Source organism: Romboutsia lituseburensis DSM 797 (genome assembly GCF_900103615.1).
Taxonomy (GTDB): domain Bacteria; phylum Bacillota; class Clostridia; order Peptostreptococcales; family Peptostreptococcaceae; genus Romboutsia_F; species Romboutsia_F lituseburensis.
Map to the genome: position 1 here is coordinate 57,672 of NZ_FNGW01000009.1, position 57,671 is coordinate 115,342.

At 28.1% G+C, this 57,671-nt stretch carries 54 protein-coding genes, 1 pseudogene and 1 riboswitch (1 of these 56 only partly in view); of the genes and pseudogenes, 43 read left to right on the plus strand and 12 right to left on the minus strand.

Features of this window, described 5'->3' with window-relative positions:
• The 4 genes from BLP75_RS14615 to BLP75_RS14630 all read right to left on the minus strand — a co-directional run.
• Window positions 1-217 carry the 5' end (the start) of a sensor histidine kinase gene (locus BLP75_RS14615; RefSeq protein WP_092727276.1) on the minus strand. The gene continues 1,103 nt to the left of window position 1, outside the view, so the window shows 217 of its 1,320 coding nt (coding positions 1-217); its start codon is at window positions 215-217; its stop codon lies beyond the left edge, outside the window.
• Window positions 211-924 carry a LytR/AlgR family response regulator transcription factor gene (locus tag BLP75_RS14620; RefSeq protein WP_139149851.1) on the minus strand — a complete coding sequence of 238 codons (714 nt, stop codon included), beginning with the start codon at window positions 922-924 and terminating at the stop codon, window positions 211-213. Before BLP75_RS14620 ends, BLP75_RS14615 begins: the two co-directional genes overlap by 7 nt.
• A 264-nt stretch (window positions 925-1,188) precedes the next feature.
• Window positions 1,189-1,842 (minus strand): deoxynucleoside kinase, encoded by a 654-nt coding sequence (locus tag BLP75_RS14625; protein WP_092727278.1) that lies wholly within the window; start codon window positions 1,840-1,842, stop codon window positions 1,189-1,191.
• A 1-nt stretch (window position 1,843) separates the two neighbouring features.
• Window positions 1,844-2,497: a deoxynucleoside kinase gene (locus tag BLP75_RS14630; RefSeq protein ID WP_092727279.1), complete on the minus strand. Its 654-nt coding sequence runs from the start codon at window positions 2,495-2,497 to the stop codon at window positions 1,844-1,846.
• Between the two features lie 182 nt (window positions 2,498-2,679).
• On the opposite strand from BLP75_RS14630, the gene BLP75_RS14635 reads away from it, so the two are divergent.
• The 23 genes and pseudogenes from BLP75_RS14635 (at window position 2,680) to BLP75_RS14750 (ending at window position 30,551) form a co-directional block, all read left to right on the plus strand.
• Window positions 2,680-3,555, plus strand: a complete 876-nt coding sequence (locus BLP75_RS14635) for a DNA-3-methyladenine glycosylase family protein (RefSeq protein WP_092727280.1) — start codon at window positions 2,680-2,682, stop codon at window positions 3,553-3,555.
• Between the two features lie 26 nt (window positions 3,556-3,581).
• The gene (cls, locus tag BLP75_RS14640; protein ID WP_092727281.1) at window positions 3,582-5,072 is read left to right on the plus strand and encodes a cardiolipin synthase; all 1,491 of its coding nucleotides are present in this window, start codon (window positions 3,582-3,584) and stop codon (window positions 5,070-5,072) included.
• Between the two features lie 141 nt (window positions 5,073-5,213).
• The gene (locus BLP75_RS14645) at window positions 5,214-5,498 is read left to right on the plus strand and encodes a co-chaperone GroES (protein ID WP_092727282.1); all 285 of its coding nucleotides are present in this window, start codon (window positions 5,214-5,216) and stop codon (window positions 5,496-5,498) included.
• A 20-nt stretch (window positions 5,499-5,518) separates the two neighbouring features.
• A complete protein-coding gene (gene groL, locus BLP75_RS14650) occupies window positions 5,519-7,144 on the plus strand; it encodes a chaperonin GroEL (protein WP_092727283.1) in 1,626 nt (541 codons plus the stop codon).
• Window positions 7,145-7,360: 216 nt separating this feature from the next.
• Window positions 7,361-8,104 carry a nickel pincer cofactor biosynthesis protein LarB gene (gene larB, locus BLP75_RS14655; RefSeq protein WP_092727284.1) on the plus strand — a complete coding sequence of 248 codons (744 nt, stop codon included), beginning with the start codon at window positions 7,361-7,363 and terminating at the stop codon, window positions 8,102-8,104.
• A gap of 151 nt (window positions 8,105-8,255) precedes the next feature.
• A pseudogene (larC, locus tag BLP75_RS18430) lies at window positions 8,256-9,439 on the plus strand (nickel pincer cofactor biosynthesis protein LarC).
• 48 nt (window positions 9,440-9,487) lie between these two features.
• Window positions 9,488-9,589: riboswitch (purine riboswitch) on the plus strand.
• A 227-nt stretch (window positions 9,590-9,816) separates the two neighbouring features.
• Complete coding sequence (gene guaB / locus BLP75_RS14670; protein ID WP_092727287.1) at window positions 9,817-11,280, plus strand: IMP dehydrogenase; 1,464 nt, start codon at window positions 9,817-9,819, stop codon at window positions 11,278-11,280.
• 2 nt (window positions 11,281-11,282) lie between these two features.
• A complete protein-coding gene (gene guaA, locus BLP75_RS14675) occupies window positions 11,283-12,815 on the plus strand; it encodes a glutamine-hydrolyzing GMP synthase (protein ID WP_092727288.1) in 1,533 nt (510 codons plus the stop codon).
• Between the two features lie 116 nt (window positions 12,816-12,931).
• Window positions 12,932-14,266 (plus strand): NCS2 family permease, encoded by a 1,335-nt coding sequence (locus tag BLP75_RS14680; protein WP_092727289.1) that lies wholly within the window; start codon window positions 12,932-12,934, stop codon window positions 14,264-14,266.
• 97 nt (window positions 14,267-14,363) lie between these two features.
• A complete protein-coding gene (locus BLP75_RS14685; RefSeq protein WP_092727290.1) occupies window positions 14,364-15,395 on the plus strand; it encodes a BMP family lipoprotein in 1,032 nt (343 codons plus the stop codon).
• A gap of 320 nt (window positions 15,396-15,715) precedes the next feature.
• Entirely contained in the window at window positions 15,716-17,047 is a 1,332-nt protein-coding gene (locus BLP75_RS14690; RefSeq protein WP_170827955.1) for an NCS2 family permease, read from the plus strand.
• Window positions 17,048-17,267: 220 nt separating this feature from the next.
• Complete coding sequence (locus BLP75_RS14695; RefSeq protein WP_170139199.1) at window positions 17,268-17,990, plus strand: LytR/AlgR family response regulator transcription factor; 723 nt, start codon at window positions 17,268-17,270, stop codon at window positions 17,988-17,990.
• Between the two features lie 137 nt (window positions 17,991-18,127).
• The gene (gene trxA, locus BLP75_RS14700; protein WP_092727292.1) at window positions 18,128-18,442 is read left to right on the plus strand and encodes a thioredoxin; all 315 of its coding nucleotides are present in this window, start codon (window positions 18,128-18,130) and stop codon (window positions 18,440-18,442) included.
• Window positions 18,443-18,754: 312 nt separating this feature from the next.
• Entirely contained in the window at window positions 18,755-19,228 is a 474-nt protein-coding gene (purE, locus tag BLP75_RS14705; protein WP_092727293.1) for a 5-(carboxyamino)imidazole ribonucleotide mutase, read from the plus strand.
• 33 nt (window positions 19,229-19,261) lie between these two features.
• Window positions 19,262-19,957 (plus strand): phosphoribosylaminoimidazolesuccinocarboxamide synthase, encoded by a 696-nt coding sequence (gene purC, locus BLP75_RS14710; RefSeq protein ID WP_092727294.1) that lies wholly within the window; start codon window positions 19,262-19,264, stop codon window positions 19,955-19,957.
• 10 nt (window positions 19,958-19,967) lie between these two features.
• The gene (gene purF, locus BLP75_RS14715) at window positions 19,968-21,335 is read left to right on the plus strand and encodes an amidophosphoribosyltransferase (protein ID WP_092727295.1); all 1,368 of its coding nucleotides are present in this window, start codon (window positions 19,968-19,970) and stop codon (window positions 21,333-21,335) included.
• Window positions 21,329-22,399 (plus strand): phosphoribosylformylglycinamidine cyclo-ligase, encoded by a 1,071-nt coding sequence (gene purM / locus BLP75_RS14720; RefSeq protein ID WP_092727296.1) that lies wholly within the window; start codon window positions 21,329-21,331, stop codon window positions 22,397-22,399. Before purF ends, purM begins: the two co-directional genes overlap by 7 nt.
• On the plus strand, window positions 22,393-22,986 hold the full coding sequence (purN, locus tag BLP75_RS14725) for a phosphoribosylglycinamide formyltransferase (RefSeq protein WP_092727297.1): 594 nt from the start codon (window positions 22,393-22,395) through the stop codon (window positions 22,984-22,986). Before purM ends, purN begins: the two co-directional genes overlap by 7 nt.
• Window positions 22,979-24,511 (plus strand): bifunctional phosphoribosylaminoimidazolecarboxamide formyltransferase/IMP cyclohydrolase, encoded by a 1,533-nt coding sequence (gene purH, locus BLP75_RS14730; RefSeq protein WP_092727298.1) that lies wholly within the window; start codon window positions 22,979-22,981, stop codon window positions 24,509-24,511. Before purN ends, purH begins: the two co-directional genes overlap by 8 nt.
• 10 nt (window positions 24,512-24,521) lie before the next feature.
• Window positions 24,522-25,778, plus strand: coding sequence for a phosphoribosylamine--glycine ligase (gene purD, locus BLP75_RS14735; protein ID WP_092727299.1), 1,257 nt, complete (start codon window positions 24,522-24,524; stop codon window positions 25,776-25,778).
• A gap of 175 nt (window positions 25,779-25,953) precedes the next feature.
• On the plus strand, window positions 25,954-29,769 hold the full coding sequence (locus tag BLP75_RS14740) for a phosphoribosylformylglycinamidine synthase (protein ID WP_092727300.1): 3,816 nt from the start codon (window positions 25,954-25,956) through the stop codon (window positions 29,767-29,769).
• A 160-nt stretch (window positions 29,770-29,929) separates the two neighbouring features.
• The gene (locus BLP75_RS14745) at window positions 29,930-30,130 is read left to right on the plus strand and encodes a helix-turn-helix transcriptional regulator (protein ID WP_092727301.1); all 201 of its coding nucleotides are present in this window, start codon (window positions 29,930-29,932) and stop codon (window positions 30,128-30,130) included.
• Window position 30,131: 1 nt separating this feature from the next.
• Window positions 30,132-30,551 carry a hypothetical protein gene (locus tag BLP75_RS14750; protein ID WP_092727302.1) on the plus strand — a complete coding sequence of 140 codons (420 nt, stop codon included), beginning with the start codon at window positions 30,132-30,134 and terminating at the stop codon, window positions 30,549-30,551.
• Window positions 30,552-30,610: 59 nt separating this feature from the next.
• Here the strand turns inward: BLP75_RS14750 and BLP75_RS14755 are convergent, their stop codons facing one another.
• The 3 genes from BLP75_RS14755 to BLP75_RS14765 all read right to left on the minus strand — a co-directional run bounded on the left by BLP75_RS14755 (window position 30,611) and on the right by BLP75_RS14765 (window position 31,875).
• Window positions 30,611-30,808: a hypothetical protein gene (locus tag BLP75_RS14755; RefSeq protein WP_092727303.1), complete on the minus strand. Its 198-nt coding sequence runs from the start codon at window positions 30,806-30,808 to the stop codon at window positions 30,611-30,613.
• A gap of 148 nt (window positions 30,809-30,956) precedes the next feature.
• A complete protein-coding gene (locus BLP75_RS14760; protein WP_092727304.1) occupies window positions 30,957-31,277 on the minus strand; it encodes a hypothetical protein in 321 nt (106 codons plus the stop codon).
• A gap of 262 nt (window positions 31,278-31,539) precedes the next feature.
• The gene (locus BLP75_RS14765; RefSeq protein ID WP_092727305.1) at window positions 31,540-31,875 is read right to left on the minus strand and encodes a hypothetical protein; all 336 of its coding nucleotides are present in this window, start codon (window positions 31,873-31,875) and stop codon (window positions 31,540-31,542) included.
• 338 nt (window positions 31,876-32,213) lie between these two features.
• Here BLP75_RS14765 and htpG point away from each other — a divergent pair, with 338 nt between their 5' ends.
• From htpG to BLP75_RS14800, 7 genes are all read left to right on the plus strand, one after another.
• Window positions 32,214-34,118, plus strand: coding sequence for a molecular chaperone HtpG (gene htpG, locus BLP75_RS14770; RefSeq protein ID WP_092727306.1), 1,905 nt, complete (start codon window positions 32,214-32,216; stop codon window positions 34,116-34,118).
• A 201-nt stretch (window positions 34,119-34,319) separates the two neighbouring features.
• Window positions 34,320-35,078 (plus strand): MerR family transcriptional regulator, encoded by a 759-nt coding sequence (locus tag BLP75_RS14775; protein WP_092727307.1) that lies wholly within the window; start codon window positions 34,320-34,322, stop codon window positions 35,076-35,078.
• 171 nt (window positions 35,079-35,249) lie between these two features.
• Window positions 35,250-35,975: a TraX family protein gene (locus tag BLP75_RS14780; protein WP_092727308.1), complete on the plus strand. Its 726-nt coding sequence runs from the start codon at window positions 35,250-35,252 to the stop codon at window positions 35,973-35,975.
• 172 nt (window positions 35,976-36,147) lie between these two features.
• Complete coding sequence (locus tag BLP75_RS14785; RefSeq protein ID WP_092727309.1) at window positions 36,148-36,840, plus strand: response regulator transcription factor; 693 nt, start codon at window positions 36,148-36,150, stop codon at window positions 36,838-36,840.
• Entirely contained in the window at window positions 36,837-38,078 is a 1,242-nt protein-coding gene (locus tag BLP75_RS14790; RefSeq protein ID WP_092727310.1) for a sensor histidine kinase, read from the plus strand. Before BLP75_RS14785 ends, BLP75_RS14790 begins: the two co-directional genes overlap by 4 nt.
• Before the next feature lie 76 nt (window positions 38,079-38,154).
• On the plus strand, window positions 38,155-38,838 hold the full coding sequence (locus tag BLP75_RS14795; protein WP_092727311.1) for an ABC transporter ATP-binding protein: 684 nt from the start codon (window positions 38,155-38,157) through the stop codon (window positions 38,836-38,838).
• Complete coding sequence (locus BLP75_RS14800) at window positions 38,831-41,215, plus strand: ABC transporter permease (RefSeq protein WP_092727312.1); 2,385 nt, start codon at window positions 38,831-38,833, stop codon at window positions 41,213-41,215. The genes BLP75_RS14795 and BLP75_RS14800 overlap by 8 nt, the downstream gene beginning before the upstream one ends.
• A 93-nt stretch (window positions 41,216-41,308) precedes the next feature.
• Here BLP75_RS14800 and BLP75_RS14805 read toward each other — a convergent pair whose 3' ends face one another.
• Window positions 41,309-41,584, minus strand: coding sequence for a hypothetical protein (locus BLP75_RS14805; RefSeq protein WP_092727313.1), 276 nt, complete (start codon window positions 41,582-41,584; stop codon window positions 41,309-41,311).
• 226 nt (window positions 41,585-41,810) lie between these two features.
• On the opposite strand from BLP75_RS14805, the gene splB reads away from it, so the two are divergent.
• The 10 genes from splB (at window position 41,811) to BLP75_RS14855 (ending at window position 49,989) form a co-directional block, all read left to right on the plus strand.
• Entirely contained in the window at window positions 41,811-42,836 is a 1,026-nt protein-coding gene (gene splB, locus BLP75_RS14810; protein ID WP_092727314.1) for a spore photoproduct lyase, read from the plus strand.
• A gap of 150 nt (window positions 42,837-42,986) precedes the next feature.
• Window positions 42,987-44,060, plus strand: coding sequence for a DUF362 domain-containing protein (locus BLP75_RS14815; RefSeq protein WP_092727315.1), 1,074 nt, complete (start codon window positions 42,987-42,989; stop codon window positions 44,058-44,060).
• A 64-nt stretch (window positions 44,061-44,124) separates the two neighbouring features.
• Window positions 44,125-44,388 (plus strand): hypothetical protein, encoded by a 264-nt coding sequence (locus tag BLP75_RS14820; RefSeq protein ID WP_092727316.1) that lies wholly within the window; start codon window positions 44,125-44,127, stop codon window positions 44,386-44,388.
• 156 nt (window positions 44,389-44,544) lie between these two features.
• Entirely contained in the window at window positions 44,545-45,498 is a 954-nt protein-coding gene (gene bioB / locus BLP75_RS14825; RefSeq protein ID WP_330385823.1) for a biotin synthase BioB, read from the plus strand.
• Window positions 45,499-45,516: 18 nt separating this feature from the next.
• On the plus strand, window positions 45,517-46,221 hold the full coding sequence (gene bioD / locus BLP75_RS14830; protein WP_092727317.1) for a dethiobiotin synthase: 705 nt from the start codon (window positions 45,517-45,519) through the stop codon (window positions 46,219-46,221).
• Between the two features lie 12 nt (window positions 46,222-46,233).
• Window positions 46,234-47,598, plus strand: coding sequence for an adenosylmethionine--8-amino-7-oxononanoate transaminase (gene bioA / locus BLP75_RS14835; protein WP_092727318.1), 1,365 nt, complete (start codon window positions 46,234-46,236; stop codon window positions 47,596-47,598).
• 95 nt (window positions 47,599-47,693) lie between these two features.
• Window positions 47,694-48,176 (plus strand): metallophosphoesterase family protein, encoded by a 483-nt coding sequence (locus BLP75_RS14840; protein WP_092727319.1) that lies wholly within the window; start codon window positions 47,694-47,696, stop codon window positions 48,174-48,176.
• Between the two features lie 39 nt (window positions 48,177-48,215).
• The gene (locus BLP75_RS14845; RefSeq protein ID WP_092727320.1) at window positions 48,216-49,055 is read left to right on the plus strand and encodes a DUF5685 family protein; all 840 of its coding nucleotides are present in this window, start codon (window positions 48,216-48,218) and stop codon (window positions 49,053-49,055) included.
• A complete protein-coding gene (locus BLP75_RS14850; RefSeq protein ID WP_092727321.1) occupies window positions 49,045-49,488 on the plus strand; it encodes a hypothetical protein in 444 nt (147 codons plus the stop codon). Before BLP75_RS14845 ends, BLP75_RS14850 begins: the two co-directional genes overlap by 11 nt.
• A gap of 9 nt (window positions 49,489-49,497) precedes the next feature.
• The gene (locus tag BLP75_RS14855; RefSeq protein WP_092727322.1) at window positions 49,498-49,989 is read left to right on the plus strand and encodes a hypothetical protein; all 492 of its coding nucleotides are present in this window, start codon (window positions 49,498-49,500) and stop codon (window positions 49,987-49,989) included.
• Between the two features lie 52 nt (window positions 49,990-50,041).
• Here BLP75_RS14855 and BLP75_RS14860 read toward each other — a convergent pair whose 3' ends face one another.
• Together BLP75_RS14860 and BLP75_RS14865 are read right to left on the minus strand one after the other, a co-directional pair.
• Complete coding sequence (locus BLP75_RS14860; protein WP_092727323.1) at window positions 50,042-50,833, minus strand: hypothetical protein; 792 nt, start codon at window positions 50,831-50,833, stop codon at window positions 50,042-50,044.
• A gap of 73 nt (window positions 50,834-50,906) precedes the next feature.
• Window positions 50,907-51,635: an HAD family hydrolase gene (locus BLP75_RS14865; RefSeq protein WP_092727324.1), complete on the minus strand. Its 729-nt coding sequence runs from the start codon at window positions 51,633-51,635 to the stop codon at window positions 50,907-50,909.
• A gap of 256 nt (window positions 51,636-51,891) precedes the next feature.
• On the opposite strand from BLP75_RS14865, the gene BLP75_RS14870 reads away from it, so the two are divergent.
• Window positions 51,892-52,983 carry a hypothetical protein gene (locus BLP75_RS14870; RefSeq protein ID WP_092727325.1) on the plus strand — a complete coding sequence of 364 codons (1,092 nt, stop codon included), beginning with the start codon at window positions 51,892-51,894 and terminating at the stop codon, window positions 52,981-52,983.
• A 129-nt stretch (window positions 52,984-53,112) separates the two neighbouring features.
• Here BLP75_RS14870 and BLP75_RS14875 read toward each other — a convergent pair whose 3' ends face one another.
• Window positions 53,113-53,616, minus strand: a complete 504-nt coding sequence (locus BLP75_RS14875) for a hypothetical protein (protein ID WP_092727326.1) — start codon at window positions 53,614-53,616, stop codon at window positions 53,113-53,115.
• A gap of 232 nt (window positions 53,617-53,848) precedes the next feature.
• Between BLP75_RS14875 and BLP75_RS14880 the strand changes: the two genes are divergently transcribed.
• Both BLP75_RS14880 and BLP75_RS14885 read left to right on the plus strand, forming a co-directional pair.
• On the plus strand, window positions 53,849-54,217 hold the full coding sequence (locus BLP75_RS14880; protein ID WP_092727327.1) for an ArsR/SmtB family transcription factor: 369 nt from the start codon (window positions 53,849-53,851) through the stop codon (window positions 54,215-54,217).
• 13 nt (window positions 54,218-54,230) lie between these two features.
• Window positions 54,231-56,600 carry a heavy metal translocating P-type ATPase gene (locus tag BLP75_RS14885; protein ID WP_092727328.1) on the plus strand — a complete coding sequence of 790 codons (2,370 nt, stop codon included), beginning with the start codon at window positions 54,231-54,233 and terminating at the stop codon, window positions 56,598-56,600.
• Window positions 56,601-56,670: 70 nt separating this feature from the next.
• Here the strand turns inward: BLP75_RS14885 and trhA are convergent, their stop codons facing one another.
• Complete coding sequence (gene trhA / locus BLP75_RS14890; RefSeq protein WP_092727329.1) at window positions 56,671-57,321, minus strand: PAQR family membrane homeostasis protein TrhA; 651 nt, start codon at window positions 57,319-57,321, stop codon at window positions 56,671-56,673.
• Between the last annotated feature and the right edge of the window lie 350 nt (window positions 57,322-57,671).

Genomic DNA, 57,671 nt, shown 5'->3' on the forward strand with positions numbered 1-57,671 from the left:
GCTTATAAAATAATAAACAAGCGAATGCAAAAATTATAGGAGCTTCAAAATCACAGTAATATATAATTATAGAAAATAATAGTAATGCTGAGTAAACAAAAACATTACTATATTTTTTTTCACTTAAGTGATCTAAACCTATTTTAAAGAAAAATAAATATATAAGTCCGCTAAAAAAATTCACAAAATTTATGAAAGTATCATGAAATTCTAACATAATAAATCTCCAAGTACATTTGTAAGTGCTGTTTTTAAGTCTTTAACTTTATACTTACTTACAAATATTTCATGATTTTTAATTAATGCTGAGTTTTTTGTAATGCAATTAACTTTATTTAAATTTATTAAATATGATCGATGACATCTAAAAAAATTATTTCCTTTCAAAGAATCTTCTATCTTGTTAAGATTAATTCTAGACTTGTAAACTTTAGAATCTGTATGAATTAATACAGATCTAGAAACAGTTTCTACGAACAAAATAGAAGAGATAGGAACTTTTATTATTTGACCTGATTCACTTTCTTTAATGGTTATAAAATTTTTGTATTCTTCATTTATACAGTTAATGCATTCTAAAATATGTTTAGAAAAATCATCATACTGTATAGGTTTTAATAAATATCTAAAGGCTCTAACCTCATACCCTTTTTGCATAAAATCTGCAAAAGCAGTGGTAAATATTATGTGTACATCTGTGTCAAATTTTCTTATTTTTTTAGCTAAATCAAATCCATCTATACTTTTCATCTGAATATCTAACAGTAGTAAATCAACATTTTTAGGGTAATTATTTAACAAATTTTCTCCGCTATCAAACTCCATTAAAGTATAAGAATCTTTATTTAAAGTTTGAATTAAATATTCCTTCAAAATGTCTCGATGAATTTTTTCATCATCACATATAGCTATATTTAAAATCAATATATCTCCTCCTATTAAAATGTATTTATTGGTCTTACCATATAATACCAAAATATGGATAATATAATCCAGTTACTATTATCGGAAATTTTGTAATAAATTAAAGGAAAAATTATATCTAAGTCTAAAAAACGCCTATTTATGCAGTGTTTATTATATTTTTTACTTAGTATAATTTTGCTGATATATTGATATTTGAGTTATGTATTTACAATTACAATGTAATCATAATTTACTTTTATACAAAAAAAAGAATGTAGATATCTACATTCCTAATATTTTCTTTATTTCATCACATAGCATATCGAGATGCTCTGGGTTATTTATTAAATCAACTTTGTTTATATCTACATATAAAACTGGAGATTGATCATATTCACCTATCCATTTCTCGTATCTATTATGAAGGTTAGTCCAATAACCTAAATCAACGGCTTTTTCCATCTCACGACCTCTAAGTCCTATTCTATGGACTATAGTGTCTATAGAACCATCTAAGTATATCATTAAATCCGGTCTTCTTAGATAAGGTACCATATCATTAAATAAATCTCTATAAGTTATATAATCTCTTTTAGTCATTTTTTTATTATCATATAGATTTCTAGCAAATATTTCAACATCTTCATATATGCTTCTATCTTGTATATTGTTTAATCCATTGTTATCTATTTCTTTTTGTTGCTTAAATCTTTGAGCTAGGAAGTATAATTGTAAATGGAATCCCCATTTTTCTTGATTGCCATAAAAATCTTCTAGGTATGGATTTCCATCAACTTTTTCAAAGTGAGTTTCAAATCCAAGCTTTTCTCCCACTAATTTTGTTAAAGTGGATTTTCCAGCACCTACATTTCCCGCTACCGTGATGAATAAATCTCTATTTAATGGTTTATTACATTTATTTATTAAATTAAACATTTTAATTTCCTCCTAGGGTTTTTATAGCATCCTCGACTTTGTTTATTATAAACTGTCTATCATCTTCGTTGTTTAAGAAATCTAGCTTTGAATTGTCTACTTCTATAACTAAAGGTTCTTTACCCATAAAATTATGCTTTATAGATAATGGATTGAAGTAATACTTATACTCTGTACTTAGCTCATGAATGTAGTTTCTATCCATCTGTCTTTCGAAACTTCTATCTCTTGTAGCGATTCTTTTCATTAAAACGTCTGTTTCAGAATTTAAGTATATTATTATATCTGGTTGAGGTAAATCATTAACAAATATATTATACATTTGTTTATATTTGTGGAATTGCATTTTATCAAGCGTTATTCCTGCAAATATAAGATTTTTAATAATATGATAGTCACTTACTACGCCCTGTGACTTGCTTAATTCATTTTTTTCAATATCTTCTAATTGTTTTACCCTATTAAATAGAAAAAATGCTTCTGTTTGTAAAGCATATTCTTTAATATCAGTATAAAATTTTGATAAAAAAGGATTTTCTTCAACTATTTCTCTTAAAAGAGTATAACCGAAATGTTCATTAAGAATAGTTGCAAGTGTAGTTTTTCCTACACCGATAGCTCCCTCTATAGCAATAAATACGCCGCCGTTATTCATATAAAATCACCTTCTAAAAATAATGTCTTCTGTATTTTATCAAAAAAAAAATCTTAATTCTACCCTAGACTTTTAAAATTAAATTTGCATATAACAAAAACCTAATTTAATTTATGCAAAATATGGGTAAATTAAAAATATTAAATATAATATAAATATATACCCAAAAGGAGAAGTAAATAATGAAGGTTTATGAAAAAAATAATTCAGTTATATTAGAAGGAGTAGCAGATTTTGATCCAAAACATATATTTGAATGTGGGCAATGTTTCAGATGGCACATACAAGATGATGGGTCATATACAGGAGTAGCTAAAGGAAAAGTTATAAATGTTAGTAAGGATAATGATAAAATTTACTTAAATAATACAAATTTAGAGGAGTTTAATACTATTTGGTATAATTATTTTGATTTAGGAACAAATTACACAGAAATAAAAAATACTTTAAAAAATATGGATGAGTATTTAGACAAAGCTTGTGAGTTTGGATGGGGAATAAGAATATTACAACAAGATGGATGGGAGATGCTTGTATCTTTTATAATATCTTCAAATAATAGAATTCCAATGATACAAAAAGCAATAGAGAATTTATCTAGAAAGTATGGTAAATTTATAGGTGAGTATGAAGGAAAAGAATATTATGCATTCCCAACTCCAGAAGAGCTAAACAAAGCATCACAAGAAGAAATAAGAGCTTGTCAAACGGGATTTAGAGATAAGTATATAAAAAGTACAACAGAAAGTGTAATTAAAAATAAAGAAAATATATCTGCATATACTAATTTAAGTACAGAAGAATGCATAAAAGAATTAACTAAGTTTAATGGAGTCGGACCTAAAGTAGGAGATTGTATAGCTTTATTTGGGATGCAAAAGTATGATACATTCCCTGTGGATGTTTGGGTAAAGAGAGTGATGCAAGAGTTTTACGTAGAAGAAGATATGAGTTTACCTAAAATAAGAAAATATGCAATTGATAAATTTGGAGATTTGGCTGGATTTGCACAACAATATTTATTCTATTATGCAAGGGAATTAGGTATAGGCAGATAAAATCAAAATAAGAAGAGGGATTAGCCATGAGTATTGGAGGATTTTTGTTTTTAAGTTACCTAGTAATATCCTATGTGGCTGGAGCAATAATATCCATGTCTATTATACTTGAGAATAGAGACCCCGCTAGAACAGTCACATGGTTACTAATATTTATATTACTTCCTGGTATCGGATTAGTAATATACGCTGTATTTGGGAGAAACATAAGAAAAAGAAAATTATTTAAAACTCAAAAATTAGCAAATAGTATAAAAGAAGAAAAATTATTTGAAAACCTAAAAGAAATAGAAGAGTTGGTAGAGATAGAACAAGACTGTATAAAGCAAAGTAAATTATTACATGAAGATAAAGATGAAAACACCAAAAAAAGGGTAATAAGTCTTTTGTTAAATACAGGAATGTTCCCGTTTACAACGAATAATAAAATAGATGTATATATTGATGGAATTCAAAAATTTGAAAATCTTATAAAAGATATAAAGGAAGCAAAAGAACATATACATTTAGAATATTTTATTATTAAGGATAGTGATATTGGTAGGAAGATTAAAGATTTGCTAATTGAAAAAGCTAAGGAAGGCGTAAAAATAAGAATTCTATATGATGATGTAGGTTGTTGGAGATTTTGGTTTCATAGAAAGTATTTTAATGAAATGAAAAAGAATGGAATAGAAATTCAACCGTTTTTACCTGCGAAGTTTCCTGTAATAGGAGGCAAATTGAATTATAGAAACCATAGAAAGATAGTTGTAATAGATGGAAAAATAGGATATACAGGCGGAATTAATATAGGAGACGAATATGTAGGTAAAAATAAAAAATTTGGGTATTGGAGAGATACGCATATTCGTATACAAGGAACGTCAGTCTATATGTTACAGATGGTTTTCTTAATAGACTGGTATTATACAACAAGAGATGTAATTATGGTAAAAAAATACTTCCCTAAAATGGCATATTGTGGGGATAGTATGGTTCAGGTTGTAGCTAGTGGACCGGATAGTGATTGGGAAGCTATCCATTATGCATATTTTTCTGCAATATGTCAGGCAAAAAAGAATATATATATTGAGACACCTTATTTTATACCAGATGAAAGTATTTTAAGGGCATTAAAGAGTGCAGCTTTAAGTGGAGTTGATGTAAGAATTATATTCCCTAAAATAGCTGATCATAAGATAGTAAATAGCGCATCTTATTCATATTTTGATGATATATTAAGATCTGGAGGAAAGGTATATTTATATACTAAAGGATTTATACATTCTAAGATTGTTATAATTGATGATAAGATAGCATCTACAGGTTCAGCTAACATGGATTTAAGAAGTTTTATGCTAAACTTTGAGATAAACGCATTTATATATGATAAAAAAGTAGTAGAAATAATGACCAAGGATTTCTTTGATGATTTGGATAATAGTGAGGAGATAAAAGACGCTGATTTTAGTGAGAGAAATTTCGCTATAAAGGTGAAAGAATCAATAGCTAGATTATTTTCTCCTATATTATAAATATTTAATAAAAACTATTGAAAAAAATAGATATTTAGTATACTATAATAATTGTTAGCACTCTAGTTAAGAGAGTGATAAAATTATTATAGTATATATTTTTTTTACATACAAAATACAATTCATTAGGAGGTAAAAATCATGAAAATAAGACCATTAGCTGATAGAGTAGTTATAAAAAAACTAGAAGCTGAAGAAAAAACTGCAAGTGGAATAGTATTACCAGGGGCAGCTAAGGAACAACCTCAAATGGCAGAAGTTGTAGAAGTAGGACCAGGTGGAGTTGTAGATGGAAAAGAGATAGCAATGGAACTTAAAGTTGGAGATAAAGTGATATTCCAGAAATATGCAGGAACAGAAGTTAAAATAGAAGGTAAAGAGTATACAATATTAAGACAAAATGAAATATTAGCTGTAATAGAATAAATATTTAGGAGGGGATAAAAATGGCTAAAGAAATAAAATTTGGGCAAGAGTCAAGAAGATCTTTAGAAAATGGCGTAAATAAATTAGCTGATACAGTAAAAGTTACATTAGGACCTAAGGGAAGAAATGTTATATTAGATAAAAAATTTGGTGCACCTCTTATAACAAATGATGGTGTTACAATAGCTAAAGAAATAGAATTAGAAGATAGATTTGAAAATATGGGAGCTCAATTAGTTAAAGAAGTTGCTACTAAAACTAATGATGTTGCTGGAGATGGTACTACTACTGCTACAGTTTTAGCTCAAGCTATAATAAGAGAAGGGTTAAAGAATGTAACAGCAGGAGCAAACCCTGTTTTACTTAGAAGAGGTATACAAAAAGCTGTTGAAGTTGCAGTTGAAGAATTAAAAAGTCAATCAAGGGTAATAGAAGATAAAGAATCTATATCTAACGTTGCTTCAATATCAGCAGGTGATGATGAAGTAGGTAAATTAATAGCAGAAGCTATGGAAATAGTAGGTAAAGATGGAGTTATAACAGTTGAAGAATCTAAAACAATGCATACTGAATTAGATGCAGTAGAAGGTATGCAATTTGATAGAGGATTTGTGTCTGCTTACATGGTAACAGATGTTGACAAAATGGAAGCTGTTTTAAATGATCCATATATATTAATAACTGATAGAAAAATATCAAATATACAAGATATATTACCAGTACTTGAACAAATAGTTCAACAAGGTAAGAAGTTATTAATAATAGCTGAAGATGTAGATGGAGAAGCATTATCTACATTAGTTGTTAACAAATTAAGAGGAACATTTGAAGTTGTTGCTGTTAAAGCTCCAGGATTTGGAGATAGAAGAAAAGCAATGCTTGAAGATATAGCAACACTTACAGGCGGAACTGTAGTATCAGAAGAATTAGGATATGATTTAAAAGAAACTGATGTAACTATGTTAGGTAGAGCTAGCTCTGTTAAGGTAACTAAAGAAAACACTACAATAGTAGATGGATTTGGAGATAAAGCTGCAATAGAAAATAGAGTTAACCAAATAAAACATCAAGTAGAGGAAACTACTTCTGAATTTGATAAAGAAAAGTTAATGGAAAGATTAGCTAAACTTGCTGGTGGAGTAGCTGTAATAAAAGTTGGAGCTGCTACAGAAGTTGAAATGAAAGAAAGAAAATTAAGAATAGAAGATGCACTTAATGCCACAAGAGCAGCTGTTGAAGAAGGTATAGTTGCTGGTGGAGGTACTGCACTAGTAAGTGTAATACCAGCACTAGATAAGTTAGTAGAAGATCTTGAAGGTGAAGTTAAGATAGGTGCTAAAATAATAAGAAAATCATTAGAAGAGCCTCTAAGACAAATAGCTATAAATGCAGGTCTTGAGGGAGCTGTTATAATACAAAAAGTTATGTCTGAAGATCCTGAAATTGGATTTGATGCATTTAATGAAAAATATGTAAATATGATAGAAGCTGGTATAGTTGATCCAACTAAGGTTACTAGAACAGCATTACAAAATGCAGCATCTATAGCTGGAGTATTCTTAACAACAGAAGCTGCAGTTGCAGACCTTCCAAGTAAAGAAGATGCAATGCCAGGAATGGGTGCAGGAATGCCAGGGATGATGTAATCTATAATATTTTAAAAAGAGTAACGAAAGTTACTCTTTTTTTACGCATATAAATATCAACTATTATGAATTATAGTTTAAAGATATTATGAAGCTTGACTTAGATATACTTTAAATCTTACAATTATTTAAATATGAATATATATATTTATAGATTAGAATAGATACTAGATGATAGAACTTTTATAAATTATATAAGCAAAAGAGAGGAATAGAATGGATATAAGACGTTTATTAGAACAAGTAAAAGATAATGATTTAGAAGTTGATCAGGCTATGGATCAGCTAAAAAATCTTATGTATGAAGATTTGGGGTACGCTAACATAGATCATCATAGAGAAATAAGAAATGGATACCCGGAGGTTATATACTGTGAGGGAAAAAGTGATGAACATATATTAGGAATAATAGAAAAGATGAATAAAAAAGGATCTAATATATTAGGGACAAGATGTAGAAAAGAAACATATAATAAAGTTAAGGAAATTTATAATCATGCAGAATATGAAGAACTATCAAAGATCCTAAAAATAAAAAATAAAGATATTGTAAATCTTGGCAAGGGTAAAGTTTTAGTTATAACAGGAGGAACTTCTGATATACCAGTGGCAGATGAGGCATATTATACAGCGAAGTTTTTAGGAAATGATGTAGTAAGGCTATATGATGTAGGTGTAGCAGGTATACATAGATTATTAAACCGCCTACCTATAATTCAAGAGGCAAGAGTTATTATAGTAGTAGCAGGTATGGAGGGAGCTTTGCCTAGTGTTGTAGGAGGGTTAGTTGATGTTCCTGTAATAGCGGTACCTACTTCAGTTGGTTATGGAGCTAACTTTGGAGGATTGTCTGCTCTTTTAACAATGCTAAATAGTTGTGCATCAGGTATATCTGTTGTTAACATAGACAATGGATTTGGTGCTGGATATTTAGCATCTATGATAAATAAATTAAAGTAAAATAATTTTATTTATAAAATAAAATTTGTATAGTAAATAAATTGAAATTAAATCAATATATATATACAAAGGTGAATTTATATAAATACACTTAATTTATTATGTTCAAATTAAACAAAATATATAAAGACAAATATCTAAGGAGATAAATATGGAACAAAGGATACTTTATTTTGATGTAGTCAATGGGATTTCTGGAGATATGACTTTAGCGACATTATTAGATTTAGGAGTTCCAAAGGAACTTTTTTTAGAAGAAATAAAAAAGCTAAGCATTAAAGATGAATTTGAAATTCTAATAACAAAAAAAAATGAAAGTGGAATATTAGGAACTAATGTAGAAGTAGTTGCTAAAGAATCTAATGCTCATAGACATCTGATAGATGTATTTGATATTATTGATAAAAGTAGTTTACATGAAAACGTTAAAGTTATGTCCAAAAACATATTCATGACTATAGGAGAAGCAGAAGCAAAAGTTCATGGAACAACTATAGATAAAATTCACTTTCATGAAGTAGGAGCTATTGACTCTATAGTTGATATAGTAGGAGCATGCATATTAATAGACTTATTAAGTATTGATAAAATATATGCCAATACTATTCCAGTAGGGTCTGGATTTGTTAAGTGTGATCATGGAATAATGCCAGTTCCTGCACCTGCTACTGCTGAGATTTTAAAGAATGTTCCTATAAAATTAAATACGGTAAATGGAGAGTGTACAACACCTACAGGGGCAGCTATACTAAAAACACTATGTGACGAATTTGTAGATACTTTAGAATTTGAAGTAAAGCAAATTGGATACGGAATAGGACAAAAGGAATTTGAAATACCAAATATGCTAAGAACTATCTTAGGCATAAAAAAAAAGAAGAATTTATATATGAAATAAGTGCAAATATCGATGATATGTCTTCAGAGGTATATTCATACCTGTATGAACAAATTCTAAAAGAGGGTGCATTAGATATATATACAGAAAGTATATATATGAAAAAAAATAGACCTGCTACAAAGCTATCAATTCTATGTGAGGAAAGGAATTTGCAAAAATTTGTAGAAATGTTACTAAAAGAGACAACTACATTTGGAGTGAGATATCATAAATATAATAGAGTAGTTTTAAAAAGGCAATTTTCAAAGATAAATACTCCATACGGTGAGGTAAAAGTTAAATTAGGTTATTATGACGGAAAACTTATAAAAGTGACTCCAGAATACGAAGACTGCAAAAAAATTGCAAAATTCAACAAAATATCATTGAATCAGCTACTATATAAAATAAATCATGTGATAAATGAAGAATTTAATATAAACTTATTGACATAACAAATATTTTTTGATAAATTAAGATTTAACTTAAAGAAATCATTTATTAATTTTATACAATATATCACTCGTATATACTCGGAAATAAGGTCTGAGAGTTTCTACCGAGATACCGTAAATATCTTGACTATGAGTGAAATTATTATTAGCAGAATATCGGATAAAGTAAACGTCTAGGCTGATAAAAATCCCTAGAAGTTGGCTAGAAAGTAGAAGATATTTTGGAAGCCTGTATAGTAATTTCACTTTTATGAGAATAATATGGAAGTTACTATACAGGTTTTTTTGTACCATAATTAAAGACGAACGAAAATAAAATAAAATTAATTAACATTCGTATAAATTTATAAAAACTAACAAGGGAAGGGAGATCTACAATGGCAACTATTTTAAAAGAAGGCTTAACTTTTGATGATGTTTTATTAATTCCTCAAAAATCGGAGGTATTACCAAAGGATGTTAGTACAGAAACGTACTTAACAAAAACTATAAAACTAAATATTCCTCTAATGAGTGCAGGAATGGATACAGTTACAGAATCTAAAATGGCTATATCAATGGCTAGACAAGGTGGTATAGGTATAATACACAAAAATATGTCTATAGAAGAACAAGCTCTAGAGGTTGATAAAGTAAAAAGAAGTGAGAGTGGAGTTATAGTAGATCCTTTCTACTTATCAAAAAACCACACTATACAAGATGCAGATGATATAATGGCAAGATATAAAATATCAGGTGTGCCAATCGTAGATGATAATAAAAAATTAATAGGAATTATAACTAACAGAGATATAAAATTTGAAGGTGATATGACAAAGAGTATTGAAGATGCAATGACTAAGGAAAACTTAGTAACAGCTAAAGAAGGAATAAGTTTAGCTGAAGCTCAACAAATACTTAAAAAGCATAAAATAGAAAAATTACCACTAGTAGATGATGAAGGTCATTTAAAAGGTTTAATAACTATAAAAGATATAGAAAAGAAAATACAATATCCTAATTCTGCAAAAGATAATCGTGGAAGATTACTATGCGGAGCTGCAGTAGGAATAAGTGCAGACCTTATGGATAGAGTAGATGCATTAGTAAAAGCAAACGTAGATGCAATAGTTTTAGATAGTGCACATGGTCATTCTAAAGGTGTTATGGAAGCAGTAACAAAAGTTAAGACAGCTTATCCGAATCTTCAAGTTATAGCTGGAAATGTAGCAACACCAGGAGCTACAGAAGATTTAATAAAAGCAGGAGCTGACTGTGTTAAGGTTGGAATAGGGCCAGGGTCTATATGTACAACTAGAGTAGTTGCAGGTATCGGAGTTCCTCAAGTAACAGCTGTTATGGATTGTGCTGAAGTAGGTCATAAATATGGAGTACCAGTAATAGCAGATGGTGGAATTAAATACTCTGGGGATGTAGTAAAAGCATTAGCTGCTGGAGCTTCTGTATGTATGATGGGGTCATTGTTTGCAGGAACAGAAGAAAGCCCAGGAGAAACAGTTCTTTATAGAGGTAGATCATATAAAACATATAGAGGAATGGGATCTATAGGAGCTATGGAAAAAGGTTCAAAAGATAGATACTTCCAAACAGATGCAAAAAAATTAGTTCCAGAAGGTGTTGAAGGAATGGTTGCATATAAAGGGAAAGCGGAAGAAATAGTTTATCAAATGATAGGTGGACTAAGAGCAGGTATGGGATACTGTGGAGCACCGACAATACAAGATTTAATGGATAATGCTACATTTATAAAAATAACAGCAGCATCTTTAAAAGAAAGTCATCCACATGATATAACAATAACTAAAGAAGCACCTAACTATAGTACACAAGGAGAAATATAGATATGAAGCATGAATTAGTATTAGTAGTAGATTTTGGTGGACAATATAACCAATTAATAGCAAGAAGAGTAAGAGAAAATAATGTGTACTGTGAAATAATACCGTACACTACAGATATAGAAAAAATAAAGGCAATGAATCCAAAAGGGATAATATTCACTGGAGGACCTAATAGTGCTTACTTAGAAAATTCGCCTAAAATAGCAAAAGAAATATTTGAAATAGGAGTTCCTATATTAGGTATTTGTTACGGAATACAAGTAATGGCTCATATATTAGGCGGTAATGTAAGAAAAGGAAATACTAGTGAAAAAGAATATGGAAAAACAACTATAACTTATGAAAATTCACCAATATTTGAAGGTATAACTACAAATACTGTTTGGATGAGTCATACAGATTTAATAGATGTATTACCAGAAGGATTTGTATCAGTTGCACATACTAATGATTGTCCAGTTGCAGCTATGCAAAATAAAGAAAAGAATTTATATGGAGTACAGTTCCATCCAGAAGTTGAACACTGTTTAGAAGGAGATAAAGTTCTTAAAAACTTCTTATACAATGTATGTAATGTAAGCGGAGATTGGACAACTGATTCATTTATAAGTGATAAGATAAAAGAATTAAAAGAAACAATAGGTGATAAAAAAGTATTATGTGCTTTAAGTGGTGGAGTTGATTCATCAGTAGCAGCAGTACTTGTGCACAGAGCTATAGGAGATAACTTAACTTGTGTATTCGTTGACCATGGATTACTTAGAAAAAATGAAGGTAATGATGTAGAGAGAATATTTAGAGATAAGTTTGATATGAACTTAATAAGAGTTAACTGTGAAGATAGATTCTTAGGTAAATTAAAAGGTGTAACAGAACCAGAAGCTAAGAGAAAAATAATAGGTGAAGAATTCATCAGAGTATTTGAAGAAGAGTCAAACAAATTAGGAAAAATGGACTTCTTAGTACAAGGAACTATATATCCAGACGTAGTAGAAAGTGGACATGGAGAAGCTGCTACTATAAAATCTCACCATAATGTTGGTGGAATACCTGAAGATATAGAATTCCAAATAGTAGAGCCATTAAGAGAATTATTCAAAGATGAAGTTAGAAAAATAGGATTAGAGCTTGGCATAGATGAAGATTTAATATTTAGACACCCATTCCCAGGTCCAGGTCTTGGAATAAGAGTTATAGGTGAAGTAACTAAAGAAAAATGTGACATCTTAAGAGAAGCTGATGCTATATATATGGATATATTAAAAGAAAACGGATTATACAAAGAAATATGGCAAGCATTCGCTACATTACCTGATGTAAAAACTGTTGGAGTTATGGGAGATGAGAGAACTTATGCATACTTAGTAGGTATAAGAGCAGTTACATCTTCAGATGGAATGACTTCAGATTGGTACAAAATGCCATATGAAGTTTTAGAAAAAATATCTAATAGAATAGTTAATGAAGTAGACGGAGCTAATAGAGTAGTTTACGATATAACAAGTAAACCACCAGGAACAATAGAGTGGGAATAATATAATTCTATTAAGTATATATAACACTTTACACAAGATAAAAATAAAAGGCTAAAAGCCTTTTATTTTTATCACTTTAAAAGTAATTTTAAAATTTAAATAAGGAGGTATACAAGATGCAAAATACAGTTCAAAAGAGTACATCTGTAGGTACATTAGAAAAAATATTTAAGTTAAAAGAAAACAATACTAATGTAAAAACAGAAGTATTAGCTGGTGTCACTACTTTTATGACGATTGCTTACATATTGGTTGTAAATCCTACTATATTGGGACAAGCAGGTATGGATAAAGGCGCTGTTTTCACAGCAACAGCAATTGCATCAGCTATAGGATGTTTAGTTATGGGATTATTAGCTAATTATCCAATAATATTAGCTCCGAGTATGGGGATAAATGCATTTTTTACTTATACAGTAGTTTTAGGAATGGGATATACATGGCAATTTGCTCTATGTGCAATGTTTATAGAAGGTATCATATTTATATTATTAACAGTAACTAATGTTAGAGAAAAAATTATAGAGTGTATGCCAGATGTATTAAAACATGCTATAACAGCTGGAATAGGACTATTTATAACATTTATAGGATTTGTAAATGCAGGAATAATAAAACAAGGTGGTGCGATCATATCTTTAGGAGATATAAAATCATCAACAGTTTTACTTGCTGTAGCAGGGTTAATAATTGCTTCAGCTCTACTAATAAGAAAAGTAAATGGAGCATTTTTAATAGCTATTATAATAACATCAGCAATAGGTATGGCACTTTCAATAGTACCTATGCCACAAGGTGTTGTTGATGTACCACCATCTATTCAACCAGTATTTATGAAGGTTTTTGAAGTTCAAAAAGCTCAAATCTTTAGTTTAGATATGATAGTTGTAGTATTAACTCTGTTATTTGTTAATATGTTTGACTCTATAGGTTTTTTATTAGGAATAGCAGATAGAGCAAATTTAATAGATGAAGATGGAAATATGCCAGGAGTTAAGAAAGCATTATTAGCTGAATCTCTTTCAACAACAGTATCTTCACTTTTAGGAACATCAACATTAGCTACAACTGTAGAAAGTGGTTCGGGTATAGCTGTAGGTGGAAGAACAGGATTAACAGCGGTTATAACAGCTGTACTATTCTTTGTATCATTATTCTTTGCACCTTTATTTACATCAATACCAGCTCAAGCTACATCACCAGTACTTATATTAGTTGGATTTATGATGGCAAGTTCAATACTTAAAATAAACTTTGAAGATTTTACAGATGCGATACCAGCATTTTTAACGTTTATAATTATGCCTTTAGCATATAGCGTTGCAGATGGTATTATGTTTGGTATCATTTCGTATACAATATTAAAATTATTATCAAATAAAAAAGAAGATGTAGGGTTATCTTTAATAGTATTAACTATAGTATTTATATTAAAATTTGCTTTATTATAAAAAATATAAAAAATAACCAAACATTAGGAATATAAAATACAAATATTATGCAATATATAGACATATATGAAATATTAAACACTGCAGGAGGAATAAAATGAAATTCAAAAAATTAACAGCAATAAGTGCTGCTATAGTAATAGCATCATTAAGCTTAACAGGGTGCGGATCAAAAACTAAGGAAGAATCAGCTAAAGGAAGCAAAGAATTAAAAATAGGAATGGTAACAGACGTAGGTGGAGTAAATGATGAATCATTTAATCAATCTGCATATGAAGGCCTTCAACAAGCTGAAAAAGATCTTGGTATAAAAGTAAAGTTAATAGAGTCAAAACAAGCATCTGAATACTTATCTAATATGGAAAGTCTTATGGATGAAGGTATGGATTTAGTTATAGGTGTTGGAAATACAATGAAAGATGATATAAAAACACAAGCAGAAAACTATCCAGATCAAAACTTTGCGATAGTAGATGAAACTTATGATGAAATACCATCAAATGTAACTCCAATATTATTCAAAGAAAATGAAGCTACATATTTAACAGGACTTATAGCAGGTAAAATGACTAAAACAAATAATGTAGGATTTATAGGTGGTATGCAAAATCCAGTTATATCAAGATTCCAATATGGATATATGGCTGGTGTAAATGAGGCAAATAAAGATGCTAAGATAAATGTACAATATGCAGGTACGTTTGGAGATGCAGCAAAAGGTAAATCTATAGCTAATCAAATGTATGGAGGAAATGTAGATATTATACTTTCAGCAGCTGGTGGAACTGGATTAGGTGCAATAGAAGCTGCTAAAGAAAAAGGAAAATATGCAATAGGTGTTGATAGAGATCAAAGTAACTTAGCTCCAGATAATGTAATAACTTCAGCATTAAAGAAAGTTAATGTAGGTGTATATGATACAGTTAAAGAATTAGTAGATGGTAAGTTAAAAGGTGGAGAAGAAAAGGTATATGGACTTAAAGAAGATGGTGTAGGTATACCAGAATCAACTAATAAATTAGTTGATAAAGAAGTTTTAGATTATGTAAATGGAATAGTAGAAAAGATAAAGAGTGGGGAAATAAAAGTTCCTGCTACTAAAGAAGAATATGATGCAATGCAAAAATAAATTAAAAAAAGACTAGAGATTAATCTCTAGTCTTTTTTATTATAATTAATTTAAAATAACTTTAATATCAACATTAGGTAAAAAAATCCACATAATACATAAAAAAATAAAATAATTTTATGAAAATAGGTTAAAAATAGATTGAAAGATACAAAAATAAATATAAATACGAACTTTAATTTAAAAAAATAATAAAAAGTTCAAAAAAACTATTGTAATAAAATGTACTATATAATATAATAATCAATGTAAAGTTAACTTATGTACGAATTATTAATGAATTAAATACAAAAATAGTTTGAAAATATAAGGAGGATAAAATGCAAGTAACTCAACCTATGAATAAAGGTATTTTAGAGAAAGTATTTAAACTATCAGAACATAATACAAATGTTAAGACGGAAATAATAGCAGGAATAACAACATTCATGACAATGGCATATATATTAGTGGTAAATGCTAATATACTTTCAGATGCAGGTATGGATAAAAGTGCAGTATTTGCTGCAACAGCAATAGCTGGATTTATAGGAAGTTGTGCAATGGGGTTCTTAGCTAACTATCCAATAGCACTTGCTCCAGGTATGGGACTTAATGCATTCTTTGCATATACAGTAGTTTTAGGAATGGGATATAGCTGGCAATTCGCATTATGTGCAGTTTTAATAGAAGGAATTATATTTATACTACTTACTCTAACTAATGTTAGAGAGAAAATAATTGATTGTATACCAGATATACTAAAACATGCAGTTACAGCAGGAATAGGACTATTTATAGCATTTATAGGATTATCAAATGCAGGTGTAGTAGTTAACGGATCGACTATATTATCATTAGGAAACTTAAAAGATCCATTAGTTTTATTAACAATATTTGGATTGTTATTAGCATCAATATTACTAGCAAAAAATGTTAAAGGAGCGTTCCTTCTAGCAATGGTAGTAGTATCAGCGATAGGTATGATAGGTGGATTGGTAGCAGCGCCAGAGGCGATAGTATCTACAGCTCCATCATTAAAACCAATATTTATGAAAGCTTTATCAGTTCCAGTGGATCAAATATTTAGTTTAGATATGGTAGTAGTAGTATTCACATTCTTATTTGTTGATTTATTTGATACGGTAGGATGTTTAGTAGGTGTAGCATCTAAAGGAAATATGTTAGATGAAAATGGAAAATTACCAAAAGCTAAACAAGCATTATTTGCAGATGCAGTAGCAACTACAACAGGAGCACTTTTAGGAACTTCAACAGTTACAGCTTATGTTGAGAGTGCAGCTGGAATAGGAGATGGTGGGAGAACTGGTTTAACAGCAGTTACAACAGGAACACTATTCTTATTATCATTATTCTTTGCTCCAGTATTTACAGCGATACCAACACAAGCTACAGCTCCAGTATTAATATTAGTAGGAGTTATGATGGCTGGTTCTTTAACTAAGATAGATTTCTCAGATTTTACTAACGCAATACCAGCATTCTTAACATTTGCTATGATGCCATTAGCATATAGTATAGCAGATGGAATCATATTTGGTATAATATCATTCACAGTATTAAAAATAGCTACAAATAAAAAGAAAGATATAAATATATCTTTAATAATACTTTCGATATTATTCATTTGTAAGTTTATATTTTTAGGTTAATTGTTTTAATTATAGAAAATCACCTTCTACGGACGAAGGTGATTTTTTTGTATAAAGAAATTATGATTGATTTATAATTTTATTCACCATTCATACCGTAAAAAGAACCATTCGAGCTAATTTTATTGAAAATTTCAAATCTTAATGATATATTCCAAATATAAAAAATATATAACTTTTCATGTTGAAAATATCAAGGACATATAAGGGGAGAATGAACATGAATATATTTATATGTGAAGCGAATGAAGATCAAATAAAAAATACGATAAATATAATAAATAAAGTATTGAAAAAGAAAAATATAAAAGGAAAAATAAAATTAGCAACTAGTTCACCTGATAAAATCCTAGATTACATAAATACAAATAAAGTTAGTGGAGTATACTTTATTGACATAGAATTAGGCAAAAGCATAAATGGAATATTTTTAGCTAAAAAAATAAATGAAATAGATAAAAATGCTTTAATAACAATAATAACATCATCTCCAGATAAAATGGGTCTTGTATTTGAAAATCATATAAGTGCGGTAGATTATATAGTCAAGGATTACATGGAAGGTATCTATAAAAGAATAGAAAGATGCCTAGAATTTATAGATAATAAATTGAGACAAATAGCAGAAAGTAAATGTTTAATTGTAGAAAATAGTGAAAGTATAGAAAGAGTAAACTACGATGATATAATTTTTTGTGAAACTGTTAAAAAAAGGACTATAGCACTTCATACAGATAAAAAAACTATAGAATTCAAAGGAACATTAAGAGATATTGAGGAAAAGCTAGATGATCGATTTATTAGATGTCATAAATCATATATTGCAAATAAAGAGAAGATAACAAGTATTAATAAGAAAGATAGAATTTTATTTATGGAAAATGGAAGCAAGTGTTTTGTATCAACACTTTTAATAAATAAGATAAGCAGTAATATATTTTAATAGAAGATTATATATAATTATTATTTAAATTATTTAAAATGATGTGATAAAATCACAGAATAGTATTCCAAAAAATGTTAATATAATATTAAAGATAAATTAAATAATAATATATTAACTATTAGGAGGCAATTAAAATGATAAGAGTATTAAATAATGAAAATTTTAAATCAGAAATAGAAAATTCAGATAAGGTTGTAATAGTGGACTTTTTTGCAACGTGGTGTGGTCCATGTAAAATGTTAACACCTGTATTTGAAGAGTTAAGTAATAGTATGACAGATGTAGATTTTGTAAAGGTAGATATAGATCAAAGTTTAAGGATAGCTCAAGAATATAATATAACTTCAGTACCAACTATGATGATATTTAAAAATGGTAAACCTGTAGACACTATAATGGGATTTGTGCCTAAGCAAAACATAGAAAATAAGCTTAGAATGCATTTATAAATATATAAATATAAAAAATAATAAACAAATATTAAAAAACAAATATTAAAAATGATAAATTTAAAAATATTCGTAATTTGAATTTCAAAACGAAACATTAATAGTTAAAAAAATAAAAAATACACGTAAAAATAAATAAAACCAGCTGTTTTTATTAAAAAAAACAGCTGGTTTTATTTATTTTACGAACTATTTTAAAAAAGTACTTGATAAAACACGTACAATGATATAATATCTAATTATAAAGTTCGAAACATACAATACAAAAACATATATTAATATTAAAAAATATGAAATGAAAGGGAGAAAAGTATGAAAGTTGCCGTAATCATGGGTTCAAAATCAGATTATCCAAAATTAGAAGATGGAATACAATTACTAGAAAAGTTTGGAATAGAAGTTGTAGCGAGAGCGTTATCGGCTCATAGGACACCAAATCAACTTATGAATTTTATAAAAGAGATAGAGAATGATACAGATGTAATAATAGCAGCAGCAGGAAAAGCGGCACATTTACCAGGAGTAATTGCATCTCATACGTTAATACCAGTAGTAGGTTTACCAATAAAATCATCTACATTAGATGGATTAGATTCACTTCTTTCAATAGTACAAATGCCACCAGGTATACCAGTAGCAACTGTAACTATAGATTCAGGAATAAACGCAGCATTAATGGCAAGTCAAATAATGAGTATAAAATATCAAGAAATAAAAGATAGTTTAATAATATACAGAAAAGAAATGGAAGAAAAAGTATTAGAAGCTGATAAAAACTTAAAATAATTCGCCTACACATGGCTCAAGGGGGTAATGATGATGTTACTATATGAAGGAAAAGCTAAACAAGTATATTCTACAGAGAAAGAGAATGAGTATATCGTATATTTTAAGGACGATGCAACAGCATTTAATGGAGAGAAAAAAGCAGAAATATCTTCAAAAGGTATATTAAACAACAAAATATCTACAATAATGTTTGAAATGTTACACGAAAAACAAATCTCAACACACTTCGTAAAAAATATATCAGAAAGAGAAATGCTAGTTAAGAAAGTTGAAATTCTGCCGCTAGAAGTAATAGTAAGAAATATAACAGCAGGTTCATTTTGTAAAAGAGTAGGAATAGAAGAAGGAATAGTATTAGATGAACCAATATTTGAAATTTGTTATAAAAATGATGAGTATGGAGATCCAATGTTAAATGATGATCATGCAGTAGCTATGAAGTTAGCAACAAGGGATGAATTAAAGTTTTTAAGAGAAGAAACCTTAAAAATAAATGAATTAATGAAAGAATTCTTCTTAAAGATGAATTTAAAATTAGTTGATTTCAAATTAGAGTTTGGAAAAGATAGTGAAGGAAATATAATTTTAGCAGATGAAATATCTCCAGACACTTGTAGACTTTGGGATGTAGATACAAATGAAAAATTAGATAAAGATAGATTTAGAAGAGATTTAGGTGACCTTGTAAAGGGCTATGAAGAAGTTCTTTCAAGAATAAGTAACTAGGGGGATTCTTATGTGCGGAGTTGTAGGTATATATTCAAATAAAAATATATCTAAAGAGTTATATTATTCTTTATATTCTATGCAACACAGAGGTCAAGAAAGCTGTGGAATGGCTATAGTAGATGGAAAACACATAAACTACAGAAAAGATATGGGATTAGTTGGAGATGTGTTTAAGGAAGAAGAGTTAAGCAAGTTAGAAGGTAATATGGGTATAGGACATGTTAGATATTCTACAGCGGGTGGAAGTCATTTAGCCAATTGCCAACCACTGGTAGGTAGCTGTAGAAAAAGAGAGATTGCATTAGCTCATAACGGAAATTTAGTGAATGCAAATTATTTAAGAGATATGTTAGAAGAAGATGGATATATGTTTCAGGCTAACTCAGATACAGAGGTTATATTATATATATTAGCTAGATATTATAAGGGTGACATAATAGAAAGTTTAAAGATGACTATGGACTATATAAAAGGAGCATATTCACTGGTAATAATGAGTGAAGATGAACTTGTTGGAGTAAGGGATCCTCATGGTTTTAGACCACTTAAATTAGGTAAGAAAGATGATGAATTTATATTTGCTTCTGAAGATTGTGCAATAGATATATTAGGTGGAGAAGTTATAAGAGATGTTGAGCCAGGTGAAATAATAGTTATAAAAAATGGTGAAATGAAATCTTATTTTTACTCTGAAAATTATAAAGAAGTTAAAAAAAGTTGTATATTTGAGCATATTTATTTTGCTAGAAATGATGCAAATATAGATAATGTAAATGTTTATGATTTTAGAATAAAGTGTGGAGAAATATTAGCAAAAAATGATGACATAAAAGCAGATATAGTTGTTCCAGTTCCAGATTCAGGATGGGCAGGAGCTATAGGATATTCTAACGAGAGTAAATTACCGATTAGTGAAGGATTAGTTAAAAATAGATATGTAGGGAGAACTTTTATAAAGCCAACTCAAGAAGAAAGAGAGATGGGCGTTAAAATAAAATTAAATCCTTTAACTAGTGTCGTAAAAGGAAAATCAGTAGTTTTAGTAGATGATTCTGTAGTAAGAGGAACTACTTCAAAGTTGATTATACAGTCATTAAGAGAGGCGGGAGCAAGTGAAATTCACTTAAGAATAACATCTCCTCCAGTTAAGTTTTCGTGTTATTACGGAATAGACACACCTAATAGATCTAAACTTATAGCATCACAAAATAGTTTAGAAGAGATAAGAGAATATATAGGATGTGATACTTTAGAATTTTTAGATATAGATGGAATGATAGAAGCAACACAAGGAAAATCAACATTTTGTAAAGCTTGCTTTGATGGAAATTATCCAGTAAAAAAAATAGATAAGGAGGAGCTACTTTCATGTTAACTTACAAACAGTCAGGAGTAGATATAGATGAAGGGAATAGAGCTGTAGATCTTATAAAAGGAAAAATAAAATCTACTTATGACAATAACGTAATAGGAGATTTAGGAAATTTTAGTGGATTGTATAGCTTAAAAGACTTTACAAGTATGAAAGAGCCGGTATTACTTTCATCTACGGATGGAGTTGGTACAAAGTTAAAGTTAGCTCAAATGATGGATAAACATGATACAGTTGGTATAGATTTAGTTGCAATGTGTGTAAATGATTTAATATGCCAGGGAGCTAAACCATTATTTTTCTTAGACTATATAGCTACAGGTAATTTAGTTGCAGAACAAGTGGAACAAATAGTTGGTGGTATTGCAGATGGTTGCAAAATGGCAGAGTGTGCACTTATAGGTGGAGAAACTGCTGAGATGCCAGGTATGTACTCTGATGATGAATATGATTTAGCTGGATTTTCTGTAGGAATAGCAGATAAAGAAAAAATAGTATCTGGTCAAAATGTTAAATGCGGTGATGTTTTAATAGGTATATCATCAAGTGGAGTTCATAGTAATGGATATTCATTTATAAGAAAAATATTTTTAGACACATATAACTACAAGTTAGATCAATATATTGAAGAATTAGGAATGACATTAGGAGAAGCACTTTTAACTCCTACTAAAATATACGTTAAATTAGTATTAGAACTAATGAAACATCATGAAATAAAAGCAATAGCTCATATAACAGGTGGTGGAGTGATAGAGAATATACCAAGAGTTATACCTAAAGGTTTAGGAATAGACATAAATAAAAATTCTTGGGATAAGCCAGCTATATTTAACATGATAGAAGGATTCAATGCAATAGATGAAAGAGAACTTCATAAGAGCTTTAATATGGGTATTGGTTTAGTTTTAATAGTTAATAAAGAAGATGCTGCAAATGTGTCAAACTTTATAAACAACAGAGAAAATGATATAAGTATAGATTCTAAATATGATGAATTATTAAAAGATAAGGCTTATATAATTGGAAATGTAGTAGATACACATGAAGGAGTAAATTTATGTTAAACATTGGAGTTTTAGTATCTGGTGGAGGAACAAATTTACAGGCTATTATAGATGGGACTAAGTTTGGTGGTATTAAAGGCGATATAAAAGTAGTTATATCAAATAAAGAAGATACTTATGCACTAGAAAGAGCCAAACATAATAATATTGAAGCTGTATATGAAACGGATGAAGATAGGGTTATACAAATATTAAAAAATCATAAAGTGGATTTAGTAGTTTTAGCAGGATATTTAAAGATAATAAGTCCTAAATTTGTAGAATCTTTTAGGGAGAAGATAATAAATATTCATCCATCATTAATACCTTCATTTTGTGGAGAAGGATATTATGGAGAAAAAGTGCATCAAGCTGTTATAGACTATGGAGTTAAAGTAACAGGTGCTACAGTTCACTTCGTAGATGAAAAAGCCGATAATGGACCTATAATAATGCAAGATACAGTAGATGTAAATCACGATGATGATGCAAAATCAGTAGCTAAAAAAGTACTAGAAGTTGAACATAAAATATTAAATGAAAGTATAAAACTATTTTGTGAAAATAAATTAAGTATTCAAGGTAGGAGAGTGTTTATAAATGAGTAAAAGAGCATTAATAAGTGTGACAGACAAAAGTGGAGTAGTAGAATTTGCTAGAGAATTAAATAATCTAGGATATGAAGTTATATCTACAGGAAATACATTCAAAACACTAAAAGAAAATGGAATAAATGCAATAACTATAGATGAGGTTACTAAGTTTCCAGAAATGCTAGATGGAAGAGTTAAAACATTAAATCCATATATACATGGAGGAATACTTTTTAAAAGAGATAATTTATCTCATGTAGAGACAGTTAATGAGCATAATATAGGAGCTATAGATTTAGTAGTAGTAAATTTATATGATTTTGAAGGTACACTAAAAAGTGGAAAAGGTCACGATATCGTGATAGAAAACATAGATATAGGTGGACCATCTATGATACGTTCAGCAGCTAAAAACTATAAGGATGTAACAGTTATAGTTGATGTAAATGACTATGATATGGTAATAGAGAAACTAAAAAATAATGATTTAAATTTAGAAGATAGAAAAAATTTAGCTTACAAAGCATTCTCAACTACAGCAAGATATGATGCACTTATATCAACTTACTTTGCAGGCGAAGTAGGGGACAGCTATCCAGAGATACTTAATTTAACATTCCAAAAAGAGCAAACCTTAAGATATGGAGAAAATCCTCATCAAAATGGAGTTTTATATGCTCAGCCAAATGCAAAAAATCCAATATTAAACTATGAACAATTAAATGGAAAAGAACTTTCTTTCAACAACTTAAATGATTTACATGGATGCTTAGAAGTTATGAGAGAATTTAAAGATAGCAAAGAAGTCGTTTCAGTAGCTATAAAACATACAAATCCTTGTGGAGTAGGATTAGGTAAAAGTACTTTTGAAGCTTACTCGAAATGTTATGAGGCAGACAAGGTATCAATATTTGGGGGAATAGTAGGTATAACATCAACTGTTGATAAAGAAACAGCTCAAAAGATGAATGAAATATTCTTAGAAATAGTAGTAGCTTATGACTATACAGAAGAAGCTTTAGAAGTATTAAGACAAAAGAAAAATCTAAGGGTACTAAAACTTGCTAGAATAGAAAAAAGCTTACAACCTTATGACATGAAATATTTAGATGGTAAATTATTAATTCAAGATAAAAATAATGCTTTAAGTGATAAGTGCGATATAGTTACAACAATAAGACCTAAAGAAGAACAGCTTAAGGATATGGAATTTGGTATGAAAGTAGTTAAAAATATGAAATCAAATGCCATAGCAATAGTAAAGGAAGGTCAAACTCTAGCATTAGGATGTGGTCAAACTTCAAGAATCTGGGCATTAAAAAATGCATTAGAAAATAATAAAGACAAAGACTTCAAAGGTGCTGTATTAGCATCAGATGCATTCTTCCCATTTAGTGATTGTGTAGAACTTGCTCATGAATATGGAATAGATGCAGTTGTTCAACCTGGTGGTTCTATGAATGATAAAGACTCAATAGAAGCTTGTGATAAAAATAATATGACTATGGTGTTTACAGGAATAAGACATTTTAAGCACTAGGGGGTAAATTATGAAGATACTAATTATAGGTGGTGGCGGTAGAGAACACGCTATAGCTTGGAAATTAAGTAATGAAGATAGTGTAAAAACAATATACTGTGCTCCAGGAAATGCAGGAATTGCGGAAATAGCACAATGTATAGATATAAATGATAGCAATATAGAAGAGCTTTTAAAATTTGCAAAAGATAATAAAGTTGATCTAACAATAGTAGGTCCAGAAGTACCACTTGTCAAAGGTATAGTAGATGAATTTGAAAAAGAAGGTTTAAAAATATTCGGACCTAGTAAGGAATGTTCACAACTTGAAGGTAGTAAGGCATTTTCTAAAGATTTTATGATTAGACACAATATACCTACTGCAAAGTATAAAGAGTATACAAATATAGATGAAGCAATAGCAGAGATTGATAGTTTTGGATATCCATTAGTAATAAAAGCAGACGGATTAGCAGCAGGCAAAGGTGTAGTTATACCTCAAAATAGAGAAGAGGCAATAACTACTTTAAATGAAATGATGAGAGATAAAAAGTTTGGGAATGCTGGTGAGAAAATAGTAATAGAAGAATTTCTTAAAGGTATAGAAAATTCAATATTAGCATTTGTAGATAATAACACAATAATTCCAATGGTAAGTGCAAAAGATCATAAGAAAGTTTATAACCATGAACAAGGTCCAAATACAGGAGGTATGGGAACTTTTTCTCCAAGTGAGATATACACTGATAAGTTAGCAAAAGAAATAGAAGAAAATGTACTAAAAGCTACATTGGAAGGATTTAAGAAAGATAGATTAGATTATAAAGGAATACTATTTATCGGGCTTATGATAACTGAAGATGGAGCAAAAGTATTGGAGTACAATGTAAGATTTGGAGATCCTGAGACACAATCGGTTTTATTTAGATTAAAAACTGATTTGCATAAAATAATGGAGCATATTCTAGACAATAAGTTAAATGAAATTAAAATAGAATACAAAAAGGAAGAAGCTGTTTGTGTAATGCTTACATCAGGTGGCTATCCAGATGTTTATGAAAAAGGAAAACTAATAGAAGGTGTTAGTGAGTTAGATAAAGACATCGTAGTATTTCATAGTGGGACTAAGATATCATATGGAAAATTAGTAACTAATGGTGGCAGAGTCTTAGGTATAACTGCTAGTGCTAATACTGTTGAAGAAGCTGCAAGAAAAGTATATGAAAATATTAATAAAATCAGTTTTGAAGGTATGCATTATAGAACTGATATTGGAACAGGTATATAAGTTATTTCCAAATTAATTCCTATATAGATTTTATGGCTTAGTAACCTATAGCCTAAGCCATAAAATCAAATAAAAGTGATTTGTTAGCAGATTGTTCAAGTCATAAATTTGAATGATGTGTTAACAAACTACTTAAAAAGTGGTACAAATTTAATCTATAAAAAGGAGATAAAATATGTTAAATGCTAGAAGTTTAGAGTCAAGTGTTAGAAGAATATTAGTGGAAAAAAGACCTGGGTTTGATCTTGAGGCTAAAGCTTTAAAAAAGGATTTAATAGAAAGTTTACACATAGATAAAATAGAAAATATAAGAATCTTGAATAGATATGATATAGAGGGAATAGATAAAGATGTATATGAAAGTGCAGCTAGAACAATATTTTCTGAGCCTAATTTAGATATTGTTTATCATGAAACATTAGATGTTTCTAAATGCAAAGAAACAAATGAAAGGGTATTTGCAATAGAGTTCTTACCAGGTCAATACGATCAAAGAGGTGATTGGGCTAGTCAGTGTGTTCAAATTTTAAATCAAGGAGAAAGGCCAACAATTAACACAGCAAAGGTATATATATTAAGTGGAAAAATAAATGATGAAGAATTTGACCAAATAAAAGAGTACTGTATAAATCCAGTAGACAGTAGAGAAGCTTCTTTAGAAAAACCAGAAACTTTAAAGATGACTACAGAAATACCAACAGAAGTAGAAATATTAGATAAATTTATAGATTTAAGTATAGAAGGATTAAAAGAATTTTTAAATAAACAAGGACTTGCTATGACATTAGAAGATTTAGAGCATGTTCAAAATTATTTTAGAAATACAGAAAAAAGAAATCCAACTATAACAGAGATAAAAGTACTTGATACTTATTGGTCAGATCATTGTAGACATACTACTTTTATGACACAAATAGAAGATATAAAAATAGAGAGCGGAAAATATACAGCTATAGTTAAAGATGCATATGATATGTATTTAGAATCAAGAAAAAATGTATATTTAGATAAACCTAAAGATATATGTTTAATGGATATAGCAACGATAGCTATGAAGGAATTAAGAAAAGAAGGAAAGCTAGCAGATTTAGATGTAAGTGAAGAAATTAATGCTTGTAGTATAAATGTAGATGTAGAGCTAGATGGAAAAGTAGAGCCATACTTAGTAATGTTTAAAAATGAAACACACAATCATCCAACTGAAATAGAGCCATTCGGTGGAGCTGCTACTTGTTTAGGTGGAGCCATAAGAGATCCATTATCAGGAAGAAGCTATGTATACCAAGCAATGCGTGTTACAGGAAGTGGAGATCCTAGAACTACATTAGAAAATACATTACCAGGTAAGCTTATGCAAAGAAAGATAACGACAGAAGCAGCTCATGGATACAGTTCATATGGAAATCAAATTGGATTAACAACAGGTCAAGTTGCAGAAGTTTATGATGAAGACTTTGTAGCTAAGAGGATGGAAATAGGAGCAGTAATAGCAGCTGCACCAAAAGAAAATGTAGTTAGAGAAACACCAGTTGAAGGTGATATAGTAATACTTCTTGGAGGAAAAACAGGAAGAGATGGATGTGGAGGAGCTACAGGTTCATCAAAAGAACACAGTGAAAAATCTTTAATTACTTGCAGTGCAGAAGTACAAAAAGGAGATGCACCTAACGAAAGAAAAATACAAAGATTCTTTAGAAATAAAGAAGTAGCACAAATGATAAAAAGATGTAACGACTTTGGAGCAGGTGGAGTTTGTGTTGCTATAGGAGAAGTAGCGGATAGCTTGGATATAAACTTAAACTTAGTTCCTAAAAAATACGATGGATTAGATGGAACCGAGATAGCTATATCAGAATCACAAGAACGTATGGCAGTAGTTATAAAATCAGAAAACAAAGATAAATTTATAGATTTAGCAAGAGAAGAAAATCTAGAGGCAACTCATGTAGCAACAGTAACTGATACTGGTTATATGAGAATGTTTTGGAATGATAAAGCTATAGTTAATATAAAAAGAGATTTTATAGAAACAAGTGGAGTTAAACAAACTACTAAAGTTCACGTGGATAAAGTAGATGAAAAAAATACATTCTTCGTAAATAATTCTAAAGAAGCTGTATGTGAATTGGCTATAGAAGAAGATATAAATATAAAAGATAGATTTATAAATGTTTTATCAGATTTAAATGTATGTTCACAAAAAGGATTAGTAGAAAGATTTGATAATACGATAGGTAGTGGTACTGTGCTTATGCCATTTGGAGGGAAGTATCAATCAACACCAGCACAAGGTATGGTAGCGAAAATACCTGTACTTGGTGGTGAAACTAACACTTCAACAATAATGACTTATGGATACAATCCTAAAATAGGAAAATGGAGTCCATTCCATGGAGCTTTATATGCTGTAGTAGAATCTGTGTGTAAAGTTGTGGCTATTGGGGGTAACTATAGTAGCATAAGACTTACATTACAAGAGTATTTTGAAAAACTTGGGGATAACCCAACTAAGTGGGGTAAACCATTTGCAGCACTTTTAGGTGCATACTATGCTCAAGATAGATTAGAGATACCTGCAATAGGTGGAAAAGATAGTATGTCAGGAACATTTAAAGATATAGATGTACCACCAACATTAGTATCATTTGCTGTGGATACTGTGGATGCAAAATATGTTATCTCACCTGAATTTAAGAAAAGTAATTCACAAGTTATAATGTTATGCACAGATAGACTAGAAAACGACGTGTTAGACTTTGAATTATTAAAGAAAAACTTAAATAAAGTAACTGAACTTATACACAATAAGCAAGTGTTATCAACATATGCATTAGGATTTGGTGGTGTATGTGAAGCTATAAGTAAGATGGCATTTGGTAATAAAATAGGATTTGAATTTACTGAAGGCGTAGAAAATTTATTTGAAGCTAACTATGGAAATATAGTACTAGAATTAGCTGATAGTAACCTAGATATATTAGAGGGATATAATTATGTAGTGCTTGGAAAAACAATAGAAAAACCAAGTATAATGGTAGATGAAGAGGAAATTTTATTAGATGAATTATATAAAGTTCACTGCAAAACATTAGAGCCAATATTCCCAACTAAAGTAAGTACTCTAAAAGATAAAATAGAAACTATAAGTTTTATAAATCAAGGTGAAGCTAAAAAATCATCTATAACAATAGCTAAACCAAAGGTATTTGTTCCAGCATTCCCAGGAACAAACTGTGAATATGATTCAGCAAGAGCTTTTGAAAAAGCAGGAGCACATGCAAATATAAAAGTATTTAAGAATTTAACAGATAGAGATGTAGAAGACTCTATAAATGAAATAGTAAATGAAATTAAGAAGTCCCAAATAATAATGTTGCCGGGTGGATTTAGTGCAGGAGATGAACCAGATGGCTCTGCTAAATTTATAGCAACAGTATTTAGAAATCCAAAAGTTGCTGAAGCTGTACAAGAATTTTTAACTAAGCAAGACGGATTAATGCTAGGTATTTGTAATGGATTCCAAGCACTTATAAAACTTGGATTAGTGCCATATGGTGAAATAAGAGAAACAGCAGAAGATGCACCAACACTTACTTATAATAATATAGGTAGACATCAATCTAAAATTGTTAGAACAAGAGTAGCATCTAATAAGTCACCTTGGCTAGCAAATACAGAAGTAGGGGATACTCATAGTATAGCAATATCTCATGGTGAAGGTAGATTTGTTGCTAATGAAGAAGTAATGAAACAATTAATAGAAAATGGTCAAATAGCTACTCAATATGTAGATTTTGATAACAATCCTACTTATGATATAGAGTTCAATCCAAATGGTTCATGTTATGCAGTAGAAGGTATAACTAGCTTAGATGGTAGAATACTTGGTAAGATGGGTCACTCAGAAAGAGTTGGAGAGCATGTTATAAAGAACATATTAGGTGAAAAAGATCAGAAGATATTTGAAAGTGGAGTAAAATATTTTGGATAATATTTAAAGCTAAGGATAGTTTATTGATAAATAAATCAGTAAACTATCCTTTTTAAATACAAAAAATATATTAAAATGTAAAGCTAAGTTGACATAAAATGTAAAGTTTACTATACTTAAAATGTAAAGTTAATTTTACTGTTAATATAAAGGAGTAAACATGAAAAATAATATTCAGAAACTAAGGAAAGAAAGAAAAATAACACAAGAGGAACTAGCTAAAACATGTGGAGTATCTAGGCAAACAATTATATCTTTAGAAAATGGAAAATATAATCCATCAATAATGTTAGCTTATAAAATTGCAACAGTTTTTGAGTGCATAATAGAAGAAGTTTTTATATTTGAGGAGGGAAATTAAGATGAATCAAGTTAAGAAAGACCTTATGTTTTCAGTTGGAGGTTTAATAGCAGGAATTATAATGATAGCTATATTTTTATTAGGGGTAATAGCAGAAAAAATGTCAGCTAGTATGGTGATGGGCATGGGAATAGGGCTTACATCTGTAGGAGTAGGATTAACTTTTCTGAATTTAAAAGCTATAAAAAACCCTGAAAAAGTAGAAGAAGTTGAAATAAACAGCAATGATGAAAGAAATATTTTAGTAAGAGAAAAAACTAGTGCAAAATCATACTCAATATTTATTTATGTTGAAATTGGATTAGTATTTATAACAGCTTTGCTGAGTTACAAAGAAGTAAGTTTATTACTTTTAGCGTTAGTCTTTGCTAAATTAGTAGTTTGGTTTTTACTTTGTATTAAGAATTTAAATAAATATTAGATCGATATTTTTCATTATTTGATAAATATGATTAATGAGGAGTAGTATCTATTATAGTTTTAGATACTACTCTTTTTAGTTTCTTCGCAATGCCAAAATAACCAGAATAATACAAGGATAAAAATAAACAATCCAATTTTTCTTCCTAATGGCCAAAATGGCCAGTTTTCAACTAGAGTAGGAAAAAAACATAATATAATAGCGCTAGGAACACCAATTTTTATCCATAAGGTATTTAATTTGTTATTTTGATTCATATTTATGTCCCCTTTATGTATTCTAAAATTATATTATTATAGACCTTACTTTAAGTATATTTATAAAACCGAGAGTTAATTGTTGAAAAGAACAGCTTTTATTTATATTAAAGTTTGAAAACTAAATTTTTACTTTTTAATTCAAAATCTACTTTATAAGTTTAAGTAAAACACATTGGCATATACCGAAATATAAAGCTGATGTAAACCTCATCTGTAATGTAAAATAATTACCTTCTAAATATATTATGGGATTCTTGCCATCAAATTTATCCGTATTGAAACACTCAAAATTTATAGAATTAAAAAATTTAATTGTATCATCTGTAAGTGATTTTAATGAAAATGCAAAAGTATCTAGTGAAATTAATAAACTTTTATCTTTATTATTAATTTTAATAACAATATCACTGTTAGTATTATTGTTATAAATTGATATTTTTTCCTTTAAATTATTTGGAATATCCATAAATATAATCCCCTTTAAATTATTAAGTATAGTCAATTATATTATAAATTGAAACTAGCCTGTAATATTAAATTTTATTTGAAACACATCTTACTTCTAACTGTACTTATTTCAAGAGCACTAAGAGAGTTAAAAGATACCCCATCTATACCAAATTTATAACCATGGAATCCAAATTTTAGAGCTCATTACGATGCTGCCCAAGTTTATATATCTAACAAAACTCCCATTATCAACTTCTTGTAATTCAGCAAGTTTATAATTAATTAATAAGTTTAAGTATAGCTCGCTGATGAGGAGCTGCAGAATAGGCATTTCCAGTAGCACATCCAAAAAAACTCATATGAAGAGTAAATTGGTTTCCTTCTAATTGCAATATTGGATTTTTGTTAATATACCTATTTGTATGTGCACATTCAAAATTATTATTATTAAAAAATTTAATTACATCTATTGTAAGAGATTTTAGTGAAAAGGCAAAAGTGTCTAATGCAATTGATAGACTTTTATCTTTAGGATAAACTTCAATATCAATATTGCTATGATTATTTTCTTTGTAATTTTTAAGTTTTATTTTCAAAGTATCTGAAATATCCATAAGTATAATCCCCTTTAAATTATTAAATAAACTTTTTTATATTTAAACTTATGTAGCTTGATTTATTTGAAATAATATTATCACAAATAAATTAATAAATCTTATGAATGGGATGAATAGTATATTTTAAGGTATGAATGGATAAAGTTAAGTAACGTGTACTTAAAACGCAGCATTAAATCAAATATATTTATGTATATTGTGAAAAATAGAATTCATTAAAAAATTAGCACTCTCTACTTGACAGTGCTAACAAACATGCTACAATATTATTTATAAAGGGAGTAGGTTCTACCCCTAAAATTATTTTAATTAATAAAATTAGGAGGAAACAATTTATGAGTCAAAAAGGTAGTATATCAATACATACAGAAAATATTTTTCCAATAATAAAAAAGTGGTTATACTCTGACAAAGATATATTTATCAGAGAGCTTATAAGTAACGGGTGTGATGCTGTAAATAAACACAAGAAGCTAATATCATTAGGAGAAATAGCAGGGGATAAAGAAGAAGATTACAAAATAAATGTATATATAGATAAAGAAAAGTCAGCACTTATATTTGAAGACAATGGTATCGGTATGACAGAAGAAGAAGTTCAAAAATATATAAACCAAGTTGCTTTTTCTGGTGCAGAAGATTTCTTCAACAAATATAAAGATAAAATGAATGAAGAAAATGATATAATAGGTCACTTTGGTTTAGGATTCTATTCATCATTTATGGTATCTAAAAAAGTTCAAATAGATACCTTATCATACAAAGAAGATGCAAAGCCAGTTAGATGGGTAAGTGAAGGTGGAACAGAGTACGAAATAAGTGATTCGGATACTAGAAACACTAGAGGTACTACAATAACATTATTCTTAGATGATGATAGTAAAGAATTTGTAGAAGAATATACAGTAAGAAATATAATAGATAAATATTGTTCATTCTTACCAGTTAATATTTATTTAGATACTATCAAAGAAGAAAATAGTGAAGAAGCTAAAAATGAAAATGAAGAAACAAAAACAGAAGAAAATGAAGTTAAGGAAATAACACCTATAAATGATACACATCCATTATGGTTAAAATCACCAAAGGATTGTACAGATGAAGAATACAAAGAGTTCTATAGAAAAGTATTTAAAACATTTGATGAACCATTATTCTGGATACATCTTAATGTAGATTATCCATTTAATTTAAAAGGAATATTATACTTCCCTAAATTAAATAATGAATTTGAGCTTATAGAAGGTAAAGTAAAATTATACAACAACCAAGTATTCGTTGCAGATAATATAAAAGAAGTTATACCAGAGTTCTTATTATTATTAAAAGGAGTAATAGATTGCCCAGACTTACCTCTAAATGTATCTAGAAGTTTCTTACAAAATGATAGAGATGTAAGTAAAATTTCTAAGCATATAGTTAAGAAGGTAGCTGATAAGTTAAAATCTTTAGCTAAAAATGAAAGAGAAAGCTATGAAAAATTCTGGGATGATATACAAGTATTTATCAAATTCGGATGCTTAAAAGATGAAGGATTCTATGATAAGGTAAAAGATAGTATATTATTTAAGACTATAAATTCAGAGTATATAACTCTTAAGGATTACTTAGAAAAATGCAAAGAAAAGCATGAAAATAAGATATTCTATGTAAGTGATGAGGATCAACAATCTCAATATATAAAATTATTTAAAGACTATGATTTAGATGCTGTAATATTAGATTCAACAATAGATAATCATTTTATATCATTTGTTGAATTTAAAAATCAACCAGTTAGATTTAATAGAATAGATGCAGACTTATCGGATGTACTAAAAGATAATAAAGATGAGTCTAACAAAGAAGGAAAAGAAGAAATAGAAAATTTATTCAAAGAATCAGTAGGTGAAAGAGTAAAAACTTATTCAGTAGAAAGTTTAAAGAGTGAAGACACTTCAGCTATAATACTAGTATCAGAAGAGTCAAGAAGAATGGCTGAAATGAAATCGCAATTTGCTGGAATGGACTTTGGAATGAACTTTGAAGAAGAGAAAACACTAGTTATAAATGATAATAGTCCAATAGTTAAAAAACTTTTATCTCTAAAAGATAAAGATGATAAAAAAGATGATATAAGCTTAATTTGTAATCAAATAGTAGATATAGCGCTTCTTGCTAATAAAGAGTTAGAGCCTAGTGAACTAGATGATTTTATAAAGAGAAACAATAAATTAATGAATATGGTAATTTCATTATAATTAAATAAACTAATTAAAAAGAGTTAATAGTATATGTACATACTGTTAACTCTTTTTTTACGCAACGGACGAAGTCGTTGGTGACATGAAGTGTAGCGCCCACGCAGTGGATTAAGTGAAGCGAATTTTTTATTATTATAATTTTATTGTTGACTCTAACATTGTGTTATACCTTAATATTAAATCAGGAGGTGGATGAACATGTACATGATTAATGAAATCTCAAAATTAACAGGTGTAAGCATTAGAATGCTGCATCATTATGATAAAATAGGGCTTTTAGTACCAAGTAAAAGAACTGATTCAAATTATAGAATGTATAGCGATGAGGATGTTGCTAAATTATATCAAATTTTACTTTTTAAAGAATTAGAGTTTTCGCTTCAAGAAATAAAAACAATACTACAGGATGAGAATTTTGATAGGGAAAAAGCCTTAAAAGAACAAAGGAATCTAATAATAAAAAAGAAAAATAGATTAGAAAAAATAATAGAATCAATAGATGATACTATAAATAATTTTGGAGGTAATGTTATGAATAAGAAGAATTTCAAGGCATTTGATTATGAAGATATAAAAAAACATGAAGAAAAATATAAAGAAGAAACAGAAAGAAAATATGGTAAAACAGATGCATACAAGGAAAGTAAAGAAAAGACATCAAAATACTCAAAAAATGATTGGGAAAATATAATGGGAGAAGCTGAGAGTATATATGTAGAATTATCTAAACTAATGGATAAAGAACCTTCTGATGAGCAAGTTCAATTACTAGTTGAAAAGTGGAGAAATCACATAACTGAAAATTTCTATAATTGTACAATAGAAATTTTTAGAGGCTTAGCCCTTATGTATGTAGCAGATGAAAGATTTACTAAGAATATAGATAAATATGGAGAGGGCTTAGCACAATTTTTAAGTGACGCTATGAATATTTATTGTGACAATTACTCTATATAGAAGAATGTATATTGACACTAATAATTTGAAACATTAATATCACGATAACGTGAAGATTATATTTAAATTGCTTATCTTACAAAAACGTAATTTAAATGTAATCTAGATAAATGGTTCAACTCTTAAGATGAATATATAATATGTATATAATCAACAAGAGGAGGACAACAAATGAAAAAATTAAATGCGTTTCAAATAAAAGTTTTCGCACTAATAGTTATGCTAATGGATCATTTATGGTTTGCTTTTCCACATGTGTTTCCAATATGGTTCCATCCATTATCAAGGTTAGTATCACCAGTATTTGCATTTTTATTAGTGGAAGGATTTTTCCATACAAGAAGTAGATTAAAATATAATATCAGATTATGGGGTTGGGCAACTTTCATGCAAGTCGGTGATATGGTTATGAATGTAGCTTTAAAATCTAAGGGGGTTACTGTTCATAATAATATATTTGCAACTTTAGCTTTAGGACTTACTATAATAAGTTTAATTGAGTATAGTAAATCTAAAAATGGTGCAAGTAAATTAATATTAATGGCTTTAGCAATACTACTATTACCACTAGGACTATTTACAGAAGGTGGAATAGCTGTATTACCATTTATACTAATCACATATTCATTTAGAGGCAATAATAAGAAACAAATAATAGGATATATAATATTATCGATATTATTATTTGCAACTAGCTATAATCAATACCATACAGTAAAAGAAACTATAGATATGTTAATGTTTAACTCAGATTTCTTATTTATATTAGTGATACCATTTATGCTAATGTACAATGGTGAAAGAGGTATGAACAATAAGTTTAGTAAATACTTATTCTATGTATTTTATCCATTACACTTATGGATATTAGCAATAATAGAGTTTATGTTAAAATAAAATTTAAGGCAACTAAAATAATAATATTATTTTAGTTGCCTTTTTTATGTGATCAACGAAATAATAAAAGATTATTGCAAACATAGAAATTTTTATAATCACAGGCTTTTAAAATAAATACATTTTAATTTATAATCAAAATAGATAGATACAAAACAGAGGGAGTGATGAAGTGGGAAATATATTACTTTTAGAAGATGATAAATCATTAAATAGAGGGATAAGTTTTAAGTTAAAAAAAGAGGGATATACTGTTTATTCAGCTTCAAGTATAAAAGAAGCTATGGATATATTTAAAGAAACTGATATAAATTTGATAATATCTGATATAGGATTACCAGATGGAAATGGATTTGATTTTTGTGAAGAAATAAGAAAAGTAAGTAATGTACATATAATAATGTTAACGGCATTGGATCAAGAAGTTGATATAGTAACTGGATATGAAATTGGTGTTGATGACTATATAACAAAGCCATTTAGCTTAATAGTACTAATATCAAAAATAAATGCTTTTATGAGAAGGATAGGTGGTGTAAATAGTGAGCACTTAATTTCTTGTGATAAGTTAAGTTTCAATTATTTAGAAAATAAATTAATTAAAGAAAATGAAGAATTAACATTAAGTAAAACAGAAGGAAAGTTATTAAAGTACTTAATGGACAACTCTTGTCAAACAATAACAAAAGATCAACTCATAGAAACTTTGTGGGACATAGATGGAAATTTTGTTGATGAAAATACTGTAGCAGTAAATATAAGAAGGCTTAGACAGAAGGTAGAAGAAAATCCATCAACTCCAGAATATATAAAAAATATAAGGGGTGTAGGTTATACTTTTGCAAAGAGGTGTTTAAAAAAATGATTAGTATTATAAAAAAAGAACCATTATTAAAAAAACAGTTATCTATTATATTTATCAGTGTAATTATAATATTTAGTGTATTTTCTATGTTTCAATACAAAAACTTAAAAAATATATACTTAGAACAGAATAATATAAATAAAAGGCTAGTAGGTGCATTAGTTAGTAAATTTCCAGAAATGGAGGTTGATATAGTAAACTCCATCTATAATCCTGAAAAGAAGTATATACAAGAAGGAAGTAAAGTTTTAGACAAATTTGGATATGATGAAAGTTATACAATGAATAAAAATGTAAATTTCCAAAAACATTTGAAATATTTCCTGGTAAATAATTTGATAACTTTTGTAATATTGCTTTTTTTAGTGTTAACTATTGTGGTTACTTATATAAAATACATATTTAATAAATTATTAAAGGTTAATATGGATATAGAAAATATAATAAACAATGATTATAAGATTAAAGATGACTTTAAAGAGGAAGGTATTTTTAATAGAATTTATTCAGATCTAAATAAACTATCAAGAAGTTTAAATTTAAAAGTACGTAATTTAGATAAAGAAAAAGAAAGCATTAAAGAGTTAGTAACAGATATATCTCATCAATTAAAGACACCCCTAGCTTCTTTGAAGTTATATAATACTCTTTTAATTGAAGAAGAGTTAGAAGAAGAAGAGAAAATGGAATTTTTACAAACAAATAAACTATCAATAAATAAATTACATAATTTAATTGATTCGTTAGTTAATATATCTAGATTAGAAGCCAATATGATAAGCATAAAAAAAGAAAATAAAGGGATAAAATCTACTTTAACAAAAGCAATAGATAGCGTAAGAGTTAAAGCAAACCAAAAACAAATAAGCATAGAATTAGAAGACTTTGATGATATACAAATCCTACATGATTCAAAATGGACTGAAGAAAGTATATTTAATGTAATTGATAATGGAGTTAAATATACAGATGAAAATGGAAAAATAAATATATCTGTTTCAGAAACTATAAACTTTGTAAGAATTGATATTAAAGATAATGGAATAGGGATTGATAAATTAGAATTTAATAATATATTTAAGAGATTTTATAGAAATAGTGAAGTAGAAGACATTGAAGGATCGGGGGTAGGTCTTTATTTAAGTAGAAAAATTTTAGAGCAACAAGGTGGAAACATTATAGTAGCATCTAAAAAAGGAGAGGGAAGTAAATTTTCTTTATTCCTTACAAAAGTGTAAGTATAACTGTAAGTGATTTGAAAGACTTGCTATGTATTATAAAAGTATAAATAATACAAAGATGAGGAGAAAAAGAATGAGCATATTAAAAACTAAAAGTTTAAAGAAATACTATGGAGTTGAAGAAAATTTAGTTAAAGCAATAGATGACACTAATATAGATATACAAGAAGGGGAATTTGTAGCAATAGTAGGAAAATCAGGATCAGGGAAGAGTACTTTATTACATATGATAGGTGGGCTTGATAGACCAACTGATGGAAATGTTTTTATAGATGGAAATGATATATTTTCTTTAAAAGATGAGCAGTTAGCTATTTTTAGAAGAAGAAAAATAGGATTTATATTTCAATACTATAATTTAATACCATCTTTAAATGTATGGGAAAATATAGTTCTTCCTATAGGTTTAGATGGAAAGGATGTAGATAAGAATTTTGTTAATGATATTATAAAATCTTTAGGCTTAGATGAAAAAAAGGAGGTGCTACCAAATACTTTATCAGGTGGTCAACAACAAAGGGTTGCTATTGCTCGAGCACTAGTTACCAGACCATCTATTATACTAGCTGATGAGCCTACAGGAAACTTAGATTCAAAAACGTCTGATGAAGTAATGAGTTTATTAAAGTCTATGATAAAAAAATATAATCAAACGTTAGTAATGATAACGCATGATGAAACAATAGCTCAAATGGCAGATAGAGTTATATATATTGAAGATGGTAAAGTTATTAAAGGTGGTGTTATAAATGATTAACACTACTAAAATAGCTAGGAGCAATTTAAAGCAAAATAAATCAAAAAGTATATTAATTATAATAACAATAGTACTTTCTACAATATTGCTTGCATCTGTTTTTATGACATGTGTTGATTGGAATGAAGCTAACAAGGAAAGAACTAGATTATATTGTGGATCTCAACATGGACTTTTTGGTGGTATAACACAAGCAAAATATAATGAAGTAAAAGCTCATGCTGATATAGAAAGTATTGGGGTTGTAAATGGGGTTGGTCTTAAGGAATACGAAGATGAAAGCAAAATAGGACTTTCATATATGGACAAAAATGCTGTAGATTTTAATAGTATGAATTTGATAGAGGGAAAACTTCCTTCTAAAAAAAATGAAATAGTATTAGATGATTTAGCACTGGATAGATTAGGATATGAACATAAAATAGGACAAAAAATAAAAATACAGTATGATGATTACTCTAAAAAGGGTATAACTGATGCAGAGTTTATATTAACAGGCATAACAACATCTAGTGAAAGTTCAAAAACAAGAAGAATGTACAATGCAATAGTATCTGAAGAATATATGAAGTCGACTAGAGATATGAATAAGGAAAAATTAAATTTATATATAAGATTAAAAAACACTAAAAATTTACAAGGTCAAGAAATAATAGATAAAGTGAATAAGGTAGCACGTGACTTAGATATACCTAACTATAGAGTTCTAGCTAATGAAGATTATATAAAATCATTAAAACCAGATTCAGAAGTTATAACTTGGGGAGCTTTAATAGGAATAGTGATTATATTATCAAGTATTTTAGTTATTTATAACATATTCTATTTATCAATAGTAACTAAGGTTCAAGAGTTTGGTAAGTTAAGAGCAATAGGTGCTACTAAAAAGCAAATAAAATCAATAGTATTAAAAGAAGGCATATTTTTATCATCAATTGCAATTCCATTAGGGACAATTATAGGATATATAATAAATAAACTTGTAATAAATAAAATATTCTTTGAAGGTACTAACATATCTAAATTGCCAATAGCAATATTTATAATGTTAATAAGCTTTGCTACAGTATTTGTATCATTACTAAAGCCTATGAGAGTAGCATCAAAAGTATCTATAATAGACGCAGTTAGATATAATGGCGAAGAAAAATTAAATAAAAAATCAAGAAAAGGATATGAAAGTATAAATATAAAAAGACTTTCATATGCAAATTTAAGTAGGAATAAAAAGCGCACGTATATAACTTTAATATCTTTATCTTTAAGTGGAATTTTGTTTATAGTTGTATCAAGTTTACTTAGTAGCATGGATGCTGAAAAATTAGCTAGAGATCACTTTCCATATGATCTAAGAATAAGTTTAGACAGTTATACTTTTGGAGATGAAGACAGCCCTGAAACAGAAATAAATATTTTACAAACAAAGAATCCTCTAGGACAAAAATTTAGAGATGAAATTTCTGAAATGAATGGTGTTAAAAATATAGAAATTTTCAAGGAAACTAAAGCTGAATTACCAGAGTATAATACAGAATATAAATATCATGACTTTAGTAGTATTGATGAATCAGATTTAGGAGATCTAGAGCTTTATTTACAGTCTGGAAAAATTGATTTAGAAAAATTAAAATCAGGCAAAGAAATTATATTATTATCTCCGGAATTAGCTAAAGAAATAAATATAGAAGTAGGAGATAAAATAACTATTACTTTATATGATGGAAATGAAAAAGTAGACAAAGAGTTTAAGGTACAAGCTATAACATCAGCTCCAGGAACTTTTGCAGTTCATAATGATGCATTTAATAAATTATTTAAAAATGATACAACAACATCTATAGGTATATATACTGAAAAAGATAAATATACAGATGTGAAAAATTATATTGAAAGTTTAGATAAGAAAAATGAATATTTACAATCAGCATCTATAGATAAAGAGTTAGAAGTTGCAAATTTATCTATAAATTCAACTAAAATAATGGCATATAGTTTGGTTGTTATTATAGGAATAATAGGATTTATGAACCTTATAAACTCAATGATAACAAGCATAATAACAAGAAAAAAAGAGTTAGGTATGTTACAGGCAATAGGATTAACCAATAAACAGCTAATTAAGATGTTAAATATAGAAGCTATGTTTTATACACTAACAATGTTAGTTAGTTCATTAACTTTAGGAACGGGTCTTGGATATATAGCAGTATATGCATTTAGAAAAACAGGTGCATCATATGCATCATATGAGCTACCTTTAATTCAAATAATAATTATGATAGTATTTTCTGTAGTATCACAGCTTTTATTAACTTATTTAATAAGTAAAAACTTTAATAAAGAATCACTAATAGATAGAGTTAGATATAGTGAATAAAATATAAATAACTAAACTAAAGAAGCTATCTCAATATAAGTATATTTTGAGATAGCTTCTTTTGATATTCACTATAACGTGAAAATATAAAATTTAATCCACTAACATAAAATCTATATGTATAAAACCATCTTTAACCCCGTCTATCTGTACTTCTTTAAGTAAACATTTTTTTATATCTCCGTTTAAATTTAATTCTAAAACATCAGTATTTTCACCAGCATCAATTAATCTAGTAAAATCTGTTTTATAAACAGCTATAGGAATACTTTTATCTAATTTGTTTGAGTAAATAACAGCTGGAATATAATCTCTTTCTCTTATTATTCTAGTTTTTTCATTTAAATCTCTACTAACTACGTTTAACATAATAGTTATCCCCCTCGTATAAATAAATGATATTAGGCTTGTTTACCTTTAATAAATAATATTAAGTAGGGATCAGAATTATTCATAAAATTTTAAAATATATAGAAACCTTGGATTTTTATAATTTGTGAAACAATTAAATAGTAACTTTAAATTTAGAATATCTAAGCGAATATAAGGAAAAATAGTATTAAAATAAATAATAATACTACAAGAGGGTGGACACATGTTTAAACCAAAGAGAGTAATATTTGAAAAGGGAAGTCTTGAAACTGAAATAGGGAAAAATATATATGATAGATTAAAAAATGAGCAAGATATTGAAATTATAAAAATTTCATCAAATCAAGTAAAAGGAAAAATACCTGGAGATACTTTGTTTGAACAATACAGACACGGCAAAGAAACTTTGGTAGTAGGTATTAAAAAAAGTTTAAAGTTCCAAACTTGCAAACCATCTGCTAACTATCAACTACCTTTAGTTAGTGGTTGCATGGGAAGATGTGAATATTGTTATCTAAATACTCAGCTAGGAGATAAGCCATTTGTTAGAGTATTTGCAAATGTAGATGATGTTTTAAATCAAGCCAAAAAATATATAGATGATAGATTACCAGCTATAACTATATTTGAAGGTGCTGCAACCTCAGATCCTATACCAGTAGAACCATATACAAATGTGTTGAAAAAGACTATTGAGTTTTTTGGAAAAGAAGAAAAAGGTAGATTTAGATTTGTAACAAAATATAATGATGTAGATAGTCTTTTAGATATAGACCATAACAATCATACAGAAATAAGATTTAGTATAAATACACCTAGAGTAATAGATACATATGAGCATTACACTGCATCATCAGATAAGAGGATTGAAGCCGCAGCAAAAGTAGCTAGAGCTGGATATCAAATTGGATTTATAATAGCTCCTGTATTTTTATATGAAAATTGGGAGTTTGAATACAGAGAATTGATTAAAAGTATTAAAGATAGATTACCAAAAGATTTTGATGATACAAAAATAATATTTGAGGTTATATCTCATAGATACACTACTAAAGCTAAAAACAGAATTCTAGAAATTTTTCCTGAAACATCACTTCCAATGAATGATGACTATAGAAGCTTTAAGTATGGTCAGTTTGGATATGGTAAATATGTTTACACAAAGGAAGAGTTATCTTATATGAAAGAATTTTTCCAATCGGAAATCAAAAATATATTTCCAAATAGTATAGTAAAATATATTATTTAATAAAAACATGAATTTAGAGAGCTATATAATATCTATTTATTATAAAGCTCTTTTTATTTATAAGGATAACAAATAATAAATTTAATGGTTATAAAAATACCTTAAAATGGTAAAATTAGAAGAGAATATAAACAAAAAGGGGAAAAAACAATGGAAAAATCAAAAGTTTATTTTTGTGATTTATACTCAAATTCACAAAACAGTAATGTACTTAACAATGTAAGAAGATTATTTGACAAAGCAGGGTTTAAAGATTTCATAGGTGACAATGATCAAGTAGCTATAAAGTTGCACTTTGGGGAAAGAGGTAACACTACATATATGAATCCTGTTGCGGTAAGACAAGTTGTAGATAAGGTTAAAGAATGTGGAGGGAAGCCATTTTTAACAGACACCAACACTCTTTACACAGGTAGTAGAACAAATTCGGTAGATCATTTAACAACTGCTATAGAAAATGGATTTGCATATGCAGTAGTGAACGCACCTATTATAATCGCAGATGGATTATACAGTAGAAATGCTGTAGATGTAGAGATTAACAAAAAACATTTTAAAAACGTTAAAATTGGAGGAGAAATATACAACTCATCTTCAATGATAGTTATGAGTCATTTTAAAGGTCATGAATTAGGTGGATTTGGAGGAACGCTTAAAAATTTAGCTATGGGATGTGCAACAGCAGCAGGTAAGCAGATGCAACATTCTGATGTACAGCCAACTGTAAATGAAGATAAATGTATAGGTTGTACAAAATGTGCTAAATCTTGTCCTACAAATGCAATATCAATGGTAGATAAAAAAGCATCAATTGATCATGATGTTTGTTATGGATGTGGAGAATGTCCAACAGTTTGTCCTGTTAGAGCTATAAATGTTCAATGGGATACAGATGAGGACATATTTATAGAGAAAATGGCTGAATTTGCATATGGAGCAGTAGAGAATAAGCAAAATAAAGTAGGATATATAACTTTTGTTATGAACGTAACTCCACTTTGTGATTGTGTTCCATGGTCTGGAAGACCTATTGCAAATGATATAGGAATACTAGCATCTAAAGATCCTGTAGCATTAGAGCAAGCTTGTTATGATTTAGTATGTAAAGAAATGGGACATGATGTATTTAAACATGCACATCCAAAAATAAATGCAACAAGAGTAATTGATTATGCATATGAAATGGGAATGGGAAACAAAGATTATGAATTAATAAAACTATAAGTAATACGTAGACTGAATTTTATATATACTTTTATTAGATGATAAAACCGTGGAGGTATATATAATGAGAATGTATTCTAGAAGAAGTGGGTACAGAAGAGGAACAGAAAATAACATTCCAAATGTACTTGCATTTACTATGATTAGAAATTTTTTATCTGATTCGAGTTATAGCGAGATGAGGAAAGAATATTTTATAAATAACTTAAATTCAAATCAAGTGAACCAAGTTATGAAAGATATTAAAGGATTGTTTAAAGAGTATAAAGGATTAGATGTTGTAACTATAGAAACTCAAGATGGGGATATAAACAAAATAATATTATAAAATTAGAAAATATACTGTGATTAAATAAATTTATCACAGTATATTTTTAATTTAAATGTAAACCTTAAAAATAATAAAGGTTGACTAAAATAGATCGAAAGGAATACAATTGTAATATAATTTATGAAATATAGAAGTAATAGTGGGAGAATAGATATGATTAAAGGTTTAGTAGAAAAAATAAAGAGTGGATATTCAATAAGCAAAGAAGAAGCATTGCAACTTATAAACTATGACTTAAATGTATTATCTGTTTATGCAAATGAGATAAGAGAATACTTTATGGGTAATCAATTTGACTTATGTTGTATTGTAAATGGTAAAAGTGGCAAGTGTAGTGAAGACTGTAAATTTTGTGCACAGTCATCTTATCACAAAACTAATATAGATATATATCCATTGTTAACAACACAAGAATTCTTAAAAGATTCAATATATAACTATGAAAAAGGTGTACAAAGGTATTCTATAGTAACGTCAGGAAAAATGTTAACTAAATCAGAAGTAGATGAAGTTTGTGAATCGTATAATGAAATACATAACAAAGTAGGAATAAAAACCTGTGCTTCACATGGATTACTAGATGAAAAAGATTTAAAAAAATTAAAACTAGCAGGGGTTCAGAGATATCATAATAACCTAGAAACATCTAGAAGATACTTTGAAAATATATGTAGTACTCATACTTATGAAGATAAAATAAATACTATAAAATCAGCACAAAAAGTAGGTCTTGAAGTATGTAGTGGCGGTATTATTGGATTAGGTGAGAGTCAAGAAGATAGAATTGATATGGCATTAGAATTAAGAAATCTTAATATAAAATCTATACCTTTAAATTTACTTAATTATATAGAAGGAACAAATATTGATAATTCTGCTAAGATAACCGAAGAAGAATTTTTAAAGACAGTAGCAATATTTAGATTTATAAATCCTAAAAGTCTAATAAGATTAGCAGGGGGAAGGAACCTTTTGACTAAGTATGGTAAATTAGCTTTTACAAGTGGCGCAAATGCAACTATAACAGGAGATATGTTAACTACGTGTGGAAGTGGTATAGATGAAGATATAAAAATGATAAAAGAGATGGGATTTAAGATAGTTTAGTAAAGGGAGGGAAGCTATATGGGAAAAGGAATATTTATTATAGGTACAGATACAGATGTAGGAAAAACATTTATTACAGCAGGTATAACTTATAAATTAATACAGAGTGGATATAATGCAATTTCATTTAAGCCTGTTCAAAGTGGGGGGATAATAGAAGAATCAACAAACTCACTTATCCCACCAGATATAAAATATATAAAAGATATATGTAACATAGATTGTGATTATAAAAAAATGAATACTTATTGTTTAAAAGAAGAGGTCTCTCCTCATTTAGCTGCCAAGCTTGAAAATATAGCAATAACAAAGGAAAAAATATTAAATCAGTACAATGAATTAATAAATAAATATGACTTTGTAATTGTTGAGGGCGCAGGAGGAATCGTGGTTCCGTTAATTGATAATACGTATTTTGTATATGATTTAATTAAAGATTTAAATATAGATGTTGCTATAGTTTCAAGAGCAGGTGTAGGAACTATAAATCATACTGTTTTGACAAACGAATTTTTAAAGAAGCTTAATATAAATGCTAAAGGAATTTTTATAAATAAGTATCATGGTGAATTTTATGAAGATGATAACATACAAGTAATAAAGGATTTAACTAAAATTGAAATTGTACATACAGTAGGAGAAATAAAAAAGTTTACAATTGAAAATATAAAAAAAGAGTATGAAAAATTTGATTTAGAAAAATTGTTAAATTTGTTTAGTTAAAGGAGAAATTATATGAGTATGAAGGAATTACAATCAAAAGATTTAAAATATATATGGCATCCATGTTCACAAATGAAGGATTATGAAAAATTTCCACCCATAGTAATTAAAAATGGAAAAGGGGTATTTCTAGAAGATGTAAATGGAAAAAAATATTTAGATGCAGTGTCTTCTTGGTGGGTTAATTTATTTGGACATTCAAATCAACGAATTAATGATGCATTATACAAACAAGCAAATTCATTAGAACATGTTATTTTTGCTAATTTTAGTCATCAACCTGCGATAGAATTATGTGAAAGAATAATTAGTATAACACCAGATAGATTAAATAAAGTATTTTTCGGAGATAATGGTTCATCAGCCATAGAAATTGCGTTAAAACTGAGTTTCCAATATCATCAGCAAATAGGTAATGTTAAAAAAACTAGATTTGTAAATATATCTGATGCGTATCATGGAGAAACAATAGGAGCATTATCAATGGGGGATATGGATTTATACAGCAAAGTATATAAACCATTATTACTAGATTCTATAAAGGTAGAAGGTCCAGATTGCTTTAGATGTAAATTTAATAAAGAAAGGAGCTCATGTAATGCAGAATGCTTTGTAAATATGGAAAATAAAATAGAGTCAATTCATGAAGAAGTAAGTGCTATAATAATTGAGCCATTAGTACAGTGTGCAGCAGGAATGAAAATATATTCTCCTAAATACTTAATTAAGTTAAGAGAACTTTGTGATAGATATAATATAAATTTAATAGCAGATGAAATAGCAGTTGGATTTGGAAGAACTGGAAAGATGTTTGCTTGTGAATATGCAAATATTTCTCCAGATATAATGTGTTTATCTAAAGGTCTTACAGCTGGATATATGCCATTATCCTTAGTACTAATGGGCGATAAAATATATAATGCATTTTATGATGAGTACAATACTATGAAGGCATTTTTACATAGTCATAGCTATTCAGGAAATCCACTTGGGTGTAGTGTAGCACTAGAAACTTTAAATATATTTGAGGATGAAAATATAGTTGAAGCAAATAAGAAAAAAAGTATGTACTTAAGAAGAAAAGTAGAGAGTATTTTAAAAGACATACCTCATTTAGGAGAATATAGACAAATAGGAATGATAGGTGCTATTGAATTAGTAAAAGATTTAAAAACGAAAGAACCTTTTGAAAGCGAAAAAAGGGTAGGATATGCTATATATCAAAATGCCTTAAAAAGAGGTGTAATATTAAGGACATTAGGAAATGTAATTTATTTTATGCCACCGTATGTTATAAGTGAAGATGAGATTGATTTCATGGTAGATGTAGCTAAAGATAGTATAATAGAGTACTTTAGTAATAGTGATCAAAAATAGTTATCCATATGGATAGCTATTTTTATGTAATAAGCAAATTAATACTATAATTATGGATATAATTATAGTATTAATTTGCTTAAAGGAGTAAGAATATGATAATAGGTTTGATATCTGATACGCATGGGTTATTGAGAGCAGAAGTTATACAGAATTTAAAAGGATGTGATTTAATAATTCATGCAGGAGATATAGGTAAATATGAAGTAATAGATAGATTAAGACAAGTAGCACCATTAGAATTAGTATTGGGAAATTGTGATAGAAATATAGAAGATGAGTCTATATCAACTGAAAAAATTGTGCAAATAGGAGAGAAAAAGCTATATATAATACATGATATATCTAAATTGAATATAGATTTACAGCAAGAAAAAATAAGTTTTGTTGTATGTGGACATTCACATAAGAGGAATATATATACAGAAAATGGTATAATATATATAAATCCAGGATCTGTAGGTCCTAAAAGATTTAAATTGCCAACAACTATGGCGAAATTGTATATAGATGAAGAATTAATAGATGAAAAATTTTTAAAGTTAGACAACTATTATATTGAGTTTATAAATATTTAGACCAATATACTGACATGATAATGAAAGAAAGGATAAAATATGTTCGGTTATGTAAAGATAAATAAAATGGATTTAACATTTAGAGAGTATGAACATTATAGAGGATATTATTGTGGTTTATGTAAGTATTTAAAAGATAATCATGGTGAAATTTCTAGACTATCTTTAAATTATGATATAACATTTTTAATACTTGTGTTAACATCAGTATATAGACCAAAAGCTGATGTTTTAGAGGAAGGTTGTATAGTTAATCCATTTAAAAAGAAAAAGAAAATAATTAATGAAATAACAGAATATGCAGCAAGTATGAATGTGCTTCTTACATATTATAAATTAGAAGATAATTTAAAAGATGATAAGGGCATAAAAGATATATTAGCATATAATATTTATAAGGGAAAATTAAAGTTAGCATATGAAAAATATCCTAAAAAAGCAGAAGTAATAAAAGAGCAATTAGATATATTATATAGTTTAGAACAAGAAAAAAATATTAATATTGATTTAGTATCAAATACTTTTGGGAAACTTATGTCTGAGATATTTGCATACAAAGAAGATGAATATGAAAAAGATCTAAGGAAAATTGGATTTAATGTAGGTAAATATATATATATACTAGATGCTTATGAAGATTTAGACAAAGACTATAAAAAAGGTAGCTATAATCCTTTTATAGAATACATAGACAAAAGAGAAGAATTAAAAGAAAAAGTGGATAAACTTATAAGTATGTCTTTAGGTATGCTGGGAAGAAGTGTAGATAATTTAAATTTAAAAATGAATACAGCAATAATAGAGAATATTGTTTATTCAGGAGTTTATCTTAGATATCAAAATATTTTAGAAAAAGGGTGTGAAACTAATGTACAGTAACACATATAATAATGAAAATTTTATAAAAGCAAGGTTATTAATAGATAACAGTGATTTTGAAAAAGCATATCAGTTTTTAAAAAACATGAAAGATAAATGCGCTTTATGGTATTACCTAAATGGAATATCAGCTATGAACATAGGATACTATGAAGAGGGCGAAGAAAGCATAAAAAAAGCAAATACTATGGAACCAGAAAACAAAGAGTACAAAGATGCTTTAGATAGTTTTAATTTTTATAGAGATGATTATAGAGATAGATCATATAGATACAATAGAAGAAGACATAATGACTTAGGTGGATGTTGCTGTTGTTGCTGTGATGATTGCTGTTGCTGTCTAGGCGATGACTGCTGTGAAGATTGTATGAAGTTATGGTGTTTAGATTCATGCTGTGAATGCTTTGGTGGAGATATAGTTGGTTGTTGTTAGGAGGGTATAATGAGTAAAAAGATAGCGTATGGTGGAATATTATTAGCTTTAAACACAATATTATTACTGTTTATTAATGTTATACCAATTAATACTCTATTTATTATGGGAGTAGCATCACTTATTATATCTATAGTAATAATGGAATGGGGACCTAAAAGTGGAGTAATATTTTATATAGGTACTGTAATTTTATCCTTTATAGTTATGACTAATAAAGCACAATGGGTTGCTTATATATTAACATTTGGAGTATATGGATTAGTAAAGTATTTTATAGAACAAGATAGGCAAATATATATTGAATATATATTGAAATTAATATTTGCAAATATAATGATTTTTATATTGTATCTAATATTAAAGTCATTTATTCAGATTCCAATAAATATTATCCTAGTATTAGCATTTGAAGTAGTATTTTTAATATATGATTATGTATATACTTCATTTATAGGATATTATAATGAAAAATTAAAGAAACTAATAAAAAATATATAATAAAAAGCATCTTTATTATTAGCTTAATAATAAAGATGCTTTTTTCATTGATTTAAAGACCGAAAAAATTTTTCTGATTTTCATTTATTATATTATCGCAGTTACTACAGTGATATGTAGTTGATTGTGGAATGAATTTATTTATTTTATCATCAAATATCATTTTAACTTTATCTGTTATTCCTCCAATAGTTAAATTAGTAAAACACTTACTACAATTTTGAATAGAACATAAACTTTCTAATATTTCTAAAGTAACATTTTCGAGTGGAGTATTACAATTGGAACAACTTATTTTATTCATACGAGCTCTAGATGTTTCTTTAACTGAGTTTTCTTCAGGAGAATACGTATATATGATTTTTTCAGATTCACTAAAACCTGTATCGAATATATTAGTTTTACAGTTTTTGCAAATAAATTTAGGATAATATGATATGCTAGTATCTTTATTAGCATTATCTATATTATCATTTTTAGTTTTATCATCAGTTTTTTTATAATTTAAACTATCTTCATTATCTGTTAGGCTTTTTAAATAATTATATATTTCAGCGCTATTATTTTGTTGTGCTACAGATATAAGGTGCTGAGATATAGTAGGGTAGCTTTTATTCTTTGAAGGCAAGTTTACATCAATTAATTCATTAGTTATTGCATGTTTTATTATAGATAAGAAATTATATTTACTTGCAAAGAAAAGTATCATTTCGTCAAATTTATTATCATTAATTTTATCTGTGAAATCAATCCATAAGTCTGGAGATTCAAGATAAAGATTTTTGCTAAGTTTATCAATATCATCTTCTAAAATTTTAGATTCATATTTGTTATCAGATTTCATTCTAACCTCCTATTAAAAAACTTAAAAGTCCAAGAAATTAAAATCAAGGACTTTTAATAAGCTTATATTTAATTTATATATCTAGTATATCTACAGTTGGAGAAAGTGAATAAACTATATCTTTTCTTTCAACTATAATTTTAGCTATTTTAGAAACAGAGTCATCACTAGCTATATGATTTACAAGTTCTTTTGTAGGATTTATAGCAATAGGATTTCCAACTCTTCTTAGCATATTTATGTCACCATTAGTATCACCATATGCATAAGATTTAGATAAATCTATATTATACTTTTCTACAAAATCATTTATAGCAGTATTTTTACTTGCAGAGTCCCACATAGGAACTACAGTCCCGTTAAATGTATCATTTTCAAATACATAATCACTACCTATAAAATCAGTTACGTTATATTTTTTAGCCATTTTTTCAACTAAGAAATTAGGACTACCAGATATGAAAATAACAATGTGATTGTTATCTAAATGCCACTTTATTCTAGAACGAGTATATTTGTAAACTCTATCAGACTTTAATTTTATTACTTGGTCACTTGTAAAATTAATGCAAGTTTTATCTAGACCAATTAAAGATTTAACATATAACTCACATACATCATCTAAATAGTCGTCATAGTTACCTTGTCTTTTATCCCAATCCATGAAAGTGTCTCTTGCGTGTTCATACCAACCTTTTTGATCGATTATGTCATACTTTATTAGTTTCTTGAAATGTTCAACCATAAGAGAATCTCTATAAAGTGTACCGTCTATATCAAAGAAAGCTGCAATTTTTTTCATAAATATCACCTCGATTAAGCATTTATTTTATTATATTATAAAAAGTATATAAGTTGTAACTTTATATTAAATAAATTAATATTCTTTTGTACAGATAAAAGAAAATAAGATATATTTAGTAGAGAAAAAGTATATATAGTTAATTTATAGTATATTCTAAAAGATATTCATTAATTACAAATTGTATTATTATAATAATATAAGATAAAATTTAGGACTAAGATAAATAATCATATAAAAAAGAGGATGTGATTTTATGAAATTCAGTTTTGCGAAAGTAACAAATTCTAGATTAATGGGAAGTATGGGATTAATTGTAAAATGGGAAGATGATGTAAAAAATATAAATATATATCAATACTATTTATTAGATTCAGAAGGATTAGGATTAGCTGACTATATAAGTCTTAAAAATCCTACTAAAGAAGAAGCCTATAGAGAAGAAGAAAGATTAATGGGCGGATTAGGGTCAGAAAGAATAGTTATATCCGAGGAAGAAGCTTTGTTATTAATTCATTTTTATGGGAATAAGAATGAATACTATGAAAAGCCACTACCTGGAGATACACAAGAATATATAGATATAATAAAAAATTATACTCCAACTATGACACCTGAAGAAATATATCCTAAGATATGTAAAAAGATAACTGAAGAAATAGAGTTCATAAACTATATGACAATGAGATTTATTGCATGGGATAGAGAAAGTTTAAAATATTTTTCAGGAAGTGAAGATATATCAAATATGCATATAACAAATATAAATGGATCACTTTTGAAAAATACTGTTACAAAAAAAGGAAAAGGAAAGTATATTAGTGAGGCTATTTATGAAGATAATGATGGATATTATATTTCTAAAATAGCATTTAATATATCAAAAGAAAATGATAATTTTAAAATAAACTCTATACTAGCAACAGATAAAGAAGCTATGTTTGATTTTGAAGTTTTTGATGAGATTTCAAAACCTGAATATGTAGCTATATATGAAATTAAAGAGAATGATGAGTTTTTGGAAAAATTTTATATAGATAATCCATTTTTATTAAGAAGTGATATGGAAGATGCTATGTTTTTCACTAGATTTAATTTCAATAACAATCATGTAAAAGAGGATGTATATGTAATTAATAATGATATAAGAGCTATATATTATCAAATAGGAGATAAATTCTTTGTTGGAACGTACAGTGATAATAACAGAAAATATATAAATAAAATGCTACAGTGCAATTACAGTGAATATTTAAAATTAGAGGAAGAGTTATACTTTGAAGAAAATGTATTATATGATTTCGTAGAATCTGGTTCTGATGATTTTGAAGATTTCTTAGATTGCTAAAAAAAATAAAGCCACGACATCCTAGTCAGTGGCTTTATTTTGTATTTATAATATTGGGGGAATATTATGAGGAATACATTATTATTTTAGACAGATATTAAATTTTTATAACATCTATTTTAAAAAAATTTACATTTCTTCCTCATCAAATTCCTCTAGATGTATTTGAGGCATACCTGGCATCATCATATAAGGCATCATCATACCCGGCATCATACCTGGCATCATCATGCCTGGAGGCATACCCGGCATCATACCTGGCGTCATCATACCTGGAGGCATCATAGGCATCATACCTGGCATCATCATACCTGGAGGCATCATAGGCATCATACCTGGCATTTGATTTTGCATAAACATATTGTCATCCATATCTTCGAAATTACAATCATCATTATCCATTTGACTTTGTTGCTGTTGTTGACCACTCATTACTGGATTATTCATATAAGGATTCATGTAAGTCATATATCCGCCCATTCCCATGTTAGGGTCCATTTGATATCCAGGATAAGCAGATCCATTCATACCATATGGATTTGCATACATTGTAGGGTCTATATAGGGCATAGGGTATATATAATTCGGATCCATATCGTCATTTTGTTTACCTGAGAACATATCAAAACTCATATTAATCATCCCTCCTAAAAATTCTATAACTAGCTATTAAAATTCACTCTAATAATATATATATTATAAAAATTAGTATTATGTGCATTTTATAAAAATTTACATAAAATAGGTTGCATAAATTAATAGACGAGCATATAATAATATATATGAACAATTATTCATATATTTGTATGATTATGAAAATATAAATTATTTTAATTATAAAAATTAAAAAATAGGAGGATTTGTAATGAGAGAAGATATAAATGCATGCAATTGTAGTGAAATACATGAAGATATAGTTAATGAAGTAAAAGGGGTGATGCCAGAAGATGAGATGTTGTATGATCTTGCTGAGCTATTTAAGGTATTTGGGGATACGACAAGAATAAAAATTTTATATGCTTTATTTTCTAAAGAGATGTGTGTATGTGATATAGCGAGTTTATTAGGCATGACTCACTCAGCCATATCTCATCAACTTAGAGTTTTAAAACAAGCAAGGTTAGTTAAATTTAGAAAAGAAGGAAAGGTTGTTTATTATTCATTGGATGACAGTCATATAAGCCAAATATTTGATTGCGGGTTAAACCATATCCAAGAAACATATAAACGTTAAAGGGGGTAGGGTTATGGATGCTTGTAGTTTAATAAAAAAAGAAATAATCTTAGGTGGATTAAATTGTGCACATTGCGCAGAAGTGATAAATGAAAAGGTTGGGAAGTTAGAAGAAATAGAATCATCAAATTTAAATTTTATAAATAAAAAACTTACTATAAATATAATTGAAGGATCTGATGAAAAAGATGTTTTAAGTAAAGTTATAGATATAATAAATTCCACAGAGCCAGGATTAGATATTCAAGTATTAACAAAACAAAAAAATATAAAAAGAGAAATAATCTTAGGTGGATTAAATTGTGCACATTGTGCAGAAGTAATAAATGAAAAAGTTGGAAAGTTAGAAGACATAGAATCATCAAATTTAAACTTTATAAATAAAAAATTAAGTTTAGAAATAAAAAAATCAGTTAATGAAAAAGAATTATTAGATAAAGTAGTAGGTATAATTAATGATACTGAACCAGGATTAGATATACAGATAAATTATGAGAAAGAAAAAAATACAAATTCAGTTAAGGAAGAATCAAAATCAGATGTAAATAAAGCAGATTTGATAAAGCTAATTATAGGTGCTGTTGTTTATATATTTGGAATATATCAGACCGCTACTGGGTTTGAAAGTCAATTTAGCAATTTAATATTTTTAATAGCATACATCATAGTAGGTGGAGAAGTTTTATTAAAAGCAATAAAGAATGCATTTAAGGGACACATGTTTGATGAAAACTTCTTAATGGCTATAGCCACAGTAGGAGCATTAGCGATAGGAGAGTTACCAGAAGCAGTAGGTGTTATGCTATTCTACCAAGTAGGTGAATTCTTACAAGGAATGGCTGTTGGGAAATCGAGAAAATCAATAACAGCTCTTATGCAAATTAGACCAGATTCAGCAAATCTAAAGGTAGGGTCTGATATAAAAGTAGTATCACCTGAAGATGTTAGTATCGGGGATATTATAATTGTAAAGCCAGGAGAAAAAGTTCCTCTAGATGGGATAGTTATAGAAGGAATATCTATGGTAGATACGTCTGCTCTTACAGGGGAATCAGTTTTAAGAGAGATTACAGCAGGAGAGGACATACTATCAGGATTTATAAATAAAAATGCTTTATTAACTATTAAAGTAACTAAAGAATTTGGAGAATCAACAGTTGCTAAAATATTAGATTTAGTAGAAAATGCAAGTAGTAAAAAATCCAAAACAGAGAATTTTATAACTAAGTTTTCTAAATATTATACTCCAGCAGTAGTAATATCAGCTTTATTAATAGCAGTAGTTCCACCTATTGTTATAAAGGATGCAGTTTTTAGTGATTGGTTATACAGAGGTTTAATATTCTTAGTAGTCTCTTGCCCTTGTGCACTTGTATTATCTATACCACTTAGTTTCTTTAGTGGAATAGGATTTGCATCTAAAAATGGAATACTTATAAAAGGTAGTAACTATTTAGAAGCACTAAGAAGTGTAGATACAGTAGTATTTGATAAAACGGGAACTCTTACTAAAGGAGTATTTAATGTAACTAAAATAAATTCGGTAGGAATATCAGAAGAAAACTTATTAGAGTATGCAGCAGTTGCAGAAGCAAACTCTAATCATCCAATAGCAAAATCTATATTAAGTTATTACAATAAGAGTGTTGATTTAGAAAAGATAGAAAGTTATGAAGAGATAGCAGCATATGGAATAAAAGTTGGATACAATGGAGAACACATTTTAGCTGGAAATGAAAAGTTAATGAGAAAAGAAAATATCTTCTATTCTCCAGCTAAAGAAGTTGGAACAGTTGTATATATAGCGGTAAATAAGGTGTATAGAGGTTATATAGTAATATCAGATGAAATAAAAGAAGACAGTATAGATGCTATAAAACACCTAAAGTCTATGGGAATAAAAGAAGTAGTAATGTTAACTGGGGATAATGAAAAGGTAGCAAATAACATTGCTAGTCAGCTGGGATTAGATAAAGTTTACTCAAATCTATTACCTAATGAAAAAGTTGATAAATTAGAAGAAATATATGAAGGTAGAACTGAAAAAGAAAAAGTGATTTTTGTTGGAGATGGTATAAATGATGCGCCTGTTTTAGCAAGAGCCGATGTAGGAATTGCTATGGGAGGTCTAGGATCAGACGCTGCAATAGAAGCTGCAGATGTTGTTTTAATGACAGATGAGCCAAGTAAGATTTCAAAAGCAATAGAGATTGCTACTAAAACTAATAAAATAGTTTGGCAAAATATAATATTTGCCTTAGGCATAAAAATAATAGTTCTTATATTAGGTGCAGGAGGAATAGCAACTATGTGGGAAGCTATATTTGCTGATGTTGGTGTAGCATTAATAGCAGTATTAAATGCAATGAGAGCAATGAGATAAAAATAAATAAGTACAGATAAAAAGAAAAGAGTAGTATAGGTTTTGATTCTATACTACTCTTTTTTTCTAATTATATAACAAATTTAAATACACAGAAAAAGTGTGTAAGAGTCCCAAACATAATAAATATATGGAAAATTTCATGGAAACCAAGATATTTTGATTTTAGAAATTTAGGCTTAGTAGCATATATTAAAGCTCCTATTGTGTAGAAAACACCACCTAGTATTAACAGTGTTATACCTTGTAAAGAAAGAGCTTTATATAGAGGCACTATTAAAAATATAGAAATCCATCCCATAGCCACATATATAAGTGTTGAAATCCATCGAGGACACTTAAACCAAATTAGTTTAAAGCAAATACCTGCTATAGCAGCTGCTATTATTATTCCGAATAGCACCCATCCAGTAACCCCTTGTAATGCAATTAAACAAAATGGAGTATAAGAACCTGCAATCAGTACAAAGATCATAGCATGATCTAATCTTCTTAAAAAGCTAATAACATTATCAGAAGAAACAACTAAATGATATGTTGCAGAAGCTGCATAAAGAAGTATCATACTAAGTCCAAATATTATAACTGCAGTAAGAGCTATAGCAGTAGGACTAGTCAATGATGTCTTTATTACTAATGCAAGTAATCCGATAAATGATAATATAGCACCTGCTAAGTGAGTAAAACCATTAATTGGTTCTCTAAGATAATTATTACCCATAAAACACCTCCCGAAATATGAAACTTATTTTAAATTACGTATAAAAATATACAGTAATATATTTACCATAAATGTGAAACTTTAAAAAAATATTTATAGTATATTAATATTATACTCTAAATATCTAAACTATATATTAAATTTTAAATAAAAATAATTAAAAAACGATATGGAAAAATGTAGCTATATACACATATACAGCTAGTACAAAACTAATAAAATAATAAAATTATAAAAAAAAACGAAAAAAAGTATTGACTGTAATAAATTAAGGTGATAAAGTATTACTTGTCCTTAAGAAACGGACAAACACAAACGAAAATAACTTCTTAAAAAAGTGTTGACAAATT

Coding starts and splice junctions, on each gene's coding strand:
- BLP75_RS14625 (WP_092727278.1), bottom strand. CDS start 1,842: ATGTTTAATTTAATAAATAAATGTAATAAACCATTAAATAGAGATTTA.
- BLP75_RS14630 (WP_092727279.1), bottom strand. CDS start 2,497: ATGAATAACGGCGGCGTATTTATTGCTATAGAGGGAGCTATCGGTGTA.
- BLP75_RS14635 (WP_092727280.1), top strand. CDS start 2,680: ATGAAGGTTTATGAAAAAAATAATTCAGTTATATTAGAAGGAGTAGCA.
- cls (WP_092727281.1), top strand. CDS start 3,582: ATGAGTATTGGAGGATTTTTGTTTTTAAGTTACCTAGTAATATCCTAT.
- BLP75_RS14645 (WP_092727282.1), top strand. CDS start 5,214: ATGAAAATAAGACCATTAGCTGATAGAGTAGTTATAAAAAAACTAGAA.
- groL (WP_092727283.1), top strand. CDS start 5,519: ATGGCTAAAGAAATAAAATTTGGGCAAGAGTCAAGAAGATCTTTAGAA.
- larB (WP_092727284.1), top strand. CDS start 7,361: ATGGATATAAGACGTTTATTAGAACAAGTAAAAGATAATGATTTAGAA.
- guaB (WP_092727287.1), top strand. CDS start 9,817: ATGGCAACTATTTTAAAAGAAGGCTTAACTTTTGATGATGTTTTATTA.
- guaA (WP_092727288.1), top strand. CDS start 11,283: ATGAAGCATGAATTAGTATTAGTAGTAGATTTTGGTGGACAATATAAC.
- BLP75_RS14680 (WP_092727289.1), top strand. CDS start 12,932: ATGCAAAATACAGTTCAAAAGAGTACATCTGTAGGTACATTAGAAAAA.
- BLP75_RS14685 (WP_092727290.1), top strand. CDS start 14,364: ATGAAATTCAAAAAATTAACAGCAATAAGTGCTGCTATAGTAATAGCA.
- BLP75_RS14690 (WP_170827955.1), top strand. CDS start 15,716: ATGCAAGTAACTCAACCTATGAATAAAGGTATTTTAGAGAAAGTATTT.
- BLP75_RS14695 (WP_170139199.1), top strand. CDS start 17,268: ATGAATATATTTATATGTGAAGCGAATGAAGATCAAATAAAAAATACG.
- trxA (WP_092727292.1), top strand. CDS start 18,128: ATGATAAGAGTATTAAATAATGAAAATTTTAAATCAGAAATAGAAAAT.
- purE (WP_092727293.1), top strand. CDS start 18,755: ATGAAAGTTGCCGTAATCATGGGTTCAAAATCAGATTATCCAAAATTA.
- purC (WP_092727294.1), top strand. CDS start 19,262: ATGTTACTATATGAAGGAAAAGCTAAACAAGTATATTCTACAGAGAAA.
- purF (WP_092727295.1), top strand. CDS start 19,968: ATGTGCGGAGTTGTAGGTATATATTCAAATAAAAATATATCTAAAGAG.
- purM (WP_092727296.1), top strand. CDS start 21,329: ATGTTAACTTACAAACAGTCAGGAGTAGATATAGATGAAGGGAATAGA.
- purN (WP_092727297.1), top strand. CDS start 22,393: ATGTTAAACATTGGAGTTTTAGTATCTGGTGGAGGAACAAATTTACAG.
- purH (WP_092727298.1), top strand. CDS start 22,979: ATGAGTAAAAGAGCATTAATAAGTGTGACAGACAAAAGTGGAGTAGTA.
- purD (WP_092727299.1), top strand. CDS start 24,522: ATGAAGATACTAATTATAGGTGGTGGCGGTAGAGAACACGCTATAGCT.
- BLP75_RS14740 (WP_092727300.1), top strand. CDS start 25,954: ATGTTAAATGCTAGAAGTTTAGAGTCAAGTGTTAGAAGAATATTAGTG.
- BLP75_RS14745 (WP_092727301.1), top strand. CDS start 29,930: ATGAAAAATAATATTCAGAAACTAAGGAAAGAAAGAAAAATAACACAA.
- BLP75_RS14750 (WP_092727302.1), top strand. CDS start 30,132: ATGAATCAAGTTAAGAAAGACCTTATGTTTTCAGTTGGAGGTTTAATA.
- BLP75_RS14755 (WP_092727303.1), bottom strand. CDS start 30,808: ATGAATCAAAATAACAAATTAAATACCTTATGGATAAAAATTGGTGTT.
- BLP75_RS14760 (WP_092727304.1), bottom strand. CDS start 31,277: ATGGATATTCCAAATAATTTAAAGGAAAAAATATCAATTTATAACAAT.
- BLP75_RS14765 (WP_092727305.1), bottom strand. CDS start 31,875: ATGGATATTTCAGATACTTTGAAAATAAAACTTAAAAATTACAAAGAA.
- htpG (WP_092727306.1), top strand. CDS start 32,214: ATGAGTCAAAAAGGTAGTATATCAATACATACAGAAAATATTTTTCCA.
- BLP75_RS14775 (WP_092727307.1), top strand. CDS start 34,320: ATGTACATGATTAATGAAATCTCAAAATTAACAGGTGTAAGCATTAGA.
- BLP75_RS14780 (WP_092727308.1), top strand. CDS start 35,250: ATGAAAAAATTAAATGCGTTTCAAATAAAAGTTTTCGCACTAATAGTT.
- BLP75_RS14790 (WP_092727310.1), top strand. CDS start 36,837: ATGATTAGTATTATAAAAAAAGAACCATTATTAAAAAAACAGTTATCT.
- BLP75_RS14795 (WP_092727311.1), top strand. CDS start 38,155: ATGAGCATATTAAAAACTAAAAGTTTAAAGAAATACTATGGAGTTGAA.
- BLP75_RS14800 (WP_092727312.1), top strand. CDS start 38,831: ATGATTAACACTACTAAAATAGCTAGGAGCAATTTAAAGCAAAATAAA.
- BLP75_RS14805 (WP_092727313.1), bottom strand. CDS start 41,584: ATGTTAAACGTAGTTAGTAGAGATTTAAATGAAAAAACTAGAATAATA.
- splB (WP_092727314.1), top strand. CDS start 41,811: ATGTTTAAACCAAAGAGAGTAATATTTGAAAAGGGAAGTCTTGAAACT.
- BLP75_RS14815 (WP_092727315.1), top strand. CDS start 42,987: ATGGAAAAATCAAAAGTTTATTTTTGTGATTTATACTCAAATTCACAA.
- BLP75_RS14820 (WP_092727316.1), top strand. CDS start 44,125: ATGAGAATGTATTCTAGAAGAAGTGGGTACAGAAGAGGAACAGAAAAT.
- bioB (WP_330385823.1), top strand. CDS start 44,545: ATGATTAAAGGTTTAGTAGAAAAAATAAAGAGTGGATATTCAATAAGC.
- bioD (WP_092727317.1), top strand. CDS start 45,517: ATGGGAAAAGGAATATTTATTATAGGTACAGATACAGATGTAGGAAAA.
- bioA (WP_092727318.1), top strand. CDS start 46,234: ATGAGTATGAAGGAATTACAATCAAAAGATTTAAAATATATATGGCAT.
- BLP75_RS14840 (WP_092727319.1), top strand. CDS start 47,694: ATGATAATAGGTTTGATATCTGATACGCATGGGTTATTGAGAGCAGAA.
- BLP75_RS14845 (WP_092727320.1), top strand. CDS start 48,216: ATGTTCGGTTATGTAAAGATAAATAAAATGGATTTAACATTTAGAGAG.
- BLP75_RS14850 (WP_092727321.1), top strand. CDS start 49,045: ATGTACAGTAACACATATAATAATGAAAATTTTATAAAAGCAAGGTTA.
- BLP75_RS14855 (WP_092727322.1), top strand. CDS start 49,498: ATGAGTAAAAAGATAGCGTATGGTGGAATATTATTAGCTTTAAACACA.
- BLP75_RS14860 (WP_092727323.1), bottom strand. CDS start 50,833: ATGAAATCTGATAACAAATATGAATCTAAAATTTTAGAAGATGATATT.
- BLP75_RS14865 (WP_092727324.1), bottom strand. CDS start 51,635: ATGAAAAAAATTGCAGCTTTCTTTGATATAGACGGTACACTTTATAGA.
- BLP75_RS14870 (WP_092727325.1), top strand. CDS start 51,892: ATGAAATTCAGTTTTGCGAAAGTAACAAATTCTAGATTAATGGGAAGT.
- BLP75_RS14875 (WP_092727326.1), bottom strand. CDS start 53,616: ATGAGTTTTGATATGTTCTCAGGTAAACAAAATGACGATATGGATCCG.
- BLP75_RS14880 (WP_092727327.1), top strand. CDS start 53,849: ATGAGAGAAGATATAAATGCATGCAATTGTAGTGAAATACATGAAGAT.
- BLP75_RS14885 (WP_092727328.1), top strand. CDS start 54,231: ATGGATGCTTGTAGTTTAATAAAAAAAGAAATAATCTTAGGTGGATTA.
- trhA (WP_092727329.1), bottom strand. CDS start 57,321: ATGGGTAATAATTATCTTAGAGAACCAATTAATGGTTTTACTCACTTA.